This is a genomic window from Mycobacterium sp. DHQP2018-32-09, from assembly GCF_058148405.1.
Window position 1 is genome coordinate 57672 of record NZ_JBYVYK010000016.1, and the last position, 41724, is coordinate 99395.

General features: G+C 71.3%; 41 protein-coding genes and 1 riboswitch (1 of these 42 cut by a window edge). Of the genes, 21 read left to right on the plus strand and 20 right to left on the minus strand.

Features of this window, described 5'->3' with window-relative positions:
• The 6 genes from araB to AC30CM_RS10250 all read left to right on the plus strand — a co-directional run.
• On the plus strand, nt 1-984 hold the 3' portion of the coding sequence (gene araB / locus AC30CM_RS10225; RefSeq protein WP_490116747.1) for a ribulokinase. The gene continues 702 nt to the left of window position 1, outside the view; only the last 984 of its 1686 coding nucleotides appear in the window; its start codon lies off the left edge, out of view; it ends in the stop codon at nt 982-984.
• Nucleotides 981-1694: an L-ribulose-5-phosphate 4-epimerase gene (locus AC30CM_RS10230; protein ID WP_490116748.1), complete on the plus strand. Its 714-nt coding sequence runs from the start codon at nt 981-983 to the stop codon at nt 1692-1694. Before araB ends, AC30CM_RS10230 begins: the two co-directional genes overlap by 4 nt.
• Entirely contained in the window at nt 1691-3202 is a 1512-nt protein-coding gene (araA, locus tag AC30CM_RS10235; protein ID WP_490116749.1) for an L-arabinose isomerase, read from the plus strand. Before AC30CM_RS10230 ends, araA begins: the two co-directional genes overlap by 4 nt.
• Before the next feature lie 4 nt (nt 3203-3206).
• Complete coding sequence (locus AC30CM_RS10240) at nt 3207-4220, plus strand: zinc-dependent alcohol dehydrogenase (protein ID WP_490116750.1); 1014 nt, start codon at nt 3207-3209, stop codon at nt 4218-4220.
• A 145-nt stretch (nt 4221-4365) separates the two neighbouring features.
• Nucleotides 4366-5517, plus strand: a complete 1152-nt coding sequence (locus AC30CM_RS10245) for a Gfo/Idh/MocA family protein (RefSeq protein ID WP_490116751.1) — start codon at nt 4366-4368, stop codon at nt 5515-5517.
• A gap of 46 nt (nt 5518-5563) precedes the next feature.
• On the plus strand, nt 5564-5917 hold the full coding sequence (locus AC30CM_RS10250) for a histone-like nucleoid-structuring protein Lsr2 (protein ID WP_490116752.1): 354 nt from the start codon (nt 5564-5566) through the stop codon (nt 5915-5917).
• Nucleotides 5918-5924: 7 nt separating this feature from the next.
• On the opposite strand, the gene AC30CM_RS10255 is transcribed toward AC30CM_RS10250, so the two are convergent.
• Genes AC30CM_RS10255 through AC30CM_RS10265 form a run of 3 tightly spaced genes read right to left on the minus strand, consistent with a single transcriptional unit; the run spans nt 5925 to nt 9552 of the window.
• Nucleotides 5925-6749: an MOSC domain-containing protein gene (locus AC30CM_RS10255; protein ID WP_490116753.1), complete on the minus strand. Its 825-nt coding sequence runs from the start codon at nt 6747-6749 to the stop codon at nt 5925-5927.
• A gap of 45 nt (nt 6750-6794) precedes the next feature.
• Nucleotides 6795-8141 (minus strand): helix-turn-helix transcriptional regulator, encoded by a 1347-nt coding sequence (locus AC30CM_RS10260; RefSeq protein WP_490116754.1) that lies wholly within the window; start codon nt 8139-8141, stop codon nt 6795-6797.
• A gap of 40 nt (nt 8142-8181) precedes the next feature.
• Nucleotides 8182-9552, minus strand: coding sequence for an APC family permease (locus AC30CM_RS10265; protein WP_490116755.1), 1371 nt, complete (start codon nt 9550-9552; stop codon nt 8182-8184).
• Between the two features lie 124 nt (nt 9553-9676).
• Here AC30CM_RS10265 and AC30CM_RS10270 point away from each other — a divergent pair, with 124 nt between their 5' ends.
• The 3 genes from AC30CM_RS10270 (at nt 9677) to AC30CM_RS10280 (ending at nt 12210) form a co-directional block, all read left to right on the plus strand.
• Nucleotides 9677-11353 (plus strand): amidohydrolase, encoded by a 1677-nt coding sequence (locus tag AC30CM_RS10270; RefSeq protein ID WP_490116756.1) that lies wholly within the window; start codon nt 9677-9679, stop codon nt 11351-11353.
• 148 nt (nt 11354-11501) lie between these two features.
• A complete protein-coding gene (locus AC30CM_RS10275) occupies nt 11502-11738 on the plus strand; it encodes a hypothetical protein (RefSeq protein WP_490116757.1) in 237 nt (78 codons plus the stop codon).
• Nucleotides 11739-12036: 298 nt separating this feature from the next.
• Complete coding sequence (locus tag AC30CM_RS10280; RefSeq protein ID WP_490116758.1) at nt 12037-12210, plus strand: hypothetical protein; 174 nt, start codon at nt 12037-12039, stop codon at nt 12208-12210.
• A gap of 167 nt (nt 12211-12377) precedes the next feature.
• On the opposite strand, the gene AC30CM_RS10285 is transcribed toward AC30CM_RS10280, so the two are convergent.
• The 6 genes from AC30CM_RS10285 to AC30CM_RS10310 all read right to left on the minus strand — a co-directional run bounded on the left by AC30CM_RS10285 (nt 12378) and on the right by AC30CM_RS10310 (nt 17271).
• On the minus strand, nt 12378-12653 hold the full coding sequence (locus AC30CM_RS10285) for a hypothetical protein (RefSeq protein WP_490116759.1): 276 nt from the start codon (nt 12651-12653) through the stop codon (nt 12378-12380).
• An 86-nt stretch (nt 12654-12739) separates the two neighbouring features.
• Nucleotides 12740-13531, minus strand: a complete 792-nt coding sequence (locus tag AC30CM_RS10290; RefSeq protein WP_490116760.1) for an energy-coupling factor transporter transmembrane component T family protein — start codon at nt 13529-13531, stop codon at nt 12740-12742.
• Nucleotides 13528-14991 carry an ABC transporter ATP-binding protein gene (locus AC30CM_RS10295; protein ID WP_490116761.1) on the minus strand — a complete coding sequence of 488 codons (1464 nt, stop codon included), beginning with the start codon at nt 14989-14991 and terminating at the stop codon, nt 13528-13530. The genes AC30CM_RS10290 and AC30CM_RS10295 overlap by 4 nt, the downstream gene beginning before the upstream one ends.
• Nucleotides 14988-15620 (minus strand): ECF transporter S component, encoded by a 633-nt coding sequence (locus AC30CM_RS10300; RefSeq protein WP_490116762.1) that lies wholly within the window; start codon nt 15618-15620, stop codon nt 14988-14990. Before AC30CM_RS10300 ends, AC30CM_RS10295 begins: the two co-directional genes overlap by 4 nt.
• Nucleotides 15610-15721: riboswitch (TPP riboswitch) on the minus strand. Its footprint overlaps the gene before it by 11 nt.
• Nucleotides 15722-15727: 6 nt before the next feature.
• Nucleotides 15728-16318: a nucleoside/nucleotide kinase family protein gene (locus tag AC30CM_RS10305; RefSeq protein WP_490116763.1), complete on the minus strand. Its 591-nt coding sequence runs from the start codon at nt 16316-16318 to the stop codon at nt 15728-15730.
• Nucleotides 16315-17271 carry an arsenic resistance protein gene (locus AC30CM_RS10310; RefSeq protein ID WP_490116764.1) on the minus strand — a complete coding sequence of 319 codons (957 nt, stop codon included), beginning with the start codon at nt 17269-17271 and terminating at the stop codon, nt 16315-16317. The genes AC30CM_RS10305 and AC30CM_RS10310 overlap by 4 nt, the downstream gene beginning before the upstream one ends.
• Before the next feature lie 43 nt (nt 17272-17314).
• Between AC30CM_RS10310 and AC30CM_RS10315 the strand changes: the two genes are divergently transcribed.
• The 4 genes from AC30CM_RS10315 (at nt 17315) to AC30CM_RS10330 (ending at nt 21018) form a co-directional block, all read left to right on the plus strand.
• Nucleotides 17315-17923, plus strand: coding sequence for a biotin transporter BioY (locus AC30CM_RS10315; protein WP_490116765.1), 609 nt, complete (start codon nt 17315-17317; stop codon nt 17921-17923).
• The gene (locus AC30CM_RS10320) at nt 17916-18638 is read left to right on the plus strand and encodes an energy-coupling factor ABC transporter ATP-binding protein (RefSeq protein ID WP_490116766.1); all 723 of its coding nucleotides are present in this window, start codon (nt 17916-17918) and stop codon (nt 18636-18638) included. Before AC30CM_RS10315 ends, AC30CM_RS10320 begins: the two co-directional genes overlap by 8 nt.
• Nucleotides 18635-19240, plus strand: a complete 606-nt coding sequence (locus AC30CM_RS10325; RefSeq protein ID WP_490116767.1) for an energy-coupling factor transporter transmembrane component T family protein — start codon at nt 18635-18637, stop codon at nt 19238-19240. The genes AC30CM_RS10320 and AC30CM_RS10325 overlap by 4 nt, the downstream gene beginning before the upstream one ends.
• A gap of 242 nt (nt 19241-19482) precedes the next feature.
• Nucleotides 19483-21018 carry an HNH endonuclease signature motif containing protein gene (locus AC30CM_RS10330; RefSeq protein WP_490116768.1) on the plus strand — a complete coding sequence of 512 codons (1536 nt, stop codon included), beginning with the start codon at nt 19483-19485 and terminating at the stop codon, nt 21016-21018.
• Between the two features lie 79 nt (nt 21019-21097).
• Here AC30CM_RS10330 and AC30CM_RS10335 read toward each other — a convergent pair whose 3' ends face one another.
• Nucleotides 21098-21958 carry a carbon-nitrogen hydrolase family protein gene (locus tag AC30CM_RS10335; RefSeq protein WP_490116769.1) on the minus strand — a complete coding sequence of 287 codons (861 nt, stop codon included), beginning with the start codon at nt 21956-21958 and terminating at the stop codon, nt 21098-21100.
• Between the two features lie 77 nt (nt 21959-22035).
• On the opposite strand from AC30CM_RS10335, the gene AC30CM_RS10340 reads away from it, so the two are divergent.
• A complete protein-coding gene (locus tag AC30CM_RS10340; protein WP_490116770.1) occupies nt 22036-22614 on the plus strand; it encodes a TetR/AcrR family transcriptional regulator in 579 nt (192 codons plus the stop codon).
• On the opposite strand, the gene AC30CM_RS10345 is transcribed toward AC30CM_RS10340, so the two are convergent.
• Nucleotides 22560-24581, minus strand: a complete 2022-nt coding sequence (locus tag AC30CM_RS10345) for an MFS transporter (RefSeq protein ID WP_490116771.1) — start codon at nt 24579-24581, stop codon at nt 22560-22562. The genes AC30CM_RS10340 and AC30CM_RS10345 overlap by 55 nt on opposite strands.
• Before the next feature lie 185 nt (nt 24582-24766).
• Here AC30CM_RS10345 and AC30CM_RS10350 point away from each other — a divergent pair, with 185 nt between their 5' ends.
• From AC30CM_RS10350 to AC30CM_RS10365, 4 genes are all read left to right on the plus strand, one after another.
• On the plus strand, nt 24767-25018 hold the full coding sequence (locus AC30CM_RS10350; RefSeq protein ID WP_490116772.1) for a hypothetical protein: 252 nt from the start codon (nt 24767-24769) through the stop codon (nt 25016-25018).
• Between the two features lie 94 nt (nt 25019-25112).
• On the plus strand, nt 25113-26543 hold the full coding sequence (locus tag AC30CM_RS10355; protein ID WP_490116773.1) for an MDR family MFS transporter: 1431 nt from the start codon (nt 25113-25115) through the stop codon (nt 26541-26543).
• A gap of 42 nt (nt 26544-26585) precedes the next feature.
• A complete protein-coding gene (locus tag AC30CM_RS10360; protein ID WP_490116774.1) occupies nt 26586-28055 on the plus strand; it encodes an amidase in 1470 nt (489 codons plus the stop codon).
• A gap of 41 nt (nt 28056-28096) precedes the next feature.
• Entirely contained in the window at nt 28097-29077 is a 981-nt protein-coding gene (locus tag AC30CM_RS10365; RefSeq protein ID WP_490116775.1) for an LLM class flavin-dependent oxidoreductase, read from the plus strand.
• A gap of 12 nt (nt 29078-29089) precedes the next feature.
• On the opposite strand, the gene AC30CM_RS10370 is transcribed toward AC30CM_RS10365, so the two are convergent.
• Nucleotides 29090-30583 carry a hypothetical protein gene (locus AC30CM_RS10370; protein ID WP_490116776.1) on the minus strand — a complete coding sequence of 498 codons (1494 nt, stop codon included), beginning with the start codon at nt 30581-30583 and terminating at the stop codon, nt 29090-29092.
• A 536-nt stretch (nt 30584-31119) separates the two neighbouring features.
• On the opposite strand from AC30CM_RS10370, the gene AC30CM_RS10375 reads away from it, so the two are divergent.
• Complete coding sequence (locus AC30CM_RS10375; RefSeq protein ID WP_490116777.1) at nt 31120-31983, plus strand: DUF8686 domain-containing protein; 864 nt, start codon at nt 31120-31122, stop codon at nt 31981-31983.
• On the opposite strand, the gene AC30CM_RS10380 is transcribed toward AC30CM_RS10375, so the two are convergent.
• Genes AC30CM_RS10380 through AC30CM_RS10390 form a run of 3 tightly spaced genes read right to left on the minus strand, consistent with a single transcriptional unit; the run spans nt 31980 to nt 34859 of the window.
• The gene (locus tag AC30CM_RS10380) at nt 31980-33245 is read right to left on the minus strand and encodes an MFS transporter (protein WP_490116778.1); all 1266 of its coding nucleotides are present in this window, start codon (nt 33243-33245) and stop codon (nt 31980-31982) included. The genes AC30CM_RS10375 and AC30CM_RS10380 overlap by 4 nt on opposite strands.
• Complete coding sequence (locus AC30CM_RS10385; RefSeq protein WP_490116779.1) at nt 33242-33877, minus strand: GntR family transcriptional regulator; 636 nt, start codon at nt 33875-33877, stop codon at nt 33242-33244. The genes AC30CM_RS10380 and AC30CM_RS10385 overlap by 4 nt, the downstream gene beginning before the upstream one ends.
• Before the next feature lie 52 nt (nt 33878-33929).
• Entirely contained in the window at nt 33930-34859 is a 930-nt protein-coding gene (locus AC30CM_RS10390) for a cobalamin biosynthesis protein (protein WP_490116789.1), read from the minus strand.
• Nucleotides 34860-34909: 50 nt separating this feature from the next.
• Between AC30CM_RS10390 and AC30CM_RS10395 the strand changes: the two genes are divergently transcribed.
• Nucleotides 34910-35434, plus strand: coding sequence for a bifunctional adenosylcobinamide kinase/adenosylcobinamide-phosphate guanylyltransferase (locus tag AC30CM_RS10395; protein ID WP_490116780.1), 525 nt, complete (start codon nt 34910-34912; stop codon nt 35432-35434).
• A gap of 38 nt (nt 35435-35472) precedes the next feature.
• On the opposite strand, the gene cobO is transcribed toward AC30CM_RS10395, so the two are convergent.
• Genes cobO through AC30CM_RS10420 form a run of 5 tightly spaced genes read right to left on the minus strand, consistent with a single transcriptional unit; the run spans nt 35473 to nt 40123 of the window.
• Nucleotides 35473-36087, minus strand: coding sequence for a cob(I)yrinic acid a,c-diamide adenosyltransferase (gene cobO / locus AC30CM_RS10400; protein WP_490116781.1), 615 nt, complete (start codon nt 36085-36087; stop codon nt 35473-35475).
• A gap of 1 nt (nt 36088) precedes the next feature.
• The gene (locus AC30CM_RS10405; RefSeq protein ID WP_490116782.1) at nt 36089-38092 is read right to left on the minus strand and encodes a VWA domain-containing protein; all 2004 of its coding nucleotides are present in this window, start codon (nt 38090-38092) and stop codon (nt 36089-36091) included.
• Nucleotides 38093-38116: 24 nt separating this feature from the next.
• On the minus strand, nt 38117-38764 hold the full coding sequence (gene bluB, locus AC30CM_RS10410; RefSeq protein WP_490116783.1) for a 5,6-dimethylbenzimidazole synthase: 648 nt from the start codon (nt 38762-38764) through the stop codon (nt 38117-38119).
• Entirely contained in the window at nt 38761-39540 is a 780-nt protein-coding gene (cobM, locus tag AC30CM_RS10415) for a precorrin-4 C(11)-methyltransferase (protein ID WP_490116784.1), read from the minus strand. The genes bluB and cobM overlap by 4 nt, the downstream gene beginning before the upstream one ends.
• 7 nt (nt 39541-39547) lie before the next feature.
• Nucleotides 39548-40123, minus strand: coding sequence for a TetR/AcrR family transcriptional regulator (locus AC30CM_RS10420; protein WP_490116785.1), 576 nt, complete (start codon nt 40121-40123; stop codon nt 39548-39550).
• A gap of 186 nt (nt 40124-40309) precedes the next feature.
• Between AC30CM_RS10420 and AC30CM_RS10425 the strand changes: the two genes are divergently transcribed.
• The gene (locus tag AC30CM_RS10425; protein ID WP_490116786.1) at nt 40310-41536 is read left to right on the plus strand and encodes a cytochrome P450; all 1227 of its coding nucleotides are present in this window, start codon (nt 40310-40312) and stop codon (nt 41534-41536) included.
• Nucleotides 41537-41724: the final 188 nt, after the last annotated feature.

A 41724-nucleotide genomic window follows, 5' to 3' on the forward strand; every position in this document is an offset into this window, starting at 1 on the left:
TTCGCCGACTTCGTGACCGACAAGCTGGACCACCGGATCGGTCGCCTGGGTCAGCGCGCCGGCGGTCTCACGGCCCAGGCGGCGGCGTGGACGGGTCTGCCCGAGGGCATCACGGTCGCCGTCGGCAACGTCGACGCCCACGTCACCGTGGCCGCGGCCGACGCCTTGGCGCCGGGGCACTTGGTCGCGATCATGGGGACCTCGACGTGCCACGTGATGAACTCCGACGTGCTGCGCGAGGTCCCGGGCATGTGCGGCGTCGTCGAGGGCGGGATCTCGGAAGGCCGTTGGGGTTACGAGGCCGGTCAGTCCGGCGTCGGTGACATCTTCGGGTGGTTCGTGGACAACTGCGTGCCCGAGAGTTACCACGTCCAGGCGCGTGAGCGCGGGCTGACGCTGCACGATCACCTCACCGAGCTGGCCGGTCGCCAGGAGGTCGGCCAGCACGGTCTGGTGGCGCTGGACTGGCACAGCGGAAACCGTTCGGTGCTGGTGGATCACGAGTTGTCCGGCGTGATGATCGGGCAGACGTTGGAGACCACGTGCGTCGACATGTACCGGGCGCTGCTGGAGGCCACCGCCTTCGGTACCCGGATGATCGTCGAGACCTTCGTGCACAGCGGCGTCCCCGTGCGCGAGCTGGTGGTGGCCGGAGGGCTGCTGAAGAACACGCTGCTGATGCAGATCTACGCCGACGCCGTGGGATTGCCACTGTCGGTGGTGCCGTCGGCCCAAGCCCCGGCGCTGGGTTCGGCGATCCACGCCGCAGCCGCAGCGGGCGCCTATCCCGACGTGGCGGCGGCGGCCGGGCGGATGGGTAGGCGTCGGCGCGACGCCTACACCCCCATCCCGGAGAACGCGGCGGCCTACGACCGGCTCTACCGGGAGTACGTCGCAGCCTACGAGTGGTTTGGCAGGGGCAACGACATGATGCGGCGCCTGCGGCGGATCGGTTCCTCACGAGCATTGGGAGTGACGGCATGACGATGACGGCGGACGTCGACCGCGTGGTCGCGACCCTGCGACGGCAGGTGTGCGAGCTGCACGCCCAGCTGACGCAGTACGAGTTGGTCATCTGGACGGCGGGCAACGTCTCGGCGCGGGTGCCGGGTCACGATCTGATGGTCATCAAACCTTCGGGTGCGCACTATGATTCGATGACCGCCGACGACATGGTGGTGTGCGACCTGTTCGGTGAACTGGTGGACGGCGAGCTCAATCCGTCGTCGGACACCGCAGCGCATGCGTACGTCTACCGGCACATGCCGCACGTGGGTGGCGTGGTGCACACCCACTCCACCTACGCCACTGCGTGGGCCGCGCGCGGCGAACCGATTCCGTGCGTGCTCACCATGATCGCCGACGAGTTCGGTGGCGAGATTCCGGTGGGCCCGTTCGCGCTGATCGGCGACGACTCGATTGGCCGTGGCATCGTGGAGGTGTTGCAGCACAGCAATTCTCCTGCCGTGCTGATGCGCAACCATGGCCCCTTCACCATCGGACGGACGGCTCGTGACGCCGTGAAGGCGGCGGTGATGCTCGAGGACGTGGCGCGCACCGTGCACATCAGCCGCCAACTCGGCGCCGCCCCGCCCATCGACGCGGCCGACGTCGCCGCGCTGTTCGACCGCTACCAGAACGCGTACGGCCAGAGTGGCCGCGCCGCCGACCCCTCGAAGGAGATGCCGCGATGATCGCGTCCCGACTCGTCACCAGCCAGGTGTGGATGGTCACGGGAAGCCAATCGCTGTACGGCCAAGACATTCTCGACCAGGTGACCGAGCAGTCGCGCCGCATCGCCGAGCAACTCGACGCCGGAGGTGAGATCCCCGTCGCGGTGCGGTGGCTGCCCGTGGTCACCAGCACCGAGGAGATCGCGCGCACGCTCGCCGATGCCGACGCCAGCGACGAGTGCATCGGCGTGATCGCCTGGATGCACACGTTCTCGCCGGCGAAGATGTGGATCAGGGGGCTCAAGAACCTCCGGAAACCGTTGCTGCACCTGCACACGCAGTTTCAGGTGGAGCTGCCCTGGCAGTCCATCGACATGGACTTCATGAACCTCAATCAGGCCGCCCACGGCGACCGGGAGTTCGGGTACGTGCAGTCCCGGCTGGCGACGCCGCGCAAGACCGTCGCCGGGCACGTCAGCGATCCGACCACCCGCCGCCGCGTGGGCTCGTGGGCACGCGCGGCGCTGGGCCGCGCCGAACTCGCGACGCTGCGGATCGCCCGGTTCGGCGACAACATGCGTGGGGTCGCGGTGACCGAGGGCGACAAGGTGGAGGCGGAAGCCCACTTCGGCGCTGCCGTCAACACCCACGCCGTCAACGACCTCGTCGACGTGGTCGAGCGCGTGCGTCCCGCCGACGTCGACAAGCTGATCCGGGAATACGAATCCACCTACCGGGTGGCCTCGGAACTGCGTGCGGGCGGGGACCGGCATGCCGCGTTGCGCCACGGTGCACAGATCGAACTCGGGCTGCGAACGTTCCTGGGCAAGGGCGGGTTCCATGCGTTCACGACCAACTTCGAGGATCTCGGCGGCCTCCGTCAGCTCCCCGGGCTGGCGGTGCAGCGGCTGATGGCCGACGGGTACGGCTTCGGTGGCGAGGGGGACTGGAAGACGGCGATGATGCTGCGGGCCATCAAGGTGATGGCCGAAGGTCTGCCCGGCGGCACGTCGTTCATGGAGGACTACACCTACGACTTGACGCCGGGGCGCGAGCGCATCCTGGGGGCCCACATGCTCGAGGTGTGCCCCTCGATCGCCGCCGACAGACCGACGCTCGAGGTGCACCCGCTGGCCATCGGCAAGCGCGAGGACCCGGTGCGGCTGCGATTCACCGCCGCGCCCGCCGACGCCGTGATCGTGGGCATCAGCGACATGGGTGCGCGTTTCCGGTTGGTGGCCAACGCGGTTCGGGTGGTGGAACCGTCGGCCGAGCTGCCGAACCTGCCGGTGGCGTGCGCGGTGTGGAAGCCGCTGCCGAATTGGACCACGTCGGCCGAGGCGTGGCTGATGGCGGGGGCGCCCCACCACACCGTGATGTCGACGGCGATCGACGCCGAGATCATCGACGACTTCGCGCAGATGACGCAGACCGAACTGCTGATCATCGACGAGGACACCACGGTGCGCGGCTTCCGCGACGAACTGCGGTGGAACGACGTCTACCACCACGTCGCGGCCGGGCTGTGACGCGATGATCAGCGCACGTCTGCACGGCGTCGGTGACCTGCGCGTCGCCGAGGAGCCCGAGCCGGACGAGCCGCCGCCAGGTTGGTCGCGGATCGCGGTGACGTCGGTGGGCATCTGTGGTTCGGATCTGCACTGGTTCGCCGACGGCGGCATCGGGGAGAACCGCATCGAGGAGCCCGTCGTGCCCGGGCACGAGTTCGCCGCGGTGGCCCTGTCCGGACCGCATGCCGGCAGGCGGGTCGCGGTCGACCCCGCCATCGCCTGCCTGGACTGCGAGACGTGCCGGTCGGGACACCACAACCTCTGTCCGCGCGTGCGGTTCGCAGGGCACGGTGACCTGGACGGCGCGCTGCGAGAGCAGATGGCGTGGCCGGATCAGCTGCTGCACCCCCTGCCGGACGAGCTGAGTGACGACGCGGGCGCGCTCCTGGAGCCGCTCGGGGTCGCGATCCACGCCGTCGGCGTGGGGCACGTGCGGCCGGATCACGACGTGCTCGTCGTCGGTGCCGGACCCATCGGACTGCTCGTGCTCGAGGTGGCGCGGCGTGCGGGGGCGCGGCGGGTGTTCGCCGTCGAATCCCTGCGACATCGCCGCGATGCGGCGCTACGTCGAGGCGCCGACGGCGTCTTCGCGCCGCCCGGGGCCCAGGCCGTCCTGGACGCGACGCACGGGCGCGGCGTCGACGTCGTGATCGAGGCCGCCGGCACCGACGACGCGATCGCGACGGCCGTGACGGCGGTCCGGCCCGGCGGGCGGATCGCCCTTGCCGGCATCCCGTCGCAGGATGCGTCCGCCTTCCCCGCGGCCATGGCCCGCCGCAAGGGTCTGACGCTGGCGATGGTGCGCCGGATGAACGCCACCTATCCGCGGGCGATCGCCCTGGCACGCGACGGCGTCGATCTCGATTCGCTGGTGACCGAACGGCTGCCGCTGACCGACGCGGGCAAGGCGTTCCAGGTGGCCGCAGATCGCCAGGGCGACAAGGTGGTGGTGTCGGTGTCCCACGCCCGCGCGTGACGGCAGTGCAGCCGCGAAGGCGGGACCCGGGACGGTCGAAGGTGCACAATGTAGGCCGCGGTAGGCCGCGATCGACGATCAAACGGGTTCGTCGGCCGTCGCCGACGAGAGGGGAAGACGACGTGTTGGACCCGATCGGGTATCCGTGACCGGCGAGACCACGACGCTGCGCATCGGCCTCATCGGAACGGCGTTCATGGGCCGGGCGCACGCCCGCGGATACCAGGGCGTGGCGTCGATGGCCAGCCCGACGGCAGCACCGTGCGCCCTCGAGGTGGTCGCCGGGCGTGACCGGGCGCGCCTCGCCGAGTTCGCCGGTCGCTTCGGCGTGGGCCGTACCACGCTGGACTGGCGCGAGATCGTCGACGACCCCGCGATCGACGTCCTGGACGACTCGGGGCCCAACGATCTGCACGCCGCACCCACCATCGCCGCGGTGCGCGCGGGCAAGCACGTCATCTGCGAGAAGCCGCTCGGCCGCGACGCCGCGGAGTCGTATGCCATGTGGCAGGCCGCGGCCGAAGCCGGCGTGGTTCACATGTGCGCGTTCAACTACCGCTTCGTCCCGGCGATCCGCAAGCTGCGCCAACTGATCGACGACGACGTCATCGGGCGGCCGCTGCACTTTCGCGCGCGCTATCTGCAGGACTGGCTGTGGGATCCGCAGACGCCCGCCACGTGGCGCCTGGACGCCGGCAAGGCCGGCTCCGGTGCCCTCGGCGATCTCGGTTCGCACGTCGCCGATCTCGCGCGGTACCTCGTCGGCGAGATCGCCGAGGTGACGGGTGCCACGACGACGTTCCACCCCCGGCGGCCCGGCGGTGCGGTCAGCGTCGACGACGCCTTCGCCGCCACCGTGCGCTTCGACGGCGGCGCCATCGGCACGTTGGAGGCGTCGCGGGTGGCGCGTGGGCACGTCAACGACCTGTCCATCGAGATCAACGGCACCAAGGGATCCGCCAGATTCGGCGTGGAACGGCTCAACGAACTCGAGGTCGACGCCGGTGACGCCACCGCCGGGGGTTCGGGTTTCCGGCGGCTGCTCGTCACCGAGCCCACGGACCCCTTCATGGCGTCGTGGTTCCCACCCGGTCACGTACTCGGCTGGGAGCACACCTTCGTCCACGAACTGCAGCACTTCCTGGCCAGCGTGCGCGACGGCGGCTCGGTGCGGCCGCACGGTGCGGACTTCGAGGACGGGTACCGCGCGGCGTTGATCTGCGACGCGATCGCGCGGTCGCAGGAAACGGGTCGGCGTGTCGCCATCGCCGAGGTAACCGGGCAGCACCGGGCATGACTGGTACTGTCCGCACTCGGGGCGGGGATCCACCGAGGGAGCAGTGATGGCCGAGAAGATCGTCCGCCAACTCATCGACGACATCGACGGTTCCGACATCACCGACGGCGGCGGTGAGCGGGTGGAGTTCTCCATCCGTGGCGTGAGCTACCAGATCGACCTGTCCGCCGCGAACGTCGCCAAACTCGACAAGGCCCTCAAGCCGTTCGTCGACGCGGCCATGCGGGTCGGTGGTGCGCGCAAGCAGCGCAGCCCGGTCAGCAGCGGTGGGGGCGGCGGCAAGACGTCACCGGAGCAGCTCGCCGCCATTCGCGACTGGGCCCGCCAGAACGGTTACGAGGTGTCCGATCGCGGGCGGATCAAGGCGGAGGTCATCGAGGCCTTCGACGCGGCGCACTAGCGCCCGCTCACCCCAGCGTCACCGCGTCGCCGACGCGCACCTCACCGGCGCTCACGACTTCCAGATAAGTTCCGACGCAGGGTAATTCGCCGAAGTCGAAGCTCCGAACCCGGTTCTGGGCCGCGGGTGTGCGCAATGCGTGTCGCGCGGCGGGGAGGTCGCCGTGCTCCAGGGTGGGAATCACGCACCGCGGTGTCGGGCCCATCGCGCGCAGGGTCACCTCGCCGATGTGGACGAGGCGCCCCGTCCAGGCGTTCTCGGCATAGGGCGGATGGTCGGTCGGGGTGTCGATGACGACGTTCGGCCGGTAGCGCACGGCTTCGGCGCCGACCTGCGCCAGCGTCGCGGTGGTGACGGCATGCACCGGGGCGAAGTCGGTGAACGACGACCCGGGCGTCGCTTCTGCGAGTTCGAGCAGCGGCGCGTCGACCTCGGCGTCCAGGCCCCGCTCCAGCACCTGATCGGGGTCGGCACGCTCGAGCGTGGCGCCGGCCGGGCGCTCGTGCGCCAGGCGCACGCGGCGTCCCACGAAGGCCGACAGCGCGTCGTCGACGTCGGCGTCGTCGACCGACAGTCGCGTGCCGTCGGGCAGGCGCATCAGGACGGTGCCGTCGGCGGCCGTCGCCGTGCACTGCAACAGCATTCGCCACCACCGCGCCTGCTTGGCGCTGGCCACGTGTCCCGTCGCCTCGTCGAGGAGTGCGTACCGACGGTCGCCCAGGACGCCGCCGGCGTCCATCCCCGTCTGGTCGACGCGCTGCCCCAACATCGACTTGACCGGGTAGCGGTACAGCGCGCCGACCGACAGTGACGAGACGGTATCCGTGGCCATCCGACCAACCCTAGCCGCCGTGGCTCGTCGCGTCGTTCCGACGGGTCAGCCGACGAGCACGGCCTGCACGTTCAGGCCGTATTCGGCCTCTGCGACGTCGATCACGGCGTCCACGGCCGCGCGGGCATGGAGTCCCGGATAGACCAACCACACCACGACGTCGAGTTCGCCGATGGCGCCGAGTCGTCGGGCCAGGGTCGCGAGCAACTCGAGTGTCGCCCGCTGGCCGGCGAACTCCACGACCAGGCGAGGGGTGGCGCCGACGTCGGCGAACGACGCCAGCCCGCGCAGCAGGTGGTCCCCACGGACCTCGGCGGTGCCGATGCGCATCGGGAGCAGATGTTGCCGTGACGACGAGAACCGTTGGTCGTCACCACTTTCGATCTCCCCGGTGAACCTGCCGATGGAGTCGAACAGATCGTGGCGCGAGCCGACGTTCTTGAGCGTGATGGGTGTGACCGACAGTCGCGGTGGCTCCGTCGGCGACGCCACCCGGCTGCGGTGATCGCCGAGTAGCCCGGCGACGGTCTGGGCGTCCACCTCGCCGAGGAGCTCGTCGCGTTGGAGCAGGGGGCGGTGCACCGTGCGGTACTCGGCGGGGGTGCGCTTGAACCAGTCGGCGAAGCATCGGGTGAAGTACTTGACGTCGGAGAACCCGCACCGTGCGGACACGTCACGCATCACGAGATCCGTCGTCAGCAACAACCGTTCGGCGAGCATCACGCGCTGCGCGGTGACCATGGCGCTGAAGCTCATGGCGGTGGTCTTCTTCACGAAGTGTGATACGTAGGACTTCGAATAGTGGTGCGCCGCAGCCACGTCGGCCAGGACGTCGCGGCTGTCCAGGTGTGCGCGCATCGTGGCGGTGATGGCGTGCAGGCGAGCGCGCTGGGCGGCGCTGAGCGGCTGATCGCGCTGGTAGTAGTCCTGGATCGAGTACTCGTGACACAGCATGTCGACGACCTGGCGCCCTCGCGCGTCGAGGCGTTCGGCATCCGGCGTCACCACGCCGGCGTCGACGACGTCGAGCAGCAGGCCCCGCAGCAACGCCTCCTGCCTACGGTGGCGGGCCAGGTCGAAGGACTCGCACGCGAACATGATCCGGTCGACGAACGGGTCGACGTCGCGGAAGGCCGCCAGGTCGGCGTGCACGACCGCGGTGACGTTGTCCTGCGATCCTTCGAGCAGGTGCGGATCGAGCCGGTTGAGCACCACGTAGTCGCCCGCGTCGAGGTCGAAGTCCTCGCTGCTGACCTTGACGTGCAGCGTGCCCGCGAGCACGTACACCATCTCCAGGGCATTGGGGTGCGCGTGCAGGTTGGTCCGCCACACCTGCCGGACCTCGGCCCGCACGCGGCTCCCCGGCGGGAAGGTCACCACGACGTCGAACATCCACCCAAGGTAGACCTCGTCGCCCGGCCGCGGTCCTCGCTCAGCGTGCCGGTTCCGGCTCGACGTCGTCGGACACGTCGATCTCCACGGGTGGCTTCCGGAAGCCCTTCGTCGACACGGCCAGGTAGCAGATCCCGAGCGCCAGCCAGACCAGTCCCAGGGTCTTCGCGGCGTCGTCGACGTTGTACAGCAGCACGGCGCACACCGCCATGCCGGTGGCCGGCACCACCAGGTACCGCACCAGGTCGAGGCCGCGCCTGCGCCGAGCCCGGATGAAGAAGTGGCTGATCACCGAGTAGTTGACGAGCACGAAGCCCGACAGTGCGCCGAAGGCGACCAGCGATGCCGCGCCCATCAGGTTGTCCGAGTAGAAGATCGCGGTCAGCGCGATGCCCGTCATCAGCAGGATGTTGTTGACGGGCGTACGCAACCGTGCGTGCAGTACCCCGAAGAAGCGCCGTGGCAGCGCACCGTCGCGGCCCATCCCGTACAGGATGCGCGACGCGGCGGCCATGCCCGCGATGGCGCACACCATGCTCGCCAGGTTGTCGGTGACGAGGAAGGTCGTCGAGAGCGCGTTGCCGCCGAGACGCCCGAGCAGCTCGAAGATGCCGGCGTCGGGGTCCTGCACCTCCGAAGCTGCTGTCGGCCAAGCGATCTGCATGAAGTAGGAGATGACCGAGAAGCCGACGCCTGCCGCGATGGGCACGATCAGCACGGCCCGCGGCACGGTCTTGGAGGGTTCGACGGTGTCCTCGGCCATGGTGGAGACGGCGTCGAAGCCCAGGAAGGACGCCGCCAGAATCGAAGCCGCCCAAAGGATGTCGGGAGCATGGAACGTCGCGGAGTTGAAGACCGCGGTCGCGTCGAAGAGCGTTCCCGAGCCGTTGCCGCGCATGACGTAGACCACGACGATCACCACGAGCGCCACCGAGAACAGGATCTGCGCGGCGATCACCACGGAATTGATGCGGCCCGCGATCTTCACGCCGAACACGTTGGTGACCGCGCCGATCGCCGCGGCCAACACGATCCACGCCCACACCGGCACCGCAGGCACGAACTCGTTCATGTAAATGGCCACCAGCAGGTAGCACACCATCGGCAGCAGCACGTAGTCGAGCAGCATCACCCACCCCGCAAGGAACCCGAGGTGCGGATGCACGGCCCGGCGCACGTAGGTGTACGCGCTGCCGGCCACGGGGAACGCCCGCACCATGGTCGCGTACGAGTAGGCGGTGAAGAACATCGCGACGGTCGTCGCGACGTACGCCAGCGCCATCATCCCGCCGGTCAGCGTCGTGATGATGCCGAAGTAGTTGAACACCACCGTCGGAGCCAGGTACGCCAGCCCGAAGACGACGAGGTTGCGCAGCGTGAGCACGCGCTTGAGTTCGGGACGTTCGGTCATGGGTCGAATGTAGGAAGTCCGCGCCCCGCGAGCACAGCACCACGGCGCTCACTCGACATGACGATGACGCTCAACGCCCTGCGACGGCGCCGCGGCGACCGCGGGCGTCGGTAGCTTCGCCGTCGTGAACCTGGCTCTGGTCAATGCGACGGTCCATACCTGCGACGACGCCCGGCCCACCGCCGACACCGTGGTGGTGCGCGATGGGCTGATCGCCTACGTCGGCACCCAGGACGCCTGGCAGAACGCCGACGACCTGCCCGTTCGCGACCTGGGCGGGCGCACCGTCGTCCCCGGCTTCGTCGACGCCCACACCCATCCGTCGATGGTGGCGCAGAGTTCGTGGCACGTGCGCTTGCCGTGGACCGAGGACGTCGCCGAGATCCTGGCGTTCATCGAGGACTACGTCGCCGCGCACCCCGTCGAGGAGGCGCCGTTCGTCTACTTCGAGTACTACCCGAGCGCGACGTTCCGCGACGGCGGGCCCACCAAGGAGCTGCTGGACTCCGTGGTCTCGGACCGGCCCGTGCTGTGCCAGGACTTCAGCGAGCACGAGCACTGGGTCAACAGCGCCATGCTCGAGCTGATGGGCGTGACCGCCGAGACGGCGGACCCGGTGCCCGGGCTGGAGGTCTTCGTCCGGGACGAGGACGGCGAGCCGACGGGGCTGGTGCGCGAGATGGCCCACCGGCACTTCCTCGACGCCATGTACGACCGGATCGGCTGGCGGCCCCCCGAGGAGCTGACGCCCGAACGCATCACGCCGTTCTTCGACTTCATGACCGCCCATGGGGTGACGTCGGTCTTCGAGGCGCTGCTCGAGGACGAGGAGCTGCTGAAGTCGCTGGCGATCCTCGACGAGCGCGGGGAGTTGCACGTGTACTACCAAGGGGCACTGCGATTCGTGAACTCGCAGGACCTGCCCGACGTCTTGGCCCGGGTGGCTCGGCTGCAGGCGACGTACGGCAGCGATCACGTCGGCGTCAACACCGTCAAGCTGTTCCTCGACGGCACCAACGAAAGCGGCAACAGCGCCGTCATCGCGCCGCTGTGCAACCATCAGCCCGACCACTTCGGCGACATCGGCATGACGACCGACGAACTCACCCAGTGCTTCCTGGCGTGCAACGCCCACGGCGTCGACGTGCACATCCACCTGGTCGGTGACCGGGCCTTCCGCACGGCCTGCGACGCCGTGGAGGCGGCCCAGAAGCTGCTCGCCGACACCGGAGGCCCCTGGGACATTCAGGTCACGCTGGCCCACTGCGAACTCGTCGACCCGGCCGACATGTCCCGTCCCGCCGACCTCGGAATCCTGATCAACTGGACCACGCACTGGTCGGGTGGCTACTTCGGGGACGAAGCCGCCGAGCACCTCGGGACCGAGCGCTGGCGCCGGATGTATCGCTTCAACGAGATCGCCGACAGCGGCGCCACCGTCACGTTCTGCAGCGACGTCGTCACCGACTACGAACTGCACCGGGCCGCCCCGCTGCTGGGCATGCAGATCGCCGCGACCCGGGTCGACCCCGAATACCCCCTGGACCCGGCCACCTACCCCGGCAGCGTGCGGCCCGAGGCCGACGCCGCCCTCTCGCGGGACCTGTTGCTGAAGGGCTACACCATCAACGGCGCGCGGCAGCTGCGGCTGGCGGATCGGCTGGGCTCGATCGAGGTGGGCAAGGTGGCCAACCTCGTGGTGCTGGACGACGACCCGTTGCACGTCGACGCTCGGACGCTCGGTGACGTCGGCGTGGCTGCGGTGCTGTTCGAGGGCAGGGTCGTGTCCGGCCGACTGTGACGAGGTCGCGTCCGGCCGGCCGTGATGTGCCGCGAGGTGCGGCCGCAGGCGGGGCTGGAATGTCGTCGACCCCGTTTGCTAGGGTGCGGCCAAGCCCGACGGTCGACCGGATCGGATGGTCGACGGGGCGCGTAGTCGGGGAGTGCCGATGGCGACTTTCTCTGGTGACGTGACGGGTGCCGTCGTGCTGGTGGGTGCGCTGCTGATCGCGGTCCTGCTGGCCGCGGGCTGGGTGTACGTCGATGCCCGCACCCGCAGCGCAGGCGGTCGTCCGGTCGTGTCGGCCATCGGGTCGGTGCCGTTGCGCACGCCGGCATCGTGGTTCGTCGCCTGCCTCCTGGCGCCCGAATTCGCCCTGCCGGAGTACGCCGACCGCCGTTCCTGACTCCGTTCCCGAGTCCGGCCAGCGCCCGGAACGTCGCCCCGAGAGCAGCCCCGAACACGCCCCCCCGGGAACCGCCCCGAACACCGCCCTCGGGAACCGCCCCGAACACCGCCCTCGGGAACCGCCCCGAACACCGCCCTCGGGAACTGCCCCGAAAAGGGTTTGTGCCGTCCCGCTCGCCTCGGCACCATGGTGTGACGACGTTACGCGACCACGGGGAACGACCGGCAGGGGTCGAGCGGGGTCGAGGGGGAGTCGAGGGGGATCGGAAATGCGTTATCGCAGGGGTGACACCGTCGTGACGAAGACCGACATCTCGGGCCACAACGTACCCGACGTGCCCGCGGGCACCGGCGGAACCGTGGTCGCCACGACGGCATTCGGCAAGCCCAAACGCGTGCACTTCGAGTTGCAGACGGGCTTCGGCCTCAAACGGTTCGACGTCGACGTGGACCACGGGCAGGTCCGCTGAGGAGGCCCGTTCGCGACGATGCCCCGCCACCGCAGTGGTGACGAGGCATCGACGCGAGCGCCGGCGTCGGCGCGGGGATTCAGGCGAGCGCCGGCGTCGGCGCGGGGATTCAGGCGAGCGCCGGCGTCGGCGCGGGGATCAGGCGAGCGCCGGCGTCGGCGCGGCGATCAGTAGGTGGGCACGAAGGCGCCGTTGAGCCACACGCCCCAGTGCTGCCAGCCCTCGTCCCACACCTGCGGCTGGCCGTTGGCCCACAGCGGCTCGACCGGCTTCGGCGGCGCCCAGGCGGGCGGCTGGCCCGGCGTGGGCCCGGCGGGCGGAACGGGCGGCATCGGCGCCGGTTCGGCGGCCGCGACACCGGCCGCACCGGCACCGAGGGCAGCGCCCACGAGACCCGCGGTGACCAGAGCCTTGGCCACGACACTGCGCACCTTCACGATCATTACCTCCTACGTGTCGACGGGCGGCCCGTGGGCCGCGTGTGCGCGGGGATGATTGCCCGCACGCGCGACGGTCAAACACCGGCGCGTCAGCCGCCGATGACGAAGTGCCACGTGCCGGCGGCGACCGACGTCGCGATGGCCGCACCGGCGATCGCGAATCCGGCCGCGACCACCGCCACCTCGCGGCCACCGAAGGTCGACTCCCGCGCCCACGTGCGGGTGGGCGACGCACCGAAGCCGCGTGCCTCCATCGCCGTCGCGAGTTTCGAACCGCGTCGCACCGCGAACACCAGCAGCGCGAAAGCCTGCCCCAGCAGTCGCCGCACCCGCGCGTGATCGGCGACGCCGCGCGCCCGGCGGGCGTACCCGAGGTACTGCCAGTCCTGGCGAAGCAGACCCACCATGCGCAGGCCCGCGAGCGCGCCGATGACGAAGCGCGCGGGCAGTCGTAACAGCTGCCCGAGCCCATCGGCCAGCTCCGTCGGCGTCACGTCGGCGAACAGCAGCGCCGACGGCAAGGCGATGGCCAGCACGCGCAGGAACATCGCCACCGCGAGCGCGATCGAACCGTCGCTGACGGTGACCAGCAGGAAGTGCCAGTGAACGGCGCCACTGGGCTCGCCGTAGAGCAGGTTCGTCAGCGCCACCAGCGCCGCCGCGGCGGTGATGGCGGCGCCGCGGACCGCCATCGTGCGCCCGCGCACGTGCAGCGCCAACAGCAGCGGGATCTCCAGCAGCAATGCGACGAGCGCCGACACCCAGTCGACGCTGCACACCAGCGCCACCGCGATGACGGCCGCCGCCAGCAGCTTGGCCACCGGGTTCACCGTCGCCCGGGTGGCCCGAGGCGCTGGGGTCACCGGGGTCGGCGGGGTCACTGGGTCACCCCCGCCGGGTTCAGAGCCACCCGTTCGTCGGCCAGGACCTCCACGAACTCCGCGTCGTGCGTCACGGCGACCACGGCCGTCCCGGCATCGGCGAGATCGGCCAGCAGCCGGATCAGCTCCTCCCACGTGCGTCGGTCCTGGCCGAACGTCGGCTCGTCGAGGATCACCACTGCGGGCGCCGTGACCAATGCCGTCGCCACCGACAGTCGCCGCTTCTCACCGCCGGAGAGGGTGTACGGGTTGCGATCGGCGACGTGGTCGAGCCGCAACCGCTGCAACACCTCGTCGCCGACGCGCCGCACCTCGGCATCGGGCATCTTCACCGCCCGCGGCCCCAGCTCGACCTCGGCGCGCACGGTGGGGGCGAGGAACTGATGCTCCGGATCCTGGAACACGCTGGTGATGCGCGTCAGCAGCTCGCGCGACCGCCAGCGATGCGGGGCGCGCCGCCGGGGGGACGGCGCGAACTCCGCCGCGGCCGCCAGGCTGCCGCCGAGCGGTGCCAGTAGGCCGCCCACCGTCAGCGCCAGCGTCGACTTGCCGGTGCCGTTGGGCCCGGTGACCGCGGCGACGCGGCCTGCGGCGATGGTGACGTCGAGTGCCGGGCCGACCACCACGCCGGGGCGGTGGCCGACCCGCAGGCCCTCGGCCACCAGCAGCGCGTCGCCACCCACGCGGTGGCGGCGGTCGACGTCCGGCGTCGGAGCGCCGGGCACCCACACCCCGGAATGCAGCAGGTGCGTGCGCTCCCGCCGCAGGGTCGGTTCCGGCTGCCCGTCGGCGACCACCCCACCGTCGGCGCCCAGCACGACGACGCGGTCGACGACGGGCAGCCACGCCTCGGTGCGGTGTTCGACCACCACCACGGTGGCCCCGGTGGCCTCGGCGACGGCGGCGACGGCGTCACGCACCTCGAGGACGCCCGCGGGATCGAGATTGGCCGTCGGCTCGTCGAGCAGGATCAGACCCGGCCGCATGGCCAGCACCCCGGCGAGCGCGAGCCGCTGCTTCTGGCCACCGGACAGCGTCGACGTGTCGTGTCCCAACGGCAGCTCCAGGCCCACCGCCTGCAACGCCTCGGCCACCCGCGGCCAGATGTCCTCCCGCGGCACCGAGAAGTTCTCCATGCCGAACGCGACGTCGTCACCGACGCGCGACAGGATGACCTGGGCATCGGGATCCTGCAGCACCATGCCGATCCGGGACCGCCGCGCGGCGGGGCGGCCGCCGTCGACCAGCAGCGTGCCCGTCTCGCGGCCCTCGTCGGATCCGCCCAGCAGTCCCGCCAGGCCGTGGAGCAGGGTCGACTTCCCCGAACCCGACGGGCCGAGCAAGAGCACCCGTTCGCCGGGGGAGACGTCGAGATCGAGATCGCGGACGGCCCAGTCGCCGTGGCCGGCGTGCTGCCAACCCCACCCGGAGACGGTGACGGCAGCGCCGCCCGCAGTCACCGGGAGGGCGATCCGGCCATCGCCCGGCCCGCTTCGAAGCGACTCAGCGCACCGGTCCTGGCCAGCCCCCGCACGACGACCCACGACAGCGCACCGGCCACCACCGCGCCGGACACGATCGACGTCAGCGCGTAGACGGCGATGAACGACGCCGTGGCACCGGGGTACCACAGGAAGCAGTCGTTGACCGCCAATGCCACTCCCGCCGTCGCACCCGCCAGCACCGCCACCGGCAAGCCCCAGCGCCGGTACAGGAACACGGCGAAGATCAGCTCCGCCCCGAGCCCCTGCACCAGACCCGACTCGATGGTGAGGATGCCCCACTGGTTGCCGACCAGGGCCGAGACCGTGGCCGCGACCACCTCGCCGTACAGCGCAGCACCCGGTTTGCGGATCACCAGTGCCGTCAGCACCCCGGCGAACAGCCAGCCGCCGCCCACCAGCCCCTGCAGGCCGGGTGCCACCGTCGCCAACGGGGTGGCGATGGGATTGGACGCCACGTTCCAGATGACGAAGATCAGACCCGCGGCGACGGCCAGCACGCTGGCGACCACGATGTCGACGACGCGCCACCGCACCGGCGGCCGACGCGACGACGGGTGAGACGAGAGGGGTGACGACTGCTCCACGCGAACTCCCTACGCCGGCATTACCCGGACAGGTTCAGACGGTCGACGGCCGGATAGCCGTCCTCTCAGCGCGCTCGGTACGCGCTCCCGTGTACTTCCCCCACAAGTTAGCGCAGGTCGCGGCCCCCACGCCATCCCGACCGGATCTCCGTGAACGCCCACGTGCGTTCGTCGGCCGTGGACCGGGCCACCAGGTCGGCGCGAGCGCGCGGCGCGTGCCGTGCGATGAAGTCCCGCTCTTGGGCCGCCCAGCGGTCCCAGTGCGGACGAAACGTCTCCCCGTCACGCGCCAGTGCACGCCGTTTGCGCACGTCGTCGGCGGCGTCGACCCAGACGCCGAGATCGGCGGCGGCCCGGTGCGCGGCGGTCAGCGTGCCGACCCCCTCCACGATCAGCCGCTGCCGCGCGGGCACGTCGTCCCAGCCGGCCGGGGTCCCCGTCGACCAATCCCAGCGCCGCCATCGGCCATTCCGGCCGGCCGTGCGGGGCGTCAGCAGTTCGGCCAGGACGTGCGCGGACGCCCACGCCAGCCCGTCCCACCCCGGATAGACGTCGTCGAGTCGCACGACCACGCTGTGCGGCCAGCGCTCGTGCAACCGGTCGGCGAGCGTCGACTTGCCCGACCCCGAACGGCCGTCGACCAGCACGGTCGTGGCGTCGAGGGCCACCAGCGCGTCGGCCACGTCCTCGGGTGTCACGTGGTCGCCCGCACCAGGAGCGGCACCACCCGCACGTAGGCGAGCATGCCGAGCAATTCGACCAGGGTTTGGGTGACCACGACGACGGGCGTGATCGCATACGCGTCGGGCAGGGCCAGCGCCAGCGGCAGCACCACCAGGCTGTTGCGGGTGGCGCCGCTGAAGACGAGAGCCCGCGTGCGCCCGACGTCCAGGCGCGCCAGCCGGCCCGCGTAGACGCCGACCAGGGCCATCACCACCAGGAACGCGACGTAGATCGGCACCACTCGCAGCACCTGATGGGCCTGGCCGGTGATCCTCGGCAGCTGCCCTGCAACCACCGCGAACAGCGCCACCGCCAGCAGCGGGACCATCGCGGAGGTCATCGCCGCGGCGACGGCGCGTCCGCTGCGATGCCTGACCGCGAGCGCCTGCGTGGCCCAGGCGAGTCCCAGGGGGACCGCGATCACGAAGCAGAACGCCTCGACGAACGGCCGCACGTCGACGACGTCGGCCAGCTCGGCGCCGACGAAGCCCCACAGGTAGACCGGCAGTAGGAGCAGTTGGACGAGCATCAGCACCGGGGCCGCCGCCAGGAGCCGCAGGTGGTCGCCGCCCGCGAGGCCGCAGAACACGATCACGTAGTCGATGCACGGCGTGAGCAATGTCAGCAGCACGCCGAGCAGGATCGCCGTCGGCAGCGACACGCCTGCGACCAGGCCGGCGACCACCAGAGGCACCACCGCGAAGTTCACCAGCAGCACCGTTCCCAGGAATCGCGTATCACGAAGCGCCGCAGTCATCGTCGTGAACGGCACCTGGAGGAACGTGGCGTACAGCAGGGCGCCGAGTACGGGTAGGACGCACGCCTCCCACACCGATCCGGTGCCAGGTGATGCCAAGCCGACGCCGACACCCGCGGCCAGTCCGGCCAGACAGACCGCGATCTGATGGCGTTCCAGCCACTCGGTCAAGGCGGATGTCCTTTCCCCTGGGGGCATCGACGATAATCCCCGGGTGAGTGGTGCACGGTACGGGTTCGGCGGTCTCGAGGCGAAGGACTTCGCGCAGGCCGCGGTGTTCGCAGGCCTCCTGGCGGCGCTCGGTCTGCCGGGCACCATCACCATCGGGCCCAGCGGGGTGCCCATCACGCTGCAGACCCTCGGCGTCATGCTCGCCGGATCGATCCTGGGCCCGCGCAAGGGCACGCTCGCGGTGGCGTTGTTCGCGGTGTTGGCCATCGCCGGGCTGCCCATCCTCGCGGGCGGCCGCACCGGACTGGTGTCGCTGTCGTCGCCGACCGCGGGGTTCTTCGTCGGATGGTTGCCCGCCGTGCTGCTGATCGGGCTGTTGACGGCGCTGATGATGCCGCGATACCGGCTCGGCTGGGGCATCGTGGTCAACGTCGTCGGCGGCATGGGCGTGATCTACGCGTTCGGCACGGTGGGCCTGCTGCTGCGCACCGACCTGTCGTGGTGGGCGGCCTTGTCCACCAACGGGATCTACGTTCCCGGTGACCTCGTCAAGGCCGTCGTGGCGGGGTACGTCGCCTTCCAGGTGCACCGCGCGCGACCGGGGCTGATCACGCCGTGGCGCACCAGGACGGCACCGGCCGCGGATGGCTGAGGACATCGTCGAGGACGGCGTCGCGGACGCGGTGTGCGAGGGCATCGTCTTCGACCGGGTGACCCACTCCTTCGGCGCGCGGCGGGTCCTCGACGACGTCTCGATCAGGTTGTCGGAGCGGCGAATCGGCATCGTCGGCGCCAACGGCAGCGGCAAGTCGACGCTGGCGCGGATGATCAACGGACTGGTGCTGCCCGACCGCGGCACCGTGACGGTGGGCGGCTTGGACACCCGACGGGCCACGCGGAAGGTGCGCCGGCGGGTCGGGTTCGTGTTCACCGACCCGGATCGCCAGATCCTGATGCCGACCGTGGCCGAGGACGTCGAACTCTCGCTGTCGCGGGAACGGCTCTCAGGCGAGGTGCGCGCGGCGCGGGTGCGGGAGGCGCTCGGGCGCTTCGGCCTTGCCGCACATGCCGATCAGCCCGCCCACGAACTCTCGGGTGGGCAGAAGCAGCTGCTTGCCCTGGCGTCGGTGTTGATCATGGAGCCGCAGGTGATCGTGGCCGACGAGCCCACCACGCTGCTGGACTTGCGCAATGCCAGGATGTTGCGCGCCGCGTTCGCCACGCTGGAGCACCAGCTGATCGTGGTGACCCACGACCTGGACCTGGTGGCGGACTTCGACCGCGTGCTCGTGGTCGACGGCGGTCGCATTCACGCCGACGATGCACCCGACGCGGCGCTGGCCGCCTACCGCCGGCTGATGACGTGACGTCGCTGGGCTACTACCGCCCGGGAACGTCGGTGCTGCACCGCCTGCCCGCGGGTGCGAAGCTGCTGGGTCTCGGCGCGCTGATCGTCGTGATGACGGTGGTGGTGACGTCGCCGTGGCGGCTCGCGGCGGCGGCCGCAGTGGTGGCGGCGGTGCTGGTGCTGGGCAAGCTGTCGGTGCGCACCATGGTCGGGCAACTGCGGCAGGTGATCTGGGTGGTCGCGGTCATCTTCGCGCTGCAGGTGGTGCTCACCGATTGGCGACGGGCGCTGGTGGTCTGCGGGGTGCTGGTGCTGTCGGTGGGTCTGGCGGCGGCCGTGACGTTGACGACGCGCACGAGCGACCTGCTGGCGGCCGCGCAGCGGGCCATGCGGCCGTTGGGCCGCTTTGGGTTTCCGGTGGATCAGGTGGCGTTGGCGTTGGCGCTGGCCATCCGCTCGATACCGCTGATGGTCGAGATCGTGCGGCAGGTGGAGGAGGCGCGGCGTGCCAGGGGGCTGCGGTTGACGCCGCGCGTGGTCGTGGTGCCCATCGTCGTCAATGCGCTGCGTACCGCCGATGGCTTCGGGGAGGCGCTGGCGGCGCGAGGCCTCGATGACTAGCGCGACCGTCGAGGTGGGTGCGGCCGCGTGAGACCGGCGGCGTCGATCAATTCTCGTTCGACGGCGGGCAGGTACATCTAGTGAGCAGGGCCGTGCCGGACGGCTGGGCGAATCATGCCGCGGCCCGCACGAAGGCCGCTCCGCGCGAATCGGATTGGGCCTCACCTGCCACACGGGCCACATCGGAGGGTGGTTGAAGATTTGCGCGCGGGCTTGTCGGTGGTCGAATGTATGTTCGAATCATGCGGGCGGGGATGGTGGGCGGGGCGGTGGCAGGGGCGGTGGCAGCGTTGCGTGCCGCTGTCGACGCGTTGGCCGGCTGTGACCTCGAATCACTCGACGCCGCCGAGCGGGTGGAGCTCCTGGCCGACCTGGAAACCCACCGCTGCCGACTGCCCGCGCTCGAACACCGCCTGATCACCTCCCTGAACGCCGACACCCCGCCATCGCAGTTGGGAGCCAAGAGTCTCGCCGACGTACTCCAGGTGCGGCTGAACCTGCACCCCAGGGAAGCCAAACGCCGCGTCGCCATCGCCGCCGACCTCGGGCCCCGACGTTCCCTGACCGGACAGCCGATGCCGCCCACGCTGCCCGCCACCGCCATCGCGGTGGCACACGGGGTGATCAACGCCGACCACGTGACCGCGATCCGCGACGCGGTCGCCAAGATCCCCACCCACGTCGACCCAAAGCAGCGGTCGGAGTTGGAGGTCGCCTGGGCGCGGGCCGCGATGTCGATGGCGCCGCATCAGTTGTCCACTGATCTCAAGCGTGCGCTGTATCTGCTCGATCAGGACGGGCCGGAACCCACCGAGGACGACGGTATTCGCCGTCGCGGCATGACCGTCGGGAAGCAGGGCCCCGATGGCACCGTCGCGGTGAACGTGGTGATGACCGCCGCGGCGTGGGCGGCGCTGGAGGTGCTGTTGGCGAAGTTCGCCACCCCCGGGATGTGCAATACCGCCGACGACGAGCCCTGTGTGTCGGGGACACCGTCACAGGCGCAGATCGACGCCGATGACCGCACCCTGAGTCAACGGCGTCACGACGCGCTGGCGTTCCTCCACCGCACGGCCCTGGCCAAGGATGAACTGGGCCGGCTCAACGGGATTCCGACGGCGATCCTGATCCGCACCACGTTGAGCGACCTGGAGTCCCGCGCCGGCGTCGGGGTGACCGGCGGCGGCACCGTGCTGACGCGCCGCGAGATCTTGCAGCTGGCCGCCCAATCCACCACCACGGGATTCCTCACCCTGTTCGACGATGCCACCGGCAAGGTCCTCGACCTCTTCCAGACCCGCCGCACCGCCACCGTGGTGCAACGGCTGGCGTTGATCACCCGTGACGGGGGCTGCACCAAACCCGGCTGCACCGTGCCCGCCTACGGCTGCCAGGTCCACCACGCGAAGAGGGACTTCGCCGCGGGTGGCAACACCAACGTCAACGACAACGCACTGGCGTGTGGCAGTGACAACCGTCTCGTCGGCACGACCGGCGGCTGGACCACCCGCATCAACGAGCGCCACGACGTCGAATGGCTACCGCCCCCACTGCTGGACCGCGGCCAAACCCGGGTGAACACCTACCACCGACCCGAACGGCTCCACCCGCCACGTAGTGGCGGGGAAAGTGGCTGCGCGGCAATCGAATCGCGGCCCGACGGGGTGACGGACACCAGCGACGCAGCCGCCGACGCACCCGGTGACGCGAATACGGGTCCCACCATCGACGACCCGTGGGCACCCGAACGTCACCGGCCACGGGCGGCGCCGCCGTGACGGCTGCCGTCAACGGATGTCGACGGCTCCTGGCCGACCATCGTTCCCGGCGGCTCCAGTGCCCGGCCACGCTCACACGTCAGCGCGGTCGCCACGTCGCCGGGTCGATCCGTCCGCCGTACACCGGGAGGTCGATGGGCGCGTCGCCGTCGACGAAGTGCGCCCACGGCCGCGTCACGTCGGCCGTCCCGAACGTGCGGGTGCGGCGCACCTCGTCGAGGTCGATGGTCGCCGCGAGCACCGCCTGCTCCGCACCGACGGCGGCGGCCAGGATGCGGCCCTGGGGATCCACCAGCAGGCTGCGGCCCTGACCGCGGGGGCCCGCGGCGTTCACACTCGCCACGAACACCTGGTTGACGATCGCATTCGCTTGCGCCAGAACCACTTCCTGCGCCCGGTCGCCGGTGGGTGTGAGCACGACGTTGAGCAGCAGCTCGGCACCCATCCACGTCAGCTGCCTGGCGACCTCGGGAAACCAGGCGTCGTAACACACGGTGAGACCGACCGTGCCCGCCCCGTCGTCCGTGCCCACCGGGAACGTGACGAACTCCGCCCCCGGCTGCACCTTCTCGAACGGTCGCCACGGGAAGATCTTGCGGTAGGCGGCCGCGCGCCGGCCCGCCGCGTCGAACACGGCCATGGTGTTGAAGATCCGGCCCGATGCGTCGCGCTCGAGGATGCTGCCCGGCGCGATCCACACCCCGAGTTCGGCCGCCAACGCGGCGACGGCCGTGCACGTCGGGCCGTCGAGCGCCTCGGCGTGGCGCGCCACCCCGTCCGCATCGGTCGGATCGAGGGCGCCCAGCAGGTGATGTTCCGGGAACACGAACAGCGTCGTGTGCGGGTACTGCCGCCGTAGGGCCCGCATCCGCTGCTCGAAGGCGTCGAACGACGCGACGGCATCGTCCTGGACGAGGGCGAGGGACAGTTCGCGTGCCATCGGCAGCCTTTCTGAACTAAATTTAGTTAGGAACCTACGGACCGATCCCGCACACTGTCAACGACCAGGGAGGCGTCATGGCGCGCAAGGGCAAGGCGGCGATCGTCGACGCCGGGCGGGCGGCATTGATCGAGCGCGGGATCGCCCGGCTCCGGCTTGCGGACGTCGCGGGCGCGGCGGGCGTCACCCCACCGGGCGTGCTCTACCACTACCCGGACATGCCCGCCCTCTTCGACGAGGCCTTCGACGTCTCGGCCGAGGAGTACTGCGGCGCGCGCCGGCGTGCCGTCGAGCGGCACGACGAGCCCGCGCAGCGGCTGCGGGCCTGCATCGCCAGCGGGGTGCCGCACACGCCGAGCCAACGTGACACCACCCGCCTGCTCATCGAACTGCAGCCCTACGTCCTGCGGGCACCCGGGCAGGCGCCGCGCTGGCAGCAGTTCGTCGCCCGCCAGGTCGACATCTACGCCGACGTCCTCGACGACGGCGCCGCCCGCGGGGCGTTCGTCCTCGCCGATGACGCGCGCGCGATCGGCGAGGACCTCGTCATGCTCGAAGACGGCTTCGCCGGCTCGGTCCTGGCCGGTACGCGCAGCGCGGACTACGTCGAGACGCGGCTGTGGGCGTTCGCCGCGACGGCGTGCTCGCTGGGCTGAGCAGCAGGCGCCTGCCCCGGCTGCGGCTCGGGCACCAGCAGCACCGGCACGGAGGTATGGGCCGCAACGGCTCCCGCCACGCTGCCGTGCAGATGACCGATGAGTCCGCTGCGCCGGTGCGGTGCCATCACGATCGCGCTGGCCCCGTACTGCTCGGCGGTGGCGACGATGCCCTTCCAGGTCGGCGCCGCCTCGACCGCGAGGCTGCACGATTCGAATCCGGCCGCCCGTGCCAGCTCCGCGCCGTGTGCCGCGGTGCGCTCGGCGGCGTGGCGGACCGCACTGGCTCGATCGACGTCGAGGTGCCCGTCGTCGACGGGTGTGAAGCCCACGTCGACGGGCTGCCACACGCACACCACGACGGCGTCGCGACGACCCGAGAGTTGTTCTGCGGCTTCGGAGATGGCGTGAGCCGCGCGCTGGGAACCGTCGTAGGCGATGACGACCGGGCCCTCGGCGGTGGTGCGGGGTGCCGCGACGGCCGCTGCGGTCGACGACGGTGCGGGCGGGGTGGCGTCGACGCCGCGGCGCAGCAGGGCCAACAGGGGCGGGGAGTACCAGGCCGGGGCGTCACCGTCGAGGAACTCGTCGAGATCGGGCGTGCTGGGCCGCGCACCGCTGAGCAGGTAGACCGCCACGCCGAACACGGCGCCGGCGATCGAGAGTCCGAAGCCCACCCACAGCGCGGTGATGGTGCCACCGAGCAGATCGCCTCCCGCCGTGGCGAAGTGGACGAAGATCGGGGCCACCATGAACGCCGCGACGGCGCGCAGTAGTTCGATGATGGCGAAGACGCGCTGCAGGCTGTTCGACTGCAACGAGAAGCCCGCGACGAACAGTGCGGGGGCCACCGTCGCCCCGAGCGCCAGACCCGTCAGCCCCGCCCCGATGAGCGCCAGCGGTTGGTTGGCGGGCAGCGCGTAGCGGAACACCACGATGCCGGCCGCCAGCAGCGCCAGGCCGACCAGCGGCAGATAGTGCATGGCCCGGCGGGTGATGACGGCGCCGAACACGAACGCCATGACGACGGCGCCGCCGAGTTCCGGCAGGTACAGCAGGCCGACGTGCACCGGGCCGTAGGTCTGCAGGAACACCGCGGCCGTCAGCGCGGTCGCGGCCACCGAAGCCGCCGCGGCGAACAGTGCGACGCCGACGCCGGCGACCGGGATGGCGCTGGTGAGCATGGTGCGGATCGTGAGAAGCGGCCGTGCGGAGCGGAATTGGTAGACGATCAACGCGACGATGAGCGCCAGACCGCCGAACATCGGCACCGTCACCGCCAGGTCGCCGAAGTCGTGGCTGGTGAGTTGTGCGGCGCCGACGAACGCGGCCGTACAGCCCACCGCGGCGAGCGCGATGGCCGTCAGGTCGCGCGGCGCGTCGCGGTCGGCAGGAGGCGCGTCCTCGAACGTCAGGATCGCGAGAAGCAATGCCACCGTGGCGATTCCGGCCACGATCCAGAACAGTGGCCGCCAGGCCTGCGCCTCGGCCTGCACGCCCCCGATGAACGGTCCCAACGCCACCGCGCCGAACACGCACATGTTCATGATGACGGCCGTGTTGCGCAGTTTGTCCCGGGGGAAGCCGATGGTCAGCGGGGGAGCGGCGGCGATCAGCAGCATGCTGGTGGCCAGACCCTGAAGGACGTGTCCGACGATGAACGTGGTCCCGTTCGGCGCGGCCGCGGCCACCACGGAACCGACGACGAGCAGCACCGCGTACGCCAGCAGCATCCGACGCTGCGGAAGGTGCTGGGCGAACTGCACGGCCAGCACGGTGCCGACGGCGTACGCGGCGTTGCCCAGCCCCGAACTCAGCGTCATGGTCTGCTCGGTCATCCCCAGCTGCCGGGTGATGATCGGCACCAGGGGATCGATGGCGGCTGACAGCGCAAGGTAGGGGATGAGGGCGAACGTGACCATGGCGGCCACTGCCGGATATCGGCCGGCCAAGGGGCCCTGGCGCATCAGATGGTCCTCGGGGCTGGTCGGGAGCTGCGGGCTGCTCGATCGGGATGGGACACGATGCCGCCAACGTTACCTGTGCTAACTATATTCCCGCGCAACGAGGTGACCCTGGTCACCATCGGCCGACGCGAAATCGTTGGCGCCGATCGGGTTTGGCTGCGGGGCCGGTGGTAAATCCCATCGCCATGACGTTCAGCCGCACGATTCGACGACCGTACCGAGATGCCTCGACCCTCCTCGTCCTCGGCGCCGCCGCCCTGATGTTCGGCGCGGCACCGATCGCCTCCGCGGATCCCTCCGATGCCGGCAGCTCCGTGACGCAGACCTCGTCGCCCTCGCCCTGCCAGTCCTCGACCGGCGCCGGCGGCGGTTCCGACGAATGCGCCGACATCTCTCCCGGCGGTCCCGGCTACAACGGCGTCGACCCCCGCGGCTGAGAGCGCGTGCCTTGCGGCCCCGGTGAAACTCATTCGCCGGGGCCGCCCTTCGCCCCTTACCCTGGTTAGCCACACGAACTAACTGGGAGACTTCATGACCACCGAGGCGGCGACCAGCCGGCGGGCCCCGGCCAGCGCCACCGTCATCATCGCGATCCTGGTGGGCTCGGCCTTCGTCATGATCCTCAACGAGACGATCATGAGCGTCGCGCTGCCGGCCCTCATCGTCGACCTCTCCGTGGCCGCCAGCACCGCGCAATGGCTGACCAGTGGCTTCCTGCTCACGATGGCCGTGGTCATCCCGATGTCCGGATCGTTGATGCAGCGGTTCCCCGTCCGGGGCATCTACCTGGCGTCGATGTCGCTGTTCTGCCTGGGCACCTTGGTGTGCGCGATGTCGCCGGGTTTCGCGATGCTGCTCGCCGGGCGCGTCGTGCAGGCGTGTGGCACGGCGGTCATGGTGCCGCTGCTGATGACCTCGGTGATGACGCTCATCCCGGCCGAGCGCCGCGGCCAGACGATGGGCACCATCTCGATCGTGATCGCGGTGGCCCCGGCCGTCGGACCGACCCTGTCGGGCTTCATCCTCGGCGCGCTGGATTGGCGCTGGATGTTCTGGTTGGTGCTACCGATCGCCGCGGCGGCCCTCGCGGCGGGGGCGACATGGCTGCACGTCGCCGCCGAACGTGCGACGCCGACCCCCATCGACGCCGCGTCGGTCCCGCTGTCGGCAGTCGCGTTCGCAGGGTTGGTGTACGGGCTGACGCTCGTCGGAGAATCCGATCACGGCGGCCAGGGCATCGCCGCCTGGGTGCCGCTGTCCGTCGGCGCCGTCGCGATGGTGGCCTTCGGCGCACGCCAGGTGTGGCTGCAGCGGCGCGACCGGGCCTTCCTGGATCTTCGGCCGTTCGCGCATCGCCGCTTCACCGTGTCGCTGGTACTGGTGATCCTCGGCTTCATGGCGCTGTTCGGCGCCATCATCATGCTGCCGCTGTACGTGCAGGACGTGCTGCGGCAGAGTGCGCTCGTCGCCGGCGTGGTCAGCCTGCCCGGCGGCATCCTGATGGGCCTGGCGGGTCCCCTGGTCGGCCGGATCTACGATCGCCACGGCGCCCGACTGCTGGTGGTCCCGGGTTCGCTGCTGCTGTGCGGGGCGCTGTGGGGCTATGCGACGCTGACGGCGACCTCGCCCATCTGGGAGATCATCGGCCTGATGACGGTCATGATGCTCGGGCTGTCGATGATGTTCACGCCGTTGATGACCGACGCCCTCGCCGCGCTCCCGGACCGGCTGTACTCACACGGCAGCGCCATCCTGACGACGCTGCAGCAGGTGGCAGGCGCCGCCGGTACCGCGTTGTTCATCACCGTCATGACGAAGGCGTCGGCATCCGGGGGTGCCCCGGACCTGCCGGGGGTGCGGGCGGCCTTCACGGTCGCCGCGGTGATCGGCGTGGTGGTGGTCGTCGTCGGGCTCTTCACGGGACGCCGGCCACTTCCCGCAGGCGGGACGCCAGTGCACTGATCTCCGCGGCGGGCACCCCCGCGCTTCACTAGGGTCCCTGGCATGGAGTTCGACGAGTACCGCACGTACGACGCCACCGGTCTGGCGGGCCTGGTCGCCGACAAGCAGGTGTCGGCAGCCGAATTGCTCGCCGTGGCGCGGGCCCGGGCCCAACGGGTCAACCCGTCCATCAACGCCATCGTGCGCGACGTCCCGGCGGCGCCGGCCGACGACGCCGCGGGGCCGTTCGCCGGAGTGCCCTTCCTCCTCAAGGATCTCGCGCAGGACTACGCGGGGCAGCCCACCTCCGGGGGATCGCGATCGCTGCGTGCGATGCCCGTCGCCGAGCACGCGACCGTGGTGCGCCGCTGGCTCGACGCCGGCTTGGTGATCTTCGGCAAGACCAACTGCCCGGAGTTCGGCGCCAAGGGCATCACCGAGCCCACGGTCTGGGGTCCGGCGCGCAACCCCTGGAACCTGCAACGCACCCCCGGCGGCTCGTCGGGCGGTTCGGCCGCCGCGGTGGCGGCGGGCATCGTGCCCTGCGCCGGCGCGAACGACGGTGGCGGGTCGACGCGCATCCCCGCGGCATGCTGCGGGCTGGTGGGTCTCAAACCCGGCCGCGGGTTGACGCCGATGGGGCCGGCCAGCGCCGAGTTCATGCACGGGGCCGCAGTGCAGGGCGTGGTGTCACGGTCGGTGCGCGACACGGCCGCGATGTTCGACGTGATGTGCGGAGGCGAACCGTGGGGGCCGTACGTGCCTGCGATGCCCGCGACGTCGTTCACCTCGGCGCTGGAACGCGAACCGGGACCGCTGCGCATCGGGGTGCGCGTGCCCTCGGCCATCACGCCGACGCCGCATCCCGAGGCCCGCGCCGCCGTCGACACCGCGGCACGCGTGCTGACCGACCTCGGCCACCACGTGGAGGAGTTGCCGCAGGCGCCGTTCGACGACGCGACGCTGGCCAAGGACTTCCTGCTGACGTGGTTCGTCTACATCGCCTGGCAGGTGGATCAGGCCAAGAAGCTCACCGGCGCGGGCGACGACGCGTTCGAACGCGACACGTTGATCATGGCCGCGCTGGGACGGGCGACCAGCGGCCTGGACTACGTCGACGCCGTCGAGCGGCGCCACGAACACACCCGCAGGCTCACGACGTTCTTCGACTCCTACGACCTGCTGCTGACGCCGACGCTGGCCACCCCGCCCCCGCGGGTCGGCGAGTTCGACCTGCCGGTGTCCCTGCAGCGGGCGGCCGACCTGTTGCTCCGGACGCGCACGGCGAAGGTGTTGAGCCACACCAGGATCGTCGACGACATGGTCGACAAGAACCTCGGCTGGGTGCCCTATACCCAGCTGGCGAACGTGACGGGCAGGCCCGCCATCTCGCTGCCGCTGCACTGGACGGCCGACGGGTTGCCGCTGGGCGTGCAGTTCGTGGCACCGCTGGCAGGCGAACCGCTGTTGATCTCCCTTGCCGCGCAACTGGAACGCGCACTGCCGTGGTTCGATCGGGTGGCACCGCTCTAGCTAGCGGGGTGCACCGCGCGGTCGGGTGCGGCACTGGCATCATGGCCGTCGTGTCAGAGTCGACGTCGCACCGTCTCCGGGTGGGCTGCGTGTACCGCCCCCAGGTCGCGCCCGAGCGACTCGCTGCCACGGCCCGTGCCGCCGATGCCGCAGGCGTCGACGAGTTGTGGTTGTGGGAGGACTGCTTCCTGACCGGCGGCGTCGCCACCGCCGCCCTCGCGCTGTCCCACAGTGACCGCCTCACCGTCGGGGTGGGCGTGCTGCCCGTGCCGATGCGCAACGTCGCGCTCACCGCCATGGAGATCGCGACGTTGGCGCGGGCGTTTCCCGGCAGGGTGCGCGTCGGCGTGGGCCATGGGGTCCAGGAGTGGATGGGCCAGATCGGCGCGAAGGTCGCCTCGCCGATGACGCTGCTGCGCGAGTACCTGTCGTGTCTGCGCGCACTGCTGGCGGGCGAGCGGGTGACGTTCGACGGGCGCTACGTGCACCTCGACGACGTCGCGCTGGACTGGCCGGCCCCGTACGGTACCGAATTACTCTGTGCCGCAACGAGTCCCAAGACGCTGCGACTGAGCGGCGAACTGGCCAACGGTACCGTGATCTCCGGCGGGACGTCGCCGGACGTGCTGCGCGCGGCGCTCGCGCACGTGCGCGAGGGACGGCGCGAGGCACCGACCGAGCGATGGGGTGTGGCCGCCGCGCCGCACTCGGTGGTGGCCTACGTTCCCTGCACCACCGGTCCCACCGCGCACGACGACCTGGCCGCCGAGATCGCCTTCTGGGGCTTCGATCCCGCGACCGACGTGGGGGTGGCGGGCGACGCCGACGCCGTTGCCGCGGGTGCGCGCCGCTGGGTGGACGCCGGCGCCGACACGATCGTGCTGCAGCCCACCGCCACCGCGGACGTCGAGGACTTCGTCGCGTTCGTCGGCGAGCGCGTGGCGCCGACGATGAAGGCCCAGGCTCAGGTCCAGGCCCAGGCTCACGCACGTGGCGACAACCCCATGCGCCCCAACGGCTGAGCCAGGTCTTCGTCAGATGCCGGCCGGCGCAGTGCCCGTCTGGCAGCAGGTGGCCTGCGAGGTGAGCCAGGTCGCGACGTCGAGCGCCCGCGAGGCCATGTCCCCGTCCACCGGTGCGGGGATGGCGGACGAGCGCTCCACGAGAGACCGCAGCGGCTGTACGCCGACGTCGAGCGCCGAGGGCACCGCGGGGGCCGGTGGCAGGCGATCAGCGCTCTGGCCCACCACCACGGTCACCTGCTGGACGACGTCGTCCGCGCGCCAGGTCCAGTCGAGGGCGTACCAGGGGCCGTCAACGGTGGTGGCGCCGTGCGCCGCGCGCGTGTCGCGGGGCAGGCCCGGGGCGTCGACGGGCACGTGCTCGACGGCGCCCGACGTGGGGTAGGAGATCGCGACGCCGATGCCGTCGAGCAGTTCGAGGGTTGGCACGGTGAGCACGTCGATCGCCGCGGCGGGCAGGCCGAAGTAGGCGGGCACCTCGTAGCGACGCAGGGTGCCCGCGGGCCCGATGAGCGCCGTCACGGCGGGGTAGTCGGCGACGGGTCGTTCGAGACCCGCCAGCGTGATCCACTCGGCGGCAGCAGAATCCACGACGAGGGCCGGCTTCGGGGGCGAGTCGACGGCACCGCACAGCACGGCGAGCACGGCCAGGGTGACCAGCGAGGCGCGCGAGGTGTGCCCCGGGGAACGCCGGGCGGGTGCGAAGGTGCGGGGACGTCGCCCGCCCACGCGCGCGACCAGCGTGACCAGGGTGACCGTGGCCAGCGGGAACAACGCACCCACGACGAACACCATCCAGGGCAGTGGCGCTCGCACCGCGGTGAGCGCGACGACCGCGCCGCTGGATGCCACGGCGTTGCCCATGGTCGCGAGGATGCGGTCGCGTGGTGGCGCGGTCCGGGTGGCGAGGTGCACGGCGGTGGTGGCCAGGATCGCGGTCACCATGGCGGTGGTGGCGTCGGATCCGCCGACCGCGGCCGCAGCCAACAGGTAGGGCACAGGGGTGGCACAGGCCAGTGCGAACGCCCAGACGTCCCAGGTTCGCGCGACGTAGCGGACGCCGAACAGCACCGCCATGGCCATCGCGAAGTACACCGGGGGCAGCAGGCGATCGACGTGCCAGAGCACCGCCATGGCCGGCGAACGGTGATGCAGCACGGCGATGCCGGTACACACCGGGACCCCGAGCAGGATGGCCAGGATCCAGTCGGAGCGGGAATCGCGGACGTCCACGGCAGCACGGGTGCGCAGGCCGACGACGACCAGCAGGACCAGCAGCGGTGCCACGACGACGTAGGCGGTGCGGGAGCCGGCCAGGGCGTCGCCGACGGCGGCGACGTAGGTCGGTGCGGACGCGACGGCGGTGAGCGCGGCGGCGGTGGCCAGCCGTGGCCAGAAACCGAAACGCTCGCGCCGGAGGTGGCGTCGCGGCAGCGGGACGTGCGTTGCGGCATGCGGCCCGACGGCCCCGACGGCCCCGACGGCCCCGACGGCTAGGTCGGTCATGGTGCGCTCCTCGACACGTCGTCGCCGCTGCGGGCATGGTGGTCGCATGCGGTGGCGCCGACAGCTAATTTGACGATTCCGTAAGAGCGCCCCTCGGTGAACATTCTGCATACTTTCGGCCCCGTTGTGAAACCACGTCCGTACCAAAAGTATGTGACGTGCATCACTATTACATTGGTGTAGTTTGCCGGCGCGGCGCCAACGCCGTTCGCGTTCCCGGTGGGTACGTCCCTAAATCCGCAGGTGAACAGCGTGCTCGCATCTCGACCGTGCGGTTGGCCGGCCGCCGAGCCGTCGGCGCGAAGATTGCCAGTCCGCGCCGAGCGTGCGTCGCGAACGTGATCGGCGGGCCGGGTCGCACCGTCGTGCGGTAAATCGGACCGCGGTCCACAAGCGTGGTCCACACGCCTGTGAAGCCTGGCTAGCGGTCGCGGGCCGCCACGCGCGACGTCCGTCGTCGGCGCTCTCGCGGATCGCGCCGCGTTCGTGACCGTGTCGACCCGCGTCGACGACGCGGCGCCGGTAGCCTGCCGCTCATGACACCGACCGGCCGCCGCCTGGACCGTGGTGCCCGGATCGCGGTGGTCTTCGTCGTCATCGCGATCGTGATGGCCTGCAGCGTCGGCGGGTTCCTGGCGAGTCGCTCGTTCACCCAGCAGACGTCGGCCCCCTTCGGCACCCCCGATTCCGACGGCCCCGACGTGGTGTCGCTGGACATGTTCATCACCCAGATCGACGTGCACAACCAGACGATGACGGCGGAGCTGGAGTTGGAGGACGGTCCGCTCGGCGGCCTCGGTGACGGGCTCACCGAGAACATCACGGTCGAGACCAACGCGCTGCGGTCGAGCGTCACCAAGTTCGCCAAGGGTGACCTGTTCCAGACCGTGATCCAGGACTTCGCGCTCAACGGCGGCATCACCGACTTCCCGTTCGACCGGTACAAGTCCTTTCCGTCCATCCAGGTCCTCGGCCCGGACGGCCAACCCCTGCCGCTGGAGGTGTCGGTCGCCAACATCGACGCGTTCTTCGCGGTGACGCCGGGCCTGGCGCCCGAGCAGGGCTGGCTGAACCTCGCCGTCGACGCCCGCCGCAGCGTGCCGACGATCGTGTTCGGCGTGTTCGTCATGGTGCTGATGCTGGGATTGGCCGCCTCGGCGGCGGTCGTCGCGTTCTACGTCGTGCGTACCCGCCAGGGCGTGGTGTACGGCGCGTACTCCGTGATGGGCGCGCTGTTGTTCGCCATGGTGCCGCTGCGCAACGCGGTTCCCGGCAATCCGCCCATCGGCTCGCTGATCGACTTCGCCGCATTCTTCATCGCCGAGGCGGTGATCGCGGTCTCGCTCATCACCAGCGTCGTCGTCGGGTACCGCCACCAGGTCGCCGCCGACTCGGGCTAACTCGCGTGCGGCGTCCTCGGCGTCACGTGCTTCGACCAGCCCGATGCGCACCGCAGCGTGCACGCCGCCGCCAGCACGCCGACGCCCGCCAGCATCTGGGGATAACCGACGTAGTGCGCCAGGGCGGCGAGCACGGCAGGCAGCAGGAAGCCGACGTAGGCCAACGAGTAGTAGACGCCCGACATCCCCGCCAGCTCGTGTGGCTCGGCGATCCGCTGGATCTCCAACAGGCCCGAGACGACGGCGATCCCGTATGCGCTGCCCAGCAGCATCGCGACGGCCAGGGCGAGGATCGGCGAGCGCACGACGGCGGTGGCGACGGCGGCGAACACCCCGACGGTGACGAGCGCCATCGACACCACGATCGCGCGGGCACTCGAACGGTCGTCGAGCCGCCGCGCGATCGGTTGCACGGCGACGCCGCACGCCAGCGTCAGCACCGTGAGCCCGGCGGTATACGGCAAGGCCCACGGGCCCAGCCGATCCGCGACCAGGGAGGGGATGATCGCGTAGGCGACCGCCGCGGAGCCGAAGATCCACGGCGCCATGGGGACCACGACGCGGGTGAAACGGGGATGCGCGGCGGCGGGCACCGCGAGGCGGCGCAACAGCCCGCGGGCAGGCGCCACGCGCTGGGTGTCGACGGTGCGCCGACACACCGCCCACAGTGCGGGCACGCACGCGGCCGCCTGCACCAGGTAGGTGAGCACCAGGGGCAGCGGTGCGAACGTCGCGAGCAGCCCGGCGCACAGCGGGCCGAAGCCCAATCCGAGGGTCAGGGCCATCGACGCGCGGCGGGCGCCGGCCCCGGGGGCGGGGCCGCCGTACGGCGGCGTCGACAGTTCGATGATCCAGGCCGACCCCACGGCCATGGCGATGCCGACCGCGACTCCGCTGAGCATGCGACCTGCGAACAGGGGACCGAACCCCCACACGTCGCCGGCCGCGATGACGAGGCTGCCCAGGGCCGAACTGACGAGCCCGACCACCGTCACCCGCCTGCGGCCGTGCCGGTCGGAGAACGCCGACGCCACGAGCAGGCCGGGGATCAACCCCAGCACGTAGGCGCCCAGCAGGACGTCGACGTCCACGCGGGTGTAACCGCCGTGCTGGGCGTAGGCGACGAGCAGCGGCGTGAACTGGTTGCCACCCCAGCCCATGCAGAACATGGCGACGCCCACGGCCAGCCACGGACTCAGCCGCCGTGGCCGCAGCCGTCGGCGCCGCGCGGCTGCGGGAGGGCTCGTCAGCACGTCGGTCATCGCAGGTGCACCCGGTAGGTGGTTTCGAGGTGCGCGACCAGCAGCGCCTCGAAGGTGGGCAGGTCCCGGCGGTCGATGGCCTCGGCCAGCCGACCGTGTTCGTCGACGAGCCGAGCGTGGCGGTGGGCGTCGGCGGCGACGGCGTTGAGCATCAGCCGCTGCCGATCGTGCAGGGCGCCGTAGAACCGGCGCGCCAGGGCGTTTCCCGCGTGATCGACGATGCGTCGGTGGAACGCCGCGTCGGCTGCTGCGAAGGCGGTGGCGTCGCCTGCACTGCGGCGCTGCTCCTCGACGAGGTCCTCGAGTTCGGCGGACAACCGCGCGACGGCGTCGGGGTCGTGGCACAGCCGCCGGACCGCTGCGGTCTCCAGCGCCAGGCGCATCTCGAGGACGTCGACGGCGTCGCCGGGATCCACCGGCACCACCACGGCGCCGCGGCGGGGTTGCAGGTCCAGCAGGTCCTCGGCCGCCAGGCGCAGGAAGGCCTCGTGCACGGGGGTGCGGCTGACGCCGAGCCGACCGGCCACCTCGACCTCGCTGAGCAGTTGGCCGCCCCGGAGTTCGCCGGCCAGGATCTGCTCCTTGGTCAGCGCGTAGGCGCGCTGCGCCGACGACGAGTCGTGAAGTGCCACGACCGCGACGATACGCCTTGCATGCAAGGTTGCATGCAAGCTGTCACGAGCATCACGCCCGGCCCCGTGCCCGCAGCAGGCAGCCGCCCGCAGCGACCAGCGCCGCACCCCAGCCCACCGTGCGCGCCAGCGCGATGGTGGGCGCGATGTCGGCCGGCGCCGGCGGGCGGCCGTGTCCCATCAGCGCCCGATGCTCGGTGCGGTTGCCGTAGTAGGTGTTGGTTCCCCCCAGTCGGATGCCCAGGGCCCCGGCCACGCTCGCCTCGATCACCCCGGCATTGGGGGAGGGGTGGCCCGCGGCGTCGCGCCGCCATGCCGTCACCGCGCCCGCCCGGTCCGGGCCTGCGGCCACCGTGAGCAGCCCGGCCAGCCGCGAACCCGGCAGGCCGACGAGGTCGTCGCACCGCGCGGCCGCCCACCCGAACCGCTCGTACCGGTCGCTGTGGTGCCCGACCATCGCGTCGAGCGTGTTGACGGCGCGGTGGCCGAGCAGGCCCGGTACGCCGGCGACGGCACCCCACACGTACGACGTCACCACGGCGTCGCTGCAGTTCTCGGCGACGGACTCGATGACGGCGCGGGCCACCTCGTCGGCGCTCAGGTTCGAGGTGTCGCGGCCGACGAGGTTGCGCACCTGCCGCCGCGCGCCGGGGAGATCGTCGGCGGTCAGCAGGTCCGACACGGCCTGTGCCTCGCGCTCCAGCGACCGGCCGCCCAGTACGCACCACGTCGCCACGGCGGTCACCGCGATCCGGGTGGCCGGTCGTCGGATGTGCCGCTCGACGGCCCAGGCCGCCGCGGTGACGCCGCCGACCAGCACGACCTCGAAGACGATGCCGCGGCGCCGACTGTCGGCGTAGGTCGCTCGCTCGAGTGCCGCTGCGGCACGGCCGAATCCGGCGACCGGATGCCCTCGGCGCGGGTCGCCGAACGCGCGGTCGGCGACGTGACCGAGCAGCAGTCCCGCGGCGCGCGCGGTCAGCGGGTGCACGGTGGGCCGGCGGATCGTCGGCCGGAACCTAGGATGACGGCGTGCGGATTCTGGTCACCGGCGGAGTGCGGTCGGGCAAGTCGAAGCACGCCGAGGCGTTGCTGGCCGGGGCCGACGGTGTCACCTACGTCGCACCGGGTCGCGCCGCCGACGGCACCGACCCGGATTGGGACGCCCGCGTCGCGGGACACCGCGCTCGGCGGCCGTCGACGTGGCGCACCGTGGAGACGGCCGACGTCGCCGCGGCGGTCGCCGCCGCGGAGCGCGCGGTGCTGGTGGACTGCCTCGGCACCTGGGTGGTGGCGGTGCTCGACGGCCTCGGACTGTGGGACGAACCCGCGCAGCGGTGCGCGGCCGCCGTGGAGCAGCGATTGAACACGTTGTGCGAGGCCTTGATTCGCGTGCCGGACGCCGTGGTGGTGACCAACGAGGTGGGCCTGGGCGTGGTCCCGTCGCACCGCTCGGGGGTGGTGTTCCGCGATCTGTTGGGCGTGGTCAACCAGCGCGTCGCCGAGGTGTGCGACGAGGTGCACCTGGTCATCGCGGGCCGCGTGCTGACGCTCTAGGGCGCGCCTCACCATTCCGCGCCTCACCATTCCGCGCCTCACCATTCGATGCCCCGCTGGCCCTTCTGTCCGGCGTCCATGGGGTGTTTCACCTTGCCCATCTCGGTGACGAGGTCGGCGATCTCCACCAGGGCGGGGTCGGCGTTGCGTCCCGTGATCACCACGTGCTGGTGGCCGGGCCGCTCGGCGAGCGTGGTCACCACGTCGGCGACGTCGATCCAGCCCCACGTCATCGGATAGGTGAACTCGTCGAGCACGTAGAGGTCGTGGGTCTGCTCGGCCAGCCTGCGCTTGATCTCCTGCCAGCCCTCGACGGCCGCGGCCGCGTGGTCGGCCTCGGTGCCGGCCTTGCGCGTCCACGACCACCCCGAGCCCATCTTGTGCCACTCGACCGGCCCACCTTCGCCCGTCTGCGCGTGCAGGGCGCCGAGGCGCTCCAGCACCGTCTGCTCGCCGATGCGCCACTTGGCCGACTTGACGAACTGGAACACCCCGATGCGGAACCCCTGGTTCCAGCCGCGCAGCGCCAGCCCGAACGCGGCCGTCGACTTCCCCTTGCCGTCGCCGGTGTGCACGACCACCAGCGGCCGGTTGCGCCGCTGTCGCGTGGTGAGCTTGTCGTCGGGTACCTCGGTGGGTAGGCCGCGGGGCATGTCAGGCCGCTCCGTTCACGATGTCGGTGAGTGCCTGGGCGTCCACGCGGGCCAGCGGGACGTGTTCGGCACCAAGGTGTTCGGCCAGCGTGCGGGCCAAACCCAAACGCATGCGCCCACTTTCGCAGTCCACGACCACCGCCGCGACGTGGTCGCGTGCCAGCCTCGCGGCGGCTGCCTGGGAGCGGGCGACGGCGTCGCCGCCCGCCGTCGCGCGCCCGTCGGTCACGACGACCAGCAGCGGTCGACGGCCGGGGTCCCGCAGCCGTTCGCGACGCACCACGTCGGCCGCGCACAGCAGCCCCTCGGCCAACGGCGTGCGGCCGCCCGCGGGCAGGTCGTCGAGCCGCCGGGCCGCCGCGTCGATCGAACGGGTGGGAGGCAGGGCGACGTCGGCTCCGACGTCGCGAAACGTCACCAGGCCCACGGTGTCCCGGCGGCGGTAGGCGTCGAGCAGCAGCGACATGATGGCGGTCTTCACCTGTCGCATGCGCTCGCGGGCCGCCATGGACCCCGAGGCGTCGACGACGAACAGCACCAGGTTGGCCTCGCGGCCCTCGCGCACCGCGCGCCGCAAATCCTCGGGGCGCAGGAGCACCCGGCCCCCGGTGCGGCCCCGCGCCCACTGCCGCGGCGCCGCGGCGCGCACGGTCTCGACCAGGTGTACCCCGGTGCCCTCGCCGGCCACCGGGGTGGCCCCGGTGCGGCGGCCCGACGACGTGCGGGCCCGGCTGCGCCGGCCTGCCTGTCCGCTGCCGACGCCGGCCACCGTGAACAAGCGCGTGCGATAGGGGTCGGATGCGGGGACCGCGGGTGGTTCGGATGCGCCCGATTCGGCTGTGCCGCCGGTAGTTCGGTCGTCCTGCGGCGAATCGGCACCCGGTGGCGCCGGGGTCGGTTCGCCACCGCCGGGACCGTCCGGATCGTCGGGACCCTCGGGGCCCTCGGGACCCTCGTCGGGGTCGGGCGGGGAGTCGGGCGGCAGCAGGTCGTCGAGTTCACCGTCGTCGAGACCCGGGGTGTCGAACGGGTTGCGGCGGCGGCGGTGCGGGAGCGCCAGCCGCGCCGCCACCCGCAGGTCGTCGGCCGTCACCGCCTCCCGGCCCTGCCAGGCGGCGTGGGCGGCCGCGGTGCGGGCCATCACGATGTCGGCCCGCATGCCGTCCACGCCGAAGGCCGCACACACCTCGGCGATCTTGAGCAGGGCGGCGTCGGTCATCGTGACGCCGGCCACGCCGGCGCTCGCCGCGGCGATCCGCACGCGCAAGCGGTGCTCGGCGTCGGCCCAGCCGGCGCGGAATGCCGCGGGGTCGGCGTCGAAGGCCAGTCGGCGACGCACCACCTCGGCGCGCAGCGCGGGGTCTCGCGGTGCGGCGACCTCGACGGTGAGCCCGAAGCGGTCGAGCAACTGCGGGCGGAGCTCGCCCTCCTCGGGGTTCATGGTGCCGACGAGCACGAATCGTGCGTCGTGCGTGACGGATACGTTGTCGCGCTCCACGGTGAGGCGGCCCATCGCGGCGGCGTCGAGCAGCAGGTCGACCAGGTGGTCGTGCAGCAGGTTCACCTCGTCGACGTAGAGGATCCCGCGGTGCGCCTTGGCCAGCAGGCCCGGTTCGAAGTCGACGGCGCCGTCGCGCAGGGCGCGCTCGAGGTGGAGCGAGCCCGCAACGCGATCCTCGGTGGCGCCGACCGGGAGTTCGACCAAACGCACCGGCCTGGTCTCGACGACGGCGTCGGGGCCGAACGGGCCATCGGGGGACGAGGCGCCGCCCCTGGCCGGGTCGGTGGAGAACCGGTCGCCCGCGAACACCTGGATGTCGGGTAGCACGTCGGCCAGGGCGCGCACCAGCGTCGACTTGGCCGTGCCCTTCTCGCCGCGGACCAGCACGCCGCCGATGGCGGGATCGATGGCGGACAACACCAGCGCCAAGGCCATGTCGTCGAGGCCGCCTGGCGCGTCGGGATCGCCCCCGACGACCGCGGGGAAGGGATAGGACTGGCCCATGGGCTGCTTACGCTAGCACCGTCGTCACGGGGCCGGTCGGCGCGCCGTGTACCGCTCGGGGTGCACGACGTCGGCCAGTCGATCGCGGCCGCGCCAGCCGTGGCGTTGCAGGTCCGGCACGTCGGGAAGCGTGGCGACGTGCCCGACGCACAGCCATGCCACCGGTCGCACGTGCGCGGGGAAGCCGACCAGCTCCCGCAGGAAGTCCTCGCGGTAGAACGAAACCCACCCCACCCCAAGGCCTTCCGCGGTGGCCGCGAGCCACAGGTTCTGGATGGCGCACACCACGGAGTACAGCCCGGCATCGGGGATGGCGTGCCTGCCGAGAATCTGCGGGCCGCCGCGGTGGGGGTCGTACCCGACGACGATGCCGAGCCCCGATTCGCGAATGCCCTCGATCTTGATCGTGGCGAACGTCTCGGCGCGCTCGCCGTGCAGGCCCGCGGCGAACACCGCGCGCTCGGCGGCGACGTGGTCACCGAAGGCGGTCAACGTCGACTCCGACCGCACCAGGACGAAGTCCCAGGGTTGCGACATGCCGACCGAGGGCGCGGCGTGGGCGGCCGCGAGCACGCGTTCCAGCGTGGCCTCGTCGACCGGGGCGCCGGTGAATTCGCGGCGGGTGTCGCGGCGGCGGAACACCACGTCGTAGAGGTCGGTGGACGGGCTCATGGCAGCCCCAGGTGGGAGCGGTCGCGGTGCGGGTCGTAGAGGTGGCTGTCACCGGCGCAAGGGTCGGCCGATTCGGCGAGCGCGCGCCCGACGAGGATCACCGCGGCCTGGCGCAGGCCCGCGGACTCGACCTTCTCGGCGATGTCGCCGACACTGCCGCGCAGCACCACCTCGTCCGGCTGCGACGCGCGGTAGACGACCACGACGGGGCAGTGCGCGCCGTGCGTGGGCGTCAGCTCGGCCATCAGCTCACGGGTCCTGGTGATCGCCAGGTGCAGCACCAGCGTGGCACCGGTGGCCGCGAACGCCGTGAGGCTCTCGGCGTCCGGCATCGCCGTCGAGCGCTGCTGCGTGCGGGTCAGCACCACCGACTGCGTGACCAGGGGGACCGTCAGCTCGCGACCGACCCGCGCCGCCGCGGCGGCGTAGGCCGGGACGCCCGGTGTCACGGTCCACGGCACGCCCTCGGCGTCCAGGCGGCGGGTCTGCTCGTGCAGCGCGCTGTAGATCGACGGGTCCCCGGACACCAGCCGCACGACGGCCTGCCCGCTGCGGTGCGCGGTGACCATCGCGGTGGTGATGGCGTCGAGGTCGAGGCGCTGGGTGTCGATGAAATTGGCCGTGGCCGAACAGTTCTCCAGGACCTCGGCGGCCAGATAGGTGCCGGGGTAGAGCACGACGTCGGCGGTGGCGAGCAAGCGTGTGGCGCGCACCGTCAACAGGTCGGCGGCGCCTGGCCCGGCGCCCACGAACTGGACCGGTGGGACCTCGGGCATCCCTGCATCATCCCCTGCGCGGGGCATCGGCCCGCGACGGGCCCTGGAACGCGGGGCCGACGAAGCGTTCGACGACCTCCCGCTCCACGCGTCCGTCCTCGAAGGGCCAGCACGTCAAGGCGAGGATGACCCTGACGATCCATTGACCGGCCTGCCGGTCCCCGGGCACGCCGACGAGTTCTGCACCCAGATCGGCGAACACGTGCGTCTCCGTGACCCAGCCCATCTGGTCGGCGCCGCGAAGGGCGGCGGTCACGAGCCGTCCCAGCGGATCCGTCCGGGTGTACTCGAGGCCGAGCAGGATCGCGCTGACGACGCGCTCGCGGCCGCTGACCCCGTCGACCTCGGCTCGCACTCGGGTGACGATGCGCTGCGCGGCGCGTGCGACGACGACGTCGCGAATCTGGCGCTTGCCTCCCACGTGCCGGTACACCGTCGCCCGAGAGCAGTGCACCCGCGCCGCGAGCACGTCGACGTCGAGCCCCTCGTAACCCCGGCGCGCCATCAATTCCGTCGCAGCCGCGTAGATCTTCTCGGCTGCAGCGGTGCGCCGATCGCCCACCAGCCAGTCGCGCGACACCATGCGTCGTCCCCTTGCGCCTCGACGCTCACGATTCGCAGCGTGAGACGGATGCGGCACAACGTATCAAGCAGGGCTGCTGGTCGACGGCCGATCACGAGACGTCGCGTCCCACGACCACACGTGTGGGCGATGTCGACTTCGCACCGTTCGTTGACGCCTTGGCCCGAGACGGTCGACCCTTCGGAGGTGGCGATCATCGACGGTGGGCTCGGGCTTCGTCTCCTCGACGACGACTGCATCCAGGATCCCGCCCCCTTGTACGCGGGGATGCATGCGACCGGGATGGTGCACCCCATCGGCGACACCGATTGCCACGCCGTCTCCGGCTGCTCTGCGATCGAGGAGGTCCTCGCGCGACCCGGAGACTTCTCGTCGAACCTCACCGCGACGCTCGTGCGGTCCCGCGACGGTACGGTCGGCACCTTCGCCATGGACGGGCTCGGCGGTGCCACGCACGTGCTGGCCACCGCCGACGACCCCGCGCACGCGACGCACCGCAAGCTGCTGATCCCGCAGCTCGCCGCTCGGCGGATCAAGGCGTTGGGACCGCTGGTGCAGGATCTCGACGAATCACTGTGGCGCAACGGATTCGAGCCGCAGTCGATCGAGTGGATGTCCACCGTGGCGAATCGCCTGCCGATGATGATCGTCGCCAGGCTGATGGGGTTTCCCGACGACGACGTCGACCAGCTGGTTGCCTGGGGATACGCCAGTACCCAACTGCTGGAGGGATTGTCGGGTCCGGACGACCTGGCCGCCGCAAGCGCGGCCGTGGGGGAACTCGCCGGCTACGCCGCCGATCATCTCGAACGCGCCACCGCATCGCCCGGTGACGACCTGCTCGGCGACCTGGCCCGCGCCTGCCGGTCGGGGGTCATCGACACCCTGACCGCCCAGATCATGCTGATCACGCTGTTCAGCGCGGGTGGGGAGTCCACGGCATCGTTGCTCGGGTCGGCCGCGCACGTCCTCGCCACGCGCGCGGACGTACAACGTGCGGTGCGCACCGATCCCGGCCTTCTCGGTGCGTTCCTCGAGGAGGTGTTGCGTGTCGAGCCGCCATTCCGCGGCCACTACCGGCACGTCGTCGCCGACTGCGTTCTGGCGGGCGTCCCGCTGGCCGCGGGTGAGCGACTGCTGCTGCTGTGGGGGGCGGCGAACCGCGATCCCGCACGCTTCGACCGGCCCGACGACTTTCGGCTCGACCGTGCGGGCGGCAAGGGGCACCTCGGCTTCGGCAAGGGGGTGCACTTCTGCGTGGGTGCGGCGCTGGCGCGAATGGAGGCGACCATCGTCATCGGAGGGCTGCTTCGACGCACCCGGTGGTTGTCGGCCGAGCACGTCGGACCGTGGTTGCCCAGCCTGCTCGTGCGTCGCCTGTCGTCTCTTCGTCTGATCGTCGACGTCGGGTGAGGCTCGACCAGTCGCCGTGATCGGGTTGCCGAGAGGTGGAATCCGCCGTGCATCGAGCACCCGGATGTGTCGGTGGTCGAATGTATGTTCGAGTCGTGGGGTTGGGTGAGGTTCGGGTGGCGGTGGCGGGGTTGCGGGCCGCGTTCGCCGGCTGCGACCTGGACACCGTGACCCTCGACGAGGTGTTC

What these genes read in the sequence shown, in the direction of transcription:
- AC30CM_RS10375 (WP_490116777.1), top strand. Translation starts at nt 31,120, where the DNA reads ATGACACCGACCGGCCGCCGCCTGGACCGTGGTGCCCGGATCGCGGTG.
- AC30CM_RS10355 (WP_490116773.1), top strand. Translation starts at nt 25,113, where the DNA reads ATGACCACCGAGGCGGCGACCAGCCGGCGGGCCCCGGCCAGCGCCACC.
- cobM (WP_490116784.1), bottom strand. Translation starts at nt 39,540, where the DNA reads ATGCCCGAGGTCCCACCGGTCCAGTTCGTGGGCGCCGGGCCAGGCGCC.
- AC30CM_RS10250 (WP_490116752.1), top strand. Translation starts at nt 5,564, where the DNA reads ATGGCCGAGAAGATCGTCCGCCAACTCATCGACGACATCGACGGTTCC.
- AC30CM_RS10260 (WP_490116754.1), bottom strand. Translation starts at nt 8,141, where the DNA reads ATGTTCGACGTCGTGGTGACCTTCCCGCCGGGGAGCCGCGTGCGGGCC.
- AC30CM_RS10370 (WP_490116776.1), bottom strand. Translation starts at nt 30,583, where the DNA reads ATGACCGACCTAGCCGTCGGGGCCGTCGGGGCCGTCGGGGCCGTCGGG.
- AC30CM_RS10285 (WP_490116759.1), bottom strand. Translation starts at nt 12,653, where the DNA reads ATGATCGTGAAGGTGCGCAGTGTCGTGGCCAAGGCTCTGGTCACCGCG.
- AC30CM_RS10275 (WP_490116757.1), top strand. Translation starts at nt 11,502, where the DNA reads ATGGCGACTTTCTCTGGTGACGTGACGGGTGCCGTCGTGCTGGTGGGT.
- AC30CM_RS10350 (WP_490116772.1), top strand. Translation starts at nt 24,767, where the DNA reads ATGACGTTCAGCCGCACGATTCGACGACCGTACCGAGATGCCTCGACC.
- AC30CM_RS10255 (WP_490116753.1), bottom strand. Translation starts at nt 6,749, where the DNA reads ATGGCCACGGATACCGTCTCGTCACTGTCGGTCGGCGCGCTGTACCGC.
- AC30CM_RS10405 (WP_490116782.1), bottom strand. Translation starts at nt 38,092, where the DNA reads ATGGGCCAGTCCTATCCCTTCCCCGCGGTCGTCGGGGGCGATCCCGAC.
- AC30CM_RS10330 (WP_490116768.1), top strand. Translation starts at nt 19,483, where the DNA reads ATGCGGGCGGGGATGGTGGGCGGGGCGGTGGCAGGGGCGGTGGCAGCG.
- AC30CM_RS10380 (WP_490116778.1), bottom strand. Translation starts at nt 33,245, where the DNA reads ATGACCGACGTGCTGACGAGCCCTCCCGCAGCCGCGCGGCGCCGACGG.
- AC30CM_RS10360 (WP_490116774.1), top strand. Translation starts at nt 26,586, where the DNA reads ATGGAGTTCGACGAGTACCGCACGTACGACGCCACCGGTCTGGCGGGC.
- AC30CM_RS10365 (WP_490116775.1), top strand. Translation starts at nt 28,097, where the DNA reads ATGGCCGTCGTGTCAGAGTCGACGTCGCACCGTCTCCGGGTGGGCTGC.
- AC30CM_RS10335 (WP_490116769.1), bottom strand. Translation starts at nt 21,958, where the DNA reads ATGGCACGCGAACTGTCCCTCGCCCTCGTCCAGGACGATGCCGTCGCG.
- AC30CM_RS10420 (WP_490116785.1), bottom strand. Translation starts at nt 40,123, where the DNA reads ATGGTGTCGCGCGACTGGCTGGTGGGCGATCGGCGCACCGCTGCAGCC.
- AC30CM_RS10265 (WP_490116755.1), bottom strand. Translation starts at nt 9,552, where the DNA reads ATGACCGAACGTCCCGAACTCAAGCGCGTGCTCACGCTGCGCAACCTC.
- AC30CM_RS10340 (WP_490116770.1), top strand. Translation starts at nt 22,036, where the DNA reads ATGGCGCGCAAGGGCAAGGCGGCGATCGTCGACGCCGGGCGGGCGGCA.
- araA (WP_490116749.1), top strand. Translation starts at nt 1,691, where the DNA reads ATGATCGCGTCCCGACTCGTCACCAGCCAGGTGTGGATGGTCACGGGA.
- AC30CM_RS10345 (WP_490116771.1), bottom strand. Translation starts at nt 24,581, where the DNA reads ATGCGCCAGGGCCCCTTGGCCGGCCGATATCCGGCAGTGGCCGCCATG.
- AC30CM_RS10240 (WP_490116750.1), top strand. Translation starts at nt 3,207, where the DNA reads ATGATCAGCGCACGTCTGCACGGCGTCGGTGACCTGCGCGTCGCCGAG.
- AC30CM_RS10320 (WP_490116766.1), top strand. Translation starts at nt 17,916, where the DNA reads ATGGCTGAGGACATCGTCGAGGACGGCGTCGCGGACGCGGTGTGCGAG.
- bluB (WP_490116783.1), bottom strand. Translation starts at nt 38,764, where the DNA reads ATGAGCCCGTCCACCGACCTCTACGACGTGGTGTTCCGCCGCCGCGAC.
- cobO (WP_490116781.1), bottom strand. Translation starts at nt 36,087, where the DNA reads ATGCCCCGCGGCCTACCCACCGAGGTACCCGACGACAAGCTCACCACG.
- AC30CM_RS10230 (WP_490116748.1), top strand. Translation starts at nt 981, where the DNA reads ATGACGATGACGGCGGACGTCGACCGCGTGGTCGCGACCCTGCGACGG.